Raw genomic sequence first — 57,671 nt, 5'->3', positions numbered from 1 at the left:
GCCTGCAAACCGTGTCACCCCTCACGATCGACAACAGTCTTTCGTGTAGCACCGTGAACTGCTCGCAAAGTTTCCGACGGGCGGTGAGCAACGTCTCCATGATGTCTCGAGTTCCGGAATGTCACCGGAAGGGTCCCGGATGCGATCCGCGAATTTGCCGGCCGTCGACAATGCCAACTTTGAGACCGAAGTTACGAAACAGGCCACGGATGTCGTTCTCGATGGCGATGGCCTTTTCCTGAAGCGACTTGAGGGCCGTCAGCAGCGCCCGGCGATTCTGGGTCGTCAGCGTCTTGACAGTAAGACCGTATGTCCGCCTCTGCCGATGAGGTGGCTCGCCCTACACTGCGCGTCCGAGGGTTGCTCGGACGGGCCGAGCCGATCCTCACCACAGGAGGACGAGCCGTGGCGGATTATAGAGAAGCATTTGTCGGAATCGATGTTGCGAAGCTTAAGAACGCTATTGCGATTGCGGAGGCAGGCCGGGAAGGAGAGGTTCGGTTCTTCGGTGAGGTCGACGCGTCGGCGACCAGCATGCGGCGGGTCATAGGCCGGATCGCCAGCCGCTTTGATTACGTGCATTTCTGCTATGAGGCTGGGCCGACCGGGTACGGCCTTTATCGCCTGATCCGGTCGCTCGGGCACGAGTGCACCGTGGTTGCACCATCATTGATACCAAGGAAGCCCGGCGATCGGGTGAAGACGAACCGTCGAGACGCCATTTCCCTTGCCCGACTATTGCGCGCCGGCGAGCTGACCGCGGTGTGGGTTCCCGATGAAGGGCACGAGTCCATACGGGATCTTGTTCGCGCGCGGGCGGGCGCGGTCGAGACGCTGCGGGTCCATCGCCAGCAGGTGAGCGCATTCATGCTCAAGCACGGCCGTAGCTATCCGCGAAAGAAGAGCTGGACGATGCGCTATCTACGCTGGCTTCAGGAACAAGGTTCGATCATCCCGCGCATCAGATCGCACTCCAGGAGATGGTCGAGGCGGTGCGCGTCTCGAAAGAGCGGGTCGAGCGGCTGGAGCGTGTGATCGAAGAGTTCGTCCCGGCCTGGTCGCTGGCACCGATCGTGTGGGCGCTTCAGACATTGCGTGGGGTAGACCTAATTGTCGCCGTGACGTTCGTCACCGAAGTCGGCGACGCCAGCCGGTTCGAAAGCCCACGCCAGCTCATGGGATATCTCGGTCGGGTCCCCGGCGAGCGCTCAACCGGGGAGACAGTCCGGCGCGGCGGCATCACAAAGGCAGGCAACGGTCGGGTTCGCCACATGTTGGTCGAGAGCGCCTGGACCTATCGACATCCGCCCAAGGTCGGGAAGGCGAAGCTATACCGGTTGGAGCAGGCGTCACCGAAGGTGCGTGAGATCGCCTGGAAGGCGCAGTCCCGCCTGACAGCCCGCTACCGCATGCTGAGCGCTCGGGGCAAACGGACAACGGTCGTCTGCACCGCGATCGCCCGTGAACTGGTCGGCTTTATGTGGGCAGTCGCAAGGGAGGCGCGCGTCACCTGATCGCTCGCCGCGATGGCGCACATATCGCGCATGGGCGGAGGCGGGACCACGGCAGGGGAATGCCCGTCAGACGCTTTGTGGCCGGCAAATCGACCGACGCCCGCAGTAAGATAGGAACAGCCCCGGACGCACAATCGGGAATGCGGTAGCCAACCCGCGCATCAGAGCTTGATCACCGACGTCCTTCAGTTCCGCCTCCCCACCCATGCGCGATCATCAGAATGAGCAGCCGTTCCTCGGATCGGGCGACCTCATGCGTTCCAAACCTTGACAGCGGACATCAGAGCGGTGTTTCCGGACCACCTTTCGGGAGTGGTCGCGATCTGTGAGGTTGCCGATCCTGTATTGGGATCGGAGATCGGCTTGTGTCTGGACTTGACCTTACGCTTGACCCGGAGCGGCAGCTTCGGCGTTTCGAGGTGATCAACGGTGCCGGCGGTCGGCGTCACTGGTCGGTGGATGACAAGGCGCGGATCATCGCAGAGACGCTGGAGCCGAATGCGATCATTTCCGAGGTCGCCCGCCGTTATGGTCTCAGGCCGCAGCAGGTCTTCGCCTGGCGCCGCGAAGCGCGCAAACAGGCCGCTTCGGTGCAGCAAGATTCTCCTGCCTTTGTGCCGGCGGTTGTGGCGGCGGCGGAACCTGCAGCCAGCCGTTCACCGAAGCAGCGGAAACGGCAAGCCACCCGAGATGCCGGCATGATCGAGCTTGAGATCGACGGCATCGCGATGCGCGTCGGCCGGGGCGCCGATACCAAGACGGTGGCCGCAGTGATCCGCGCGCTGAAGGCGACGTCGTGATCGGGCCGACGGGTGCGGTCAAGGTCATGGTGGCGACGAAGCCCGTCGACTTCCGCAAGGGTGCGGAGGGATTGGCGGCGCTGGTGCGAGAGACAATGGGGGCCGATCCGTTCAGCGGGGCCGTCTACGTCTTCCGGGCGAAGCGGACTGACCGGATCAAGCTGATCTTCTGGGATGGCACCGGGGTTTGCCTGCTAAGCGTTTGGAGGATGGGGAGTTCCGCTGGCCGAAAGTGCATGACGGCATGATGCGGCTGACGGCCGCGCAGCTCTCGGCGCTACTCGAAGGTCTCGACTGGCGGCGAGTCCATGAGGCGCGCCGGACCCGCGTGCCAGCCCAGGCGGGCTGACCCGCGACGAAGTGAATCAGCCTAGATTCCGCTGTCGCGGGCTGTCGGCGAATATGGTCTGATCCGTTCATGGCGATGACGGCTGACCAGCTTCCCGACGATCCGGACGCGCTGAAGGCGATGGTCCTGGCGCACGACGTCGAGAATGCCCGTCTGATTCAGATCATCAAGGAATTGCAGCGTCACCGCTTCGGCCGGCGTGCCGAGACGCTCCCCGAGGATCAATTGCTGCTGGGGCTCGAAGAGGCGGAGCAGATCGAGGCCGCCGGTGAGGAAGAGAAGGAGCAATCTGCTCCCGCCGAGCGGCAAGCAAAGGCCACGAGGCGCCGGGCCAACCGGGGCGCGCTGCCACCCCATCTGCCGCGCGTGGAGATGGTCGTCGACATCGAGGACCATGCCTGCCCATGCTGCCGCAATGGCTTGCATCGGATCGGCGAGGACGTGAGCGAGCGGCTCGACATCGTTCCGGCGCAGCTGCGTGTAATCGTCGTGCGCCGGCCCAAATATGCCTGCCGCGCCTGCGAGGACGTCGTGGTTCAGGCTTCCGGCGCCGGCCCGGCTGATCGAGGGTGGTCTTCCGACCGAGGCAACGGTCGCCCAGGTGCTGGTCTCAAAATATGCCGATCACCTTCCGCTCTATCGTCAGGCGCAAATCTACGCCCGGCAGGGTATCAATCTCGATCGCTCTACGCTCGCCGACTGGGTCGGCCGCGCCGCCTGGCACCTGCGTCCGGTGCATGAGCGGCTGCTTGGCAAGCTGAAGTCCTCGGCAAAACTCTTCGCCGACGAGACGACCGCGCCGGTGCTCGATCCCGGCCGCGGCAAGACTAAGACAGGTCAACTCTGGGCCTATGCCCGCGATGACCGACGATGGGAGGGGAGCGACCCGCCGGGCGTCGCCTATGTCTATGCGCCGGACCGAAAGGCCGAGCGTCCGATCGCTCATCTCGCAGGCTTCACCGGAATCTTGCAGGTCGACGGCTATGGCGGCTATCGCGTGCTGGCCGACAAAAGCGGCGTCACGCTCGCCTTCTGCTGGGCGCATGTCCGTCGGCGCTTTTATGAACTGGCAGCAGCCGGTCCCGCGCCGATCGCCAGTGACGCGCTGAGACGGATCGCCGAACTCTACAAGATCGAGGATGACATCCGTGGCCGATCGGCCAACGAGCGCCGCGCGATGCGTCAGGACAAAAGCCGCGCCATCGTCGCCGATCTCGAACCCTGGCTGCGTGAGAAGCTCGGCCTGATCAGTCAGAAGACCAAGCTCGCAGAGGCAATCCGCTACACGCTCTCACGCTGGGAAGGCCTCTCGCACTTCCTTGACGACGGCCGCATCGAGATCGACAGCAACACCGTCGAACGCTCGATCCGTCCGATCGCAATCTCGGGGTCATTCTGCCCATGTTGGGCAGGAGGTCGAAGTCCCGTGCGCAGCAATGGATCTGGGCTCCCCGCGCGCGTCGCTTGCTGCACTGCTTGAACTGAACAAGCTCTTGATCCAGCGCCGTTTCCGGCGAGGCTCTCCGGATGGTTTCATCATCGGGGAGACTCAAAATGAGAACCTTGCCGCCACCGACACGATCTCTCGTGATCGTTCGCCAGCTCAGCATGCGCTCGACTCGCACAAGCTAGTCGGGCTGAGCGCAGCGCAACGAACGATCGTGATCGCCCGGCTCGCCAATGTGCTGATGGCCGCCGCCGGTATCGTGACGGAGGAGAGCCGCGATGACGAGCCGTAATCTGATTCCGGCCACCATCCTCAAGCGCAAGGCCGTTGTCTATGTACGTCAGTCCACGCAGGCGCAAGTGCAGCTCAATCTTGAGAGCCAGCGTCGGCAATATGAGCTGGTCGACGTCGCGCGGCGCTGGGGATTCCGCAAGGTTGAGGTGATCGACGAGGACTTGGGACGCACCGCAAGTGGAGCTGTGGAACGTCCCGGTTTCGAACGCCTGGTCGACGATCTGTGCACCGGTCATGTGGGCGCTGTGCTTTGCCTGGAGGCGTCCCGCCTGTCTCGCAACGGACCGGACTGGCATCGGCTGCTCGAGTTGTGCGGCGAAGTCGATGCACGGGTGATCGATCTGGACGGAGTCTACGATCCGGGACTGCCGAACGATCGCCTGCTGCTCGGCATGAAGGGGAGCATAAGCGAGTTCGAACTCGGGGTGCTGCGTGCTCGCATGTACGAAGCTGACCGCGCCAAGGCACAGCGCGGCGAACTGCGCATCTCTGTGCCCTTCGGCTACGTCTGGCACCGGGATTACGGTCTCGGGTTCGATCCCGATATACGCCTGCAGGAGACCATTCGCCTGATATTCGCGCGTTTCCGCGAACTCGGCAGTGCCCGCCAGGTCCTGATCTCGATGATCGACGATGGCGTGCATTTCCCCAGACCCTCCGACGGCAAGAAGATGGTGTCCTTCGCCTGGGTTCCGGTCCGCTACCGCAACGTGATCTCCGTCCTGAAGAACCCGTTCTACGCCGGCGCTTATGTCTATGGTAAGAGCGAGAAGCGCACCGAGATCGTGGATGGCCGCGTCCGCAAGAGCTATGGTCATTACAAGCCGGCCAGCGATTGGGCGGTGGTGCTCAAGGAGCATCACGAAGGCTATATCGGATGGAGCGAGTACGAACGGAACCAGGAACTTCTCGCCGCCAACGCCTATGGCAAAGCCGGCGGCGTCAAGTCGGGCCGCGGCGGTCGCGCGTTGCTCCCGGGTCTTCTCTCCTGTGGTCGATGCGGGCGAAGACTGGTTGTCACGTATGCCGGACGTGGCCAAGGTTACCCGGTCTATCGTTGCGAGAACACCATGATGGCGCAGGCGCGATGCATGTCGTTCAACGGCTTTCGCACCGATGCGGCGGTGGCCCGCGAAGCCTTGGAGGCGGTTGCGCCGATGGCGATCGAGGCGGCGTTGGAGGCTGAACAGATGCAGCTGGAGAGCGAAGCCAGGCGGCGGCAGATGATCGAGATGGACCTGCAGCAGGCACGCTATGAGGCATCGCTCGCCGAGCGCCGCTACGCCGCCTGCGACCCGGAGAACCGGCTTATAGCGGCCCAGCTCGAGAGGAACTGGGAAGCTAGGCTCAGGCGCGTGGAGACCTGCGAGGCCCGGCTCAGTGAAGTCCAGCGTATGGAGCCTGTCGACGCGATCCCTGACTTCACCGGCCTCGCCCAGGATCTCGAAGCCGCCTGGAATGCGCCGGGTGTCGATATGCGGTTCCGTCAGCAACTGCTGCGCGCGCTCATCAAGGACATTGTGGCGGACGTCGATGACGACGCGCGCGATGTGATCCTGACCATCCATTGGCATGGGGGCCAGCATTCCCAGGTAAGGGTTCGCAAGTCCAAATCCGGAGAGCATGGCCAGAGTACGCCTGAGGAGGCTCTGGCGGTCATGCGATCCATGGCAACGCGATGGTCGGATGCCGAAATCGCCGCCACACTCAACCGCATGGGCATGAAGACGGGTCAGGGAAAGACCTGGACGGCGCGACGCGTCCAATCCCTGCGCACGGTGCACAAGATCAGCGGCTATCGGTCTTCCGACAAGAACGGCGAGTGGCTTACCATGTCGGACGCGGCCGCGAAGCTTGGCGTGTCGCACGTCAAAATCCGCCGGTTCGTCAGGGACGGCATATTACCAGCCGAGCAGGTCATGCGCGGCGCGCCCTACCAGATCCGCGCCAGCGACCTTGAAGATGAACGGATCAAGGCCGATTTGGCGCGCAAATCTCCGCGTATCATCAACGACGATAATCAGAAATCGCTGTTTCCCGCCATTTGAAGAGGGGGTGCATAATGAATCAGTCTTCGCGCTCAACCGCAAGAACGCGCTCTTCGCAGGCTCTGACGGCGGCGCCGAACACTGGGCAGTCATCGCCTCGCTGATCGAAACCTGCAAGCTCAATGGTGTCGAACCGCTCGGCTTATCTCGCCGATGTCCTCACCAGGATCGTCAACGGCCACCCCAACAGCCAGATCGACGATCTCCTGCCTTGGGTCTACATCAACAAGCTCGAGCTCAAGGCCGTGGCCCGAGAATACCGCTTACTCTTGACATGCACGGGCCGGAACAGGTTAACCCGCATATCTGCGCGATGCCGCGAGCATGGTTGCGGTCGGTCTTGTTGACCTGTGCCTTGAGAACGCCTTGGAATGACGGGGCTCGATACAGGTCACGTAGTCCGGCTGCCGCCAGACCAACCATTGGGATAAGGGGCCGGCTTCAAGCCTGATCCGGGCGAGATTCCATGCGGGGTTCTTCAATGCGTCAGCAAGATCGTCCGGATGACTAGCAACCTTCATCTCTCGGCAAATTCGGCGCCCTTCTCACGATGCAAACGGTGGTCTCTTTCACGGAGACGTCCAGTCCGGCATAATTTTTCATGCTGCGCTTCCTTTCCTGATGCTTGTGGCTGTTCACACAGACCACGTTTTGTCATCATCTCGAAGCGCAGCACTTCAAAACAACCCGTTCAAGGCGGGGGGCAAAGCCGAATACCACAATCTAAACACCTAGCGATGCTGTTCAAATTCGCCTTGCCGGCATGGGACCCCATCGCTGTCATCACAGGAAGCAGTACGTGGGAGGGGAACTGCTCGCAGTGATGAATCGTGTTCCGAGCCACTACCCATTCAGTTTCGTCCCAGTTGTTACCTCCCGTATTCAGGTTGCGGTCGAACCGCGGGAAGGCCGAACTAGTGATTTCCAGGCGAATTTGATGGCCGGCCGGAAACCAATTACTTGTGGCGTCGAGATCAATCTCGATTTTGCATATAACGCTCGGTTCCATGAAAACAGCCCGATCAAAGCCCTCGCGATAGCGGACGCGCAGTATCCCGTCCACCACGTCAATCGCACGGCCATCGGGATGTACGTCCAACAGTCTGGCCACGAAGTCCGTGTCCGGGGCCGAAGAAGAGACGAAGAGGACCGCCCGGACAAATCCGGTAACCTCCATGCCCTCTGTGAGGGGCGGTGAAGTGAAGCAGAGGACGTCTGGACGAAGCTGGACGTCCTGGTAATCGCGGGGTCCTATAGTAGTTCCACTTGACTTCCCGCCGTCCATCCCCAAGAACGGCGCCGGATCCCCAGGGTCGTAGGTAAACGTGTCAGCCGGCTCGTCGGCACTCGGAGGCTCTACATCAAGAGTCCCGTCGCCTAGACGGGTCGCGGCATTCCCGCCGCTGCGGAGGAACCAGTGCTGCAGTTCCACACCAAGAGGGGGCCATTCTGACGCGGCACGCCACTCGTTGCGACCCATCACGTAGTACTGGACGCGGGGCATTCCCTCGATCCGGTCGGGCTTGTCGTTCAGCCAGCAGTCGAACCAGTCCAGGTAGATCTGCCAGCAATCCAGGCGCGCGTCGCCCAGCTCGCGCTCGCCGATAACCGTCGGGGCTTTGAGACTCTCGGTGCCACAATGCGTGGCTGGCGACAGAATGATATGTTGGTGATCGCGTGCCGCCGGGCTCAATCCGCGAGCACTAAAAACGCGCTGCTGGTGAAGCGCGTCGGCAGCCCCCACGTCGTACCACGAGTTCACGAACAGGGCTGGGACGTCGATGGTCGAGTCCTCGCTAAGCATCCCATTCCGATCCCCCCAGGGATCGCCTGGGTCACGCGAGACCCAGTCCTCCCAGTCAGTCGGCGGTCCCCCAAGGCTCTTAAGCATGTTGACGAGCGGCAGCGACGCGAAAGCCCGCTGATACTCCTCATCGCTTTTCGGTTGCACTCGGGACCGGTCCTTCGCTGCGGTTTGGTGGAACCAGGGGACAAACGCGGCAACCTCCACCGCACCGCCGAGACGGAGATCCCCGTTGCGATATCGCCCTCCGGCAGAGCCGTTCGCGCCGCCCGATCCCTGCGCAATTGCGCATCGGTGGGCTGGATGGCACAACTGCGCCAGCAAAACCTGCGCGATACCAAGCGCCGAGCACCCATATGTGCCCACGCGTCCATTCGACCATGGCTGCTGCGAAATCCAGGACAGCGTGTCATAACCGTCGTCCCCTATATGTTCCCTAGCGTATACGCCGCCGGAATCGAAGACGCCACGACGCTCCTGCACAAGTACAGCGAACCCTTGTCCAGCAAACATTCTTGCCACTTTGTGGCGAGGCTCAACCGGACAGCGATAGGGCGTCTTACCGTATGGAGTTCGGATAAGGATTGACCCGAGTTCCCCAGTGTAACCAATAGGCCGATACAGGTCCGTGGCGAGCTCAACGCCGTCCCGCATTGGAACGCGCAAGCCGGTCTGCAAAACCACTTCGTATCGCGGCGTTGGCGGTTTAATCGGGCCTAGTTCATTACACACTTCAGAGTGCCTCCCAGACATTGAGACTGATTCAAGATGGAGTGGCCAATTTCGACGGGTCTCAGCATTCTATCTGCACGGTGGTGTGTTCGTCGCATTCACAGTACAACGATGAACTCTGTGCCGTTGCTAAGTTGTTTGAAAAGAAACTCAACCGTGCTTCTCTAGCAGGTCCGGCACTCAATGATGGCGCGTTGCCACCCCAATTTCCCTATTGCTTAAATCAATGTGACAGCGCGCCTACGCCGCTGTGCAAAACATCAATTGTGAGTCTCACCGCCATTATGTGCCGATCCATGGACCCCCATTCCATGCTGATTGACGCGGGCCGATGGGGCAAGCTGCTTGATGTGAGAAGCGACGGGCTCCCCGACCGATCGCAGCTTGTTATCACCGTTTGTTTGAAATAGTGGAGGTAGGCTAGCCAGGCGGCAAGCTGTTCAAATTCGCCTTGCCGGCATGGGACCCCATCGCTGTCATCACAGGAAGCAGTACGTGGGAGGGGAACTGCTCGCAGTGATGAATCGTGTTCCGAGCCACTACCCATTCAGTTTCGTCCCAGTTGTTACCTCCCGTATTCAGGTTGCGGTCGAACCGCGGGAAGGCCGAACTAGTGATTTCCAGGCGAATTTGATGGCCGGCCGGAAACCAATTACTTGTGGCGTCGAGATCAATCTCGATTTTGCATATAACGCTCGGTTCCATGAAAACAGCCCGATCAAAGCCCTCGCGATAGCGGACGCGCAGTATCCCGTCCACCACGTCAATCGCACGGCCATCGGGATGTACGTCCAACAGTCTGGCCACGAAGTCCGTGTCCGGGGCCGAAGAAGAGACGAAGAGGACCGCCCGGACAAATCCGGTAACCTCCATGCCCTCTGTGAGGGGCGGTGAAGTGAAGCAGAGGACGTCTGGACGAAGCTGGACGTCCTGGTAATCGCGGGGTCCTATAGTAGTTCCACTTGACTTCCCGCCGTCCATCCCCAAGAACGGCGCCGGATCCCCAGGGTCGTAGGTAAACGTGTCAGCCGGCTCGTCGGCACTCGGAGGCTCTACATCAAGAGTCCCGTCGCCTAGACGGGTCGCGGCATTCCCGCCGCTGCGGAGGAACCAGTGCTGCAGTTCCACACCAAGAGGGGGCCATTCTGACGCGGCACGCCACTCGTTGCGACCCATCACGTAGTACTGGACGCGGGGCATTCCCTCGATCCGGTCGGGCTTGTCGTTCAGCCAGCAGTCGAACCAGTCCAGGTAGATCTGCCAGCAATCCAGGCGCGCGTCGCCCAGCTCGCGCTCGCCGATAACCGTCGGGGCTTTGAGACTCTCGGTGCCACAATGCGTGGCTGGCGACAGAATGATATGTTGGTGATCGCGTGCCGCCGGGCTCAATCCGCGAGCACTAAAAACGCGCTGCTGGTGAAGCGCGTCGGCAGCCCCCACGTCGTACCACGAGTTCACGAACAGGGCTGGGACGTCGATGGTCGAGTCCTCGCTAAGCATCCCATTCCGATCCCCCCAGGGATCGCCTGGGTCACGCGAGACCCAGTCCTCCCAGTCAGTCGGCGGTCCCCCAAGGCTCTTAAGCATGTTGACGAGCGGCAGCGACGCGAAAGCCCGCTGATACTCCTCATCGCTTTTCGGTTGCACTCGGGACCGGTCCTTCGCTGCGGTTTGGTGGAACCAGGGGACAAACGCGGCAACCTCCACCGCACCGCCGAGACGGAGATCCCCGTTGCGATATCGCCCTCCGGCAGAGCCGTTCGCGCCGCCCGATCCCTGCGCAATTGCGCATCGGTGGGCTGGATGGCACAACTGCGCCAGCAAAACCTGCGCGATACCAAGCGCCGAGCACCCATATGTGCCCACGCGTCCATTCGACCATGGCTGCTGCGAAATCCAGGACAGCGTGTCATAACCGTCGTCCCCTATATGTTCCCTAGCGTATACGCCGCCGGAATCGAAGACGCCACGACGCTCCTGCACAAGTACAGCGAACCCTTGTCCAGCAAACATTCTTGCCACTTTGTGGCGAGGCTCAACCGGACAGCGATAGGGCGTCTTACCGTATGGAGTTCGGATAAGGATTGACCCGAGTTCCCCAGTGTAACCAATAGGCCGATACAGGTCCGTGGCGAGCTCAACGCCGTCCCGCATTGGAACGCGCAAGCCGGTCTGCAAAACCACTTCGTATCGCGGCGTTGGCGGTTTAATCGGGCCTAGTTCATTACACACTTCAGAGTGCCTCCCAGACATTGAGACTGATTCAAGATGGAGTGGCCAATTTCGACGGGTCTCAGCATTCTATCTGCATGGTGGTGTTCCAGCCCACCTGCCTGTGCAATACCAGATGGAATACGCTCATTGGGGTGGCGCTGATTGCATGCCTTTCACTTAGCGAGCCAGCAGGCTGACAGGTGCTGTGGTCCAACTTCGATCGCCGGCGGCTCCTCAGCTTTGCAACGGTCGAAGGCAAGCGGGCAACGAGGATGGAAACGGCAGCCCTTCGGCACGCGCGCGGCACTTGGAACCTCGCCCTGCAGGGCCGGCAACTCGGCGCGACCTGCGTTGCCGCCAATCTGCGGTGTGGCGTTGCGCAAGGCGACGGTATACGGATGGCGAGGGTTGAATGTGATCTCGTCGGCGCTACCAATCTCGACCAATTTTCCAAGATACAAGACCGCAATCCGGTCGGCGATCAGCCAGGCAAGGGGCAAATCGTGGGTGATGAACAGCAGCGCCATGTTGTGCCTGTCGCGCAAGTCAACCAGGACCTGAAGAATCTGAGCGCGTATCGAGACATCGAGCATCGATACAGGTTCATCAGCAACGATGAGTTCCGGCCGGACGGCAAGCGCTCCTGCAATCACGACGCGCTGGCGCTGCCCGCCGGATAGCTCGTGCGGGAAGCGGGCGAAGAAATCGCCGGGAGGATTGAGCCCAGCGGCCGCAAGCGCTTCACTCACCCGGTCGGCGAGTTGAGTGGCGTTACCGACCAGCCGCAGGGACTGCAACGGCTCCGCCACGATGTCGAACACGGTGTGTCGCGGATTGAGGGCCTGATAAGCGTCCTGGAAGATCATTTGCACGCGACGCCGGTACGGACGTAGAGCCGAGAAGCCCTCTACCGACCTCATGTCGCGGCCTTCGAACAGCATTCTGCCGCCAGTCGGCTTGGCAAGCTTGGTGATGACGCGGCCCACAGTGGTCTTGCCGCTTCCCGATTCGCCGACCAGGGCGACGATCTCGCCCCGCCCGACGTTGAGGTCGATCCCGTCTACCGCGCGCATGGCGCCGACAGATCGGCCCAGGACACGGTCGAACAGACCGCCCTGGATAGGAAAATGAACTTGCAGGCTCTCGAGACGCAGGATGCCGGCAGTGTCAGGCATGAACAGCGACCTTGTCTTCTTGCGTCAAGGACCGGTGAAGGTGACAGGCGACACGTCCCCGCCCGAACTTATTGAGGCTGGGGACTTCGGTCGCGCACCCCCCCATGACCGACGGGCAACGCGGATGGAAAGCGCAGCCCGAGGGTCGATTCACCAAGTTGGGAGGATCACCCGGTATTGGCCGGATCATCTTTTTGCCGCTCGCTGGGTTCGGGATCGATTCGATCAGCTGTCGGGTGTAGGGATGTTTGGGCTGGGCGAAAATCTCGGCGACAGTGCCATCCTCGACGATGCGGCCCGCGTACATGATCATTACGCGATCACAACACTTAGCCACCACAGAAAGGTCGTGGGTGATCAAAATCAGGGCGAGGCTCAACTGCGATCGCAAGTCGCCTAGCAGGTTAAGGATCTGAGCCTGAGTGATGACGTCGAGCGCTGTGGTGGGCTCGTCACCAATGATAATCGAAGGTCGACACGCGAGCGCCATGGCAATCATCACCCTTTGTCGCATTCCGCCCGACAACTCGTGAGGGTAGGCGGAACCACGATCCGCCGGGATGCCGACCAGTTGAAGCAACTCACTTCCCCGCTTGGTCGCCTCGCCCCGCGACATGCCGAGCTTCAGCATGCATGGCTCGGCGATCTGCTTGATAATGCGGTGAACAGGATTAAGTGCGTTCATCGCGCCCTGGAAGACAACGGACGTTTCGCTCCAGCGATGTGGCCGCATCGCCGCATCATCGTCGATCGGCAGTCGGTTGCCACGATAGCGCACTTGGCCGCCGCTGACCCGCGCGTTGGGTGATAGTAGACCAGCGATCGCCATCGCGGTCGTGGTCTTGCCACTGCCCGATTCTCCGACGAGGCCCACGGCCTCTCCGGCTCGGAGCGCGAAGCTTACGCCGTCGATTGCTCGCAATGAAACGCCCTTGAGCCCATAATCGACAGAGAGCCGGTCTATTTCCAGAAGCGGTGTTTTGTCCTGGGAGGAGCTGGTCATGGGATCACCCTCCGCCGTGGATTGAACGTGTCGTCAAGGGCACTGCCAATCAGGACGAAGCTAAGCGAAACCGTGAGTACGCACAGTCCTGGGGCGCCGAGGTACCACCAGGCTCCAGCACTGGCCGCGCCGGCGCGCTGAGCGAGCGAAAGCAAAGTGCCCCATGAAGGCTGCAACGGGTCCCCGAGTCCAAGGAATGAGAGCGATGTCTCGACATAGATTGCGCTGGCGACCACCAGCGCACCATTGGCTGCGATTTGCGGCACGAGATTGGGGAGGATGTGCCGCACCATGATGCCGAAATTACTGCTACCCGCAACGCGCGCACGATCAATGAATGGTCGCTCCTTAAGCGACAGTGTCTGACTCCGGACGATACGTGCAACAAAGGACCAGCTTGTCATGCCTATAACGACAATGATCACGAAAAGAGAAGGACGGAAGCCCAGGATTTCTCCACCGCGCCCCATCACCTCGAGAACCACGGGTGTAATGACCAGCGCCAGCACGAAGGACGGCATGACAAAAAAGAAGTCTGTCAAGCGCATCAGCCAGACGTCGACCCTGCCACCATAGTAGCCAGCGGTCGTACCGATTGTAGTCCCAACGACGAGGCTGATCACAGTCGCGAGTAGCGCAATCGTAAGCGAGATCCGGGCACCATGGAGGACCAGATTGAGCACGTCCCGCCCGATTTCGTCCGTGCCGAGCAGATGCTCGCCTGATGGGGGTGCGAGGAAATCGCCAGTTGCATTGATCGCAGTCTGGAGCGGTCCCGCCAGAATATTGGGGACCGCTCCCACAACAAGAAAGAATACCAGACATACGAGGCCCACCTGAGCACCGCCATAGCTGAGAAATTGACGCAGAAAGCCTTTTATTGCGCGCGCCCGGCCTCGCGGGCAATATCGAACAATATTGTCGCTCATTGTCGGACCCTCGGATCTAGAAGGCTGTAGGCAAGATCGGCTACGAGGTTTGCGAGAACAATTGAAACGCCAAGCAACAGGAATATGCCTTGAAGGACTGGGTAGTCCCGTGCGTTGAGTGCTTCCACCGTCAGCCCGCCGATACCCGGCCAGGCGAAAACGGCTTCGACAGTGATGGCCCCGGCGACCACATAGCCAATATTGAGGGTGATCAAGGTCACGACCGGTAGCATTGCATTGCGAAATGCATGACGCATCAGCATTTGACCGTTGGTCAGCCCTTTCGCCCGTGCGGTTACCATGTAATCCTCGGTGAGTACGTCACTCATTGCGGCACGAGCGACGACGACGTACTGGCCGATTAGCCCAAGCGCCACCGCAGTGGCGGGAAGCGTGAGATGTTGCAGGTAGTCGAGGAACGAACCAAGAGAGCCCGTGATCAGGCCGGGCGAGTATGCACCATAGCCCGGGAGCCAACCCAATGCCGTGCTGAAGATTACCACCAGGATCATGCCGAGCCAGAAAGCCGGCGTAGAATAGAGCGCCAGAGAGGCTCCGGTTGCGATACGGTCGCCGGCTCCTCCCCGGCGCCAGCCTGCGTAGATCCCAAGCATCACCCCAATAACGATTGCCATTATCTGAGCAACCCCGACTAGGACTATGGTGTCCGGCAGGCGTTCCGCTATCAGGTCTGCGACATGCCTGCCCCTGAACTTGAAGCTGTAGCCGAAATCGCCGCGGAGTGTTGCCGACAGGTAGTCGACCGCCTGGTCCGGGAACAGCGGCCGGTCAAGGCCCCAACGTTGGTTCTGCGCCTCAATCTGCTCGGCGGTGACGCTGACGCGCGCCCCGCCAAGCAAAAGAGATGCAGGGTCACCTGGAATAACTCGGAATAGGATGAAGTTCAGGACTGCCACCATCAGGAGGGTTATAGAGGCCCTGACGATGATGCGCAGGATGTGACGGCTCCCTCCCCCTCCGTTCACGGCGCGGGCACCGGCTTCAAGCGATCGAATGGGAAGTAGCTGTCCATCGACATGATGCCTTGCTTTCCCCAACCCTCGAAGCAATCCCTCCGGTGGGCTTCGAGCAGGGTGGGGTAACATAGTACGATGTAAGGCGCTTCAGTATAAATTAGTCGCGCTGCCTGGTCGACCAGCTTTTGGTTTTTCTTGAGGTCAACGGTGACCTGCACCTCCGCGAACAGTTTGTCGAACTCCGCATTCGTCCAGTACGCCTTGTTCTTGATGCCGATGGAATTGCTGCTGCCGAAGATGAGCAGGTCTTTAGGTGTTGGGCCTTGCCAGGTATCGGAAATGAGCAGATCCCACCCTCCGCCGCCTTTCGCCGGAGCTGCGGCGCGGGCGCTCAGCGCACCGGAGTCGAGCCGAGTCACCGATACAGGGATACCGATTTGCTCCAACCAGCCAGCGATAAACTGCACTGCCGCGACCGGCATCTCTATATTTGCTGAAGGTCCAGACACCAGCTCTAGCTGGAAACTCTTCCCGTCCTTGTCCTCCCGAATGCCATCGCCGTTCGTGTCCCGGTACCCTGCGGCGTCAAGCCGGCGGTTGGCTTCGGCGAGATCGAAGTGGCGCCTGATGTCGTTCAGATCTGAATAGTAATCGGCCGCCACCGGCATTGCGAGTCCGACACCAGGGTCGGCGTGTCCGCGCATGGCTCGATCGACGATGGCCTTCTGATCGATCGCGTAGCCGAGCGCATCGCGAAACGCCGGATCCTGCAGAGCCTTGGTGCTACCTGCGCCATCTCCCGAAGCGGTGTTGAAGGCGAGATAGGTTTTCTGAGCTATGCGGGATTCACCGACTACAATGTCGGGATCCTTCGAGAGATCAGCCCACTGGGCGGACGTCAGGTAGTTGCCATAATCGAGTTCCCCGCTCTTAAGACCTTGCGCAATCGGATCGGCGGCATCGAAGGACCGCAGGATCACCCCCGCGATTTGGGGCTTCCCCGTACGGAAATAGGGGTTCGGCGTCAGGCGTGTAAACTGGCCCTGGTGAAACTCCGAAACGATCATAGGTCCCGTACCCACCAAAGGCGGATCGTTGCGGAAGGTTACGCGTGCGTCAGCATAGCTGATGTCCTTCCAAATGTGCTCGGGAACGATCATTATGATATTGTCTATTGGCCAGGTCGCGGGGAACTTGGTCACGATCTGCAAAGTCTCGTCGTCGAACGCTTTGATGGACTCGACGTTCTCAAGACCGCTGGTGCTGTTCCACCCGACGTTTAGCTCGTCGGGCTTGCCTATGGAATCGTGCAAATAACTATAAGTGAACGCCGCGTCCCTAGCGGTAGCAGGCTGGCCGTCCGACCACTTCATGCCGGGCCAGATCTTGAAGGTCCAAGTGAGGTTGTCGTCGGCGACGGACCAAGATTGGGCAAAGCCCTTTCGATCGTCGTATCGCTGGGCGTCTATGCAGACCAAGAAATCATAGCAAATAGCCAAGGGCCAAAAGGAGCCCCAAGTGGCGAAGGGGTTCATCGAATCAGGGCCTCCACCCAGTCCGCCGATTCGCAGGATGCGATCGTCGCACGACGAGGCGAACGCCCTCGAGTTAATCCCCCAAGGGGTCGCCGAAATCGCCAGCATTGCCTTCATAAGCGCACGACGATTATATGAGTATTGGCTCATTTTATCCTCCCTGTTTGCCGGCTTTATCATCACTTCATGTTCACACGACCACGATGATCTACGGCCTCAACCCGGAACATCTGGCTTCCTTTTGACGGAAGCTCCACAGTCCCCTCATTCCAGATAAGTAGCAGTGCCCAGGGGGGTGGTTCCTGCAAATTGGCCGCTGTGCCTGCATGAATCCGGCGTTTTTCTCGATTCTGGGCACAGCTAGCCAGAATTAAAGTCGATTGGCCGGTTCCAGCTCCTGGCGGCGCCCACGGACAATTCGCATATAGCAAACGAGGCAGTCATTCAGGTTCTGTTCGCGACCTCGGGTTGGAGGGTCCCGTCGAGCCGCAAACGCCTTTATCACGGATGTGTGATGTCGGAATGTCGATGCCGAAATTCCAGAGGATATCCTCTTCCGGCACACGACGGTCTAAGAGGCGTTCGACAAGCTGCGCGCCGCGCAACAACACGGAGCTTGAGCCGCCCGTTGAAAAACGATGTAAACGCTGATGGATCTCCAGCCTGATGCGTGGCCGCCAGCTCGTCGACCGTGAACTATCCGCAAGCCATTGATCTGGCCTTTTGATTGAGGCGGATAGCGTCTTTTGAATTGCAGGATTAGCGGTATTTGGACGCTGTTTTCCTGCAATTCGGTTTTGCGATTCCCTTGTGCTGCGGAGCGTGATTCACTCGGTTCGGCGGCGGCGAATCGAGGGGACGGCGAATGTCCAAGCCACGCGAGACGGGAGAGCAGGACCTGTTCCGCTCCAGGCTCGATCAGATCATCAACATGAAGCAGGCGATCGACCGGCCGGTGCTGGAGGAGCGTTTCGGCGCCGTCTATTCGGACGGCCCCGGCATGCCGCCGCTGCCGACCCGGCTGATGGCGGGGCTGGCGATCCTCAAGCACACCTTCAACCTGTCGGATGAGGTGCTGTGCGAGCGCTGGGTGGAGAACCCTTACTTCCAGTATCTCACCGGCGAGACGTTCTTTTGCCATACGCTGCCGTTCGACCTCTCGTCGATGACGCGCTGGCGCAGCCGCATGGGCGAGGAGCGGATCGTGGCGCTGTTGCAGGAGAGCCTCAGCCTTGCGGTCAAGACCGGGGCGATGAAGCCGGCCGACACGCGCCAGGTGATCGTCGACACAACCGTGCAGCCGAAGAACGTCATGTTCCCGACCGACGCCAAGCTCATCAACCGGGCGCGCGAACGGCTGGTGCGGCTGGCCAAGAGGGAAGGAGCTCCATTTGCGCCAGAGCTATCAGCTGGCGCTGATCAGCCACCAGCGCTATGCCCACGCCAAGCAGTTCAAGCGGGCCAACAAGGCGCTGCGCAGGCTCAAGACCTATCTCGGCCGGACCATTCGCGACATTTCTCGCCAGATCGCCGGCGATGCGGGGCTGGACGCGCTCTTCAAATGGCCGTTCTACCAGGCCGCCACCGTTCTCTAGCAACGCCAGCGCCAGCGCGGCCGCAAGATCTACAGCCTGCACGCGCACGAGGTGGAATGCATTGGCAAGGGCAAGGCGCATATGCCCTACGAGTTCGGTGTGAAGGTGTCGGTGGCCACCACGCTGAAGCGCTCCAAGGGCGGCCAGTTCGCCCTGCATGCAAAAGCGCTGCCCGGCAATCCCTATGACGGCCACACGCTGGCAAGCGTCATATCGGCCACATCAAGAACGAACACCGCATGGGCCGCAACTACCTCGCCGGCCAGCAGGGCGACGCCCTCAACGCCGTCCTGGCCGCCGCCGGATACAACTTCTCCCTCCTGCTCAGGTGGCTGAAGTGATTTTTGTGGCCCTTGATCGCCCTGCTTCAACTCCGGCCGAAGTCGGTCGCCGCTTAGCGTCTGGATCACGGTCGACCAGCACGAGTTCCAAAAATCCAACCTGCATCTCAGGCACCGCGTCCTGACCTCGGAAATCGAGGATCCAGTCTCGACAGAGTATTCGACAAGATGCGGACGTGTGTTACAATAACGAGCCGCAACTCATACCAGACATGAGCTCATATTTTGGGATAGTGGCCTCCAAGCGGTCAAGCCACGGACGCGAATGTCATCCGATAAAGGGTCGCGGCGTCATAGATGGGCAGTCCTGTCCTACGACGGATTGCTGACGTCACCATCGGGAACAATGTACATTCAAATAGGAGGGCGGCAATCCCCGGATGTGCGGCGCCAAGTCGCGCGACACAGGCTGCAACCTCCGACTCCATTTCAACAACACCAGCCGGCCACGCGTCACCTTCAATGCCGCCGATGACTACTCTTGCCTCTGCGGATGAATCTATGCCCAGCAGCTCTTTGCCGCAGTGTCTTGAGTCTGCGGCCACAACGGCGAGCTTTGCGTCAGCTGGAAGCTGCCGGAGTAGCGTGGGCGCCAGTAGCAGGCTCGACATGGCCACCGGGACTTCGACAGACGCGGCCACTGCAGCCTGGTACCGGATACTGAACCCGCAGTCCCCGGTTATCGCGACTGCTCCGCGCTCGACCAACCGCCTGGCAGCTGCAATGTAGGCCGGCTCGAGAGAAGCATCACCGGGAATGACCCTCTCCTCCAAAGCCCCGGCCGCGGTCTCTATTATAATTGGGAAGTCGAAAGTTGCCGGGTTGAAGACCGACTCCGGTTGCGGTGGCGGAAATTCACGAGGCGGAAGTCCGATCTCCAGCCCAATAATTCCGAGGGCCCTTTGTTGAGTTGTCACGGAAGCATCCTTCTTCTGGAAGCAGCTAAGATGGTGATTTCGGCAGCAAATGCCCATCACCTGCGCGATACAGGTTCTCTCTGAATGCACGAATTTAACAGCGTCGAAACGGCTGTTTCAGAGAAACATGCCTTTCCAGGCGCAGTAAGTCGGCATTGTTTTGGTGCATTCGCATGAAAGCCGTAAAAACTGGGAAACCGCAGAACGCTTGTGCGACCCTCCCCGGGCCTGTAGGATACCGGGTTTGCGTCCGCCGTCAGACAATCGTGTTAGGGCACTTTCCAGAGCCCAGATGCCCTGAATGGCAGATTGAACGCACATCAGATCTTCAAGCTCGCAACTGCCGAACGGGCAGCGCTATTTACCTAACTCGACCAATCTGGGGCTTGGACCGGACGATCCTAGTTATGCAGTCCTGAATGAACTGGGGCAGTAACCTCGACATCAACCCGGCCCTGAAAAACCGCGCGTAGGTTCGTCGCAGGGCAGCCTGCTCCGAACGGACCAGTTCCTGCCCGGAAGCCACCCACGGGATAACTCAACTAGCGGCACAACCCGCAACTCACCTCGTCTCCAGCACCGCATTGAGAAACTGCTGCGTTCGCTCGTTTTGCGGATTGCCTAAAAGCTGGCTGGGCGGGCCTTGCTCGACAATCTTACCGCCAGAAAAGAAGCACACGCGATCGGAGAACTCCTTGGCAAAGCCCATCTGGTGCGTGACCATCAGCATTGTGAGGTCATGTTCGGCGCTGAGCTTGCGGATGACGTTGAGCACCTCTCCAACCAGTTCCGGGTCAAGCGCTGATGTCACCTCGTCAAACAGCATCACCTTGGGCCGCATGGCCAACGCCCGAGCGATCGCCACGCGTTGCTTCTGGCCCCCGGAAAGCTGGATCGGGAAATGGTTCTTCTTGTCGCCGAGGCCCACCAAGTCGAGCAGCTCTGCCGCTCGGGCCTCCGCCTCCTTCTTCGAGAGCCCAAGGACGGAGATCGGCGCCTCCATGCAGTTCTGCAGAGCAGTCATATGCGGGAACAGGTTAAAGTGCTGGAACACCATACCGATCTTGGCACGCACGCGACGGAGATGACGCTCGCTCGCCGGCACTATTTGGCCGTTCTTCTGCGTATGCGTCAACGGTTCACCGTCGACCCATATCACCCCCCCGTTGATGTGCTCAAGCGTCATCAGCATGCGCAGAACGGTGGTCTTGCCCGAGCCGGACGGACCAATGATGGACACCTTCTCGTTGCGTGCGATCTCGAGATTGAGTTCGTCCAGCACCGTCAACGCGCCGTAGCGCTTTGTGACGTTCTCGAAGCGAACTATGGGTTCGTTCATGACTTTTTCGCTGCGCCTGATATCGAGGTCAAGCTCGTCCCGCCTGGCTGATGCCCTAGGGCGCTTCGTGAGATCGTCCTCGAAGCGAAGCACAAATTCGCTCATAGTATAAGGCCTCCCTATTGCAGATGGTAGCGGCGGTTGAGCCAGACGCGGACCGACTGCACGATAGCGGAAGCAACCAAGCTGAACACGTAGTAGAAGAAGCCGCACATAGTGATCGCTTCTATGTATCGATAGTTATTGCCCCCGAAATTTTTCGCCTGCTGCAGCATCTCGAAGATCGAGATTGCCGCCAGGACCGGCGTGTCCTTGAACATGCCGATGAAGTAATTGCCCAGAGCTGGCACCATGGGCGGGATCGCCTGCGGCAGAATGATTGTTCGCCAGGTCCGCGTTCGCGAAAGGTTTAGTGCCGTACAGGCCTCCCACTGGCCGCCATCCACATTCTCGATGCCGCCGCGGAAGACTTCGGAACAATAGGCTGCATAGTGGATCCCCAGCACGCCAACTCCCGCCGTCCAGGCAGGAATGAAGATTCCGATCTGCGGACCAACGAAATAGACAAAGAACAACTGCAGCAGCAAGGGCGTTGAACGGATAAACTCCACGATCTCCGCCATGGTGGTCGAGACGTAGCGGTTTGGCGACTGGCGAATCATCGCGAAGACAAGACCCAATATCAGCGCGATCGCAAACCCGAGCAGCGTAGCCTCAATGGTGACGATCGCTCCCTGATAGAGATATGGGAAAGCCTCCCATACGTAAGACCAATCCCAGATCTTCAAGCCACCTGCTCCCGAACGAAACCGCGCGAGACGCGGCGTTCCAGCCAGCGCACGAAAGGAGTGATGAGGGCGCGCGCGATGATGTAATAACCGAATAGTGCAACCGCAAAGAACAGCATATAATCGCCAGTTGCGTCGGCCGCCTGCTTGGCGGCGCTAGTAAATTCGGGAATGGTGATGAAGAAGACGAGCGAGCTACCCTTAAGCACATCGATGAGCATGTTACCCCAGGTCGGCAGCATGGCGCGCATTGCCTGTGGGAGGATAATACGCCGCATCATGGTGAGCCGCGAAAAATTGAGCGCTGTAGATGCCTCATACTGGCCCCTATCAACGGCCTGAATGGCGGCGCGGACATACTCGGCTGCGTAGCCAGAGGCATTCATTCCGATCCCCAAAATTCCGACAGTCCACGGCGACAGGAAAATACCGAAAATCGGCAATACAAAGAACCACCAGTAGAGCTGAACCAGCATGGACGTCCCGCGGAAGAATTCGATGTAGGCGATACTGAACCAGCGCAACTGCCGACGGGGAGAGACTCGGGTCAGGCCCACGAAAAGCCCAAGGACGATCGCTACGACGCAGGCGCCAAGAGTGACGATGACCGTAGTCATGACGCCCTTGGTGAGCACGGCAAAGATAAAGCTGAGATCGACCTTACTCATATGCCCTCCCCACTGACCGCCTACCGGCCAAGGGCCGGGGAGCGGTCAGACGCATAGCTTCAGCCCTTGCAAAGATCAGCGGTCTTGCTGCCATCCGGGAGATCGCGTTTGGTGTAACCATATTTGCCGACCGCGGCCATCATTTCGTCAGAGCCAATATAGTCTTTCAACACAGCATTGAACGCGTCTACCGCAGCCTGTTCGCTGAGCGGGAAGGCTATGGCGGGATGTTCATTCGGTCCCGGCGGGGTATACGGGTCAGCCACCTCAATGCTGGGATCCTGCTCGGCAAGAGTCGTCGCGTTCAGACTATAGAGCGAGCCGGCAGCGGCGCGGCCGGCCTTTACAGCCTGTACGACCTCGGGCGGTCCGGCGACCTGCATAACCTTGTCGTCAGGGAAACCTAATTTCTTCGCCTGCTCGACTGCGGTGGTACCCGTCATGATGGCCAGGGTAAGCCCCTTCTTCTGAGCGTCATGGAGGGAATGCAGCGCTTCCGGATTGCCCTTCGGCACGATCATCGAATCATTGCTCGATGCGATCGGTTCGCTGAACAGGACGTTGCGGCACCGCTCCGGCTTAATCCACATGCCGCCCGTGATGATGTCAAAGCGACCAGCCTGGAGGCCCGGGACAAGGGAACCCCAATCGGTTACGACCGGCTCGATTTTGGTCGTTCCCATCTTTCTCAGAACGTCCAGTGTCATCACATTGACCAGGCCAAGCGGCTCGTTGTTCGCACCAGGATAGGCACTGGGAGGCTCATTGGTGAAGCCAAGACGGATCGTTTCTCCGTTCTTAATCTTATCGAGCAGCGACTCCGCCGAGGCCGAACCGGCAAAGGACGAGATTGTCATCGCCGCCAGGCCGAGCGCGGCAATCCTCTTCAAGATTGCAGCCTTAAAGCATTCGTCGAGTTTCCACTTGACCACTGGTTAGTCCTCCGTTTTCGCATCGCCGATGGTCTCCCGATATGCCTCGGGAAAAGACCATTGCATCATTTGTTGAGCTTGTAGTCCGGCGGTTCCCATCATCGTGTGAGCTGCAGGGTCCCCACTTAGGTATAGATTCCTCCAGTCGATCCTTTGCTACGCCACTTGTGCATGCTTCGTGAGCGTAGCAGCGCAGCTGTGGTGCTTTGTGCGAGAAATGCAAGTTATTCGCAGAAATTCGGTGATTTTTGGGTGCATACGCACATTTCCGTCATCCCCGTGGTTCGTTGGAAGTGAACAATCGCGAGCTGTGGTATGGCCAACTGAGGCACACCACGTCTTGCATGACTCCTGCCCTGCCCGGTTGGATGGGCGCCACCGCCTGGGCTATGCCCTTGTTGCCATGGCAGGGCACAAGTTCGTCGTATGCGACACGCCGCTGAGAGATTCGCCTCGGAGACGCTGGCCCGAGCATTGTTCCCGTCACAGTTGATCATTCGTGCCATTGACGGATGAGTCTGTTCACGGCTTCGCTCCGGATCAACCTGGACGGAATCGCCGGCATTATTGAGCAGATGGAAATCTGAATTCCTGATCAGCTTCGCCAGGTTGATCCCTTGCTCCGGCGTCGCGGTAGGGTCGTTCTTGGACCAGATGATCAACGTCTGGGCCTGAAGCTGATCAAGGTAGGGGAAGATATACTTCTGCTGCAGCAGTGGATAACGATGCAGGTTTGTCTCGTCTTCCGGCAATCTCTGCCAGATCTCCCATTGTCCCCGAGCCGCGGCCCGCCGATAGGCTTCTCGCTCGGCGCATTCCACATCCTGCCCGTGGGCGCGGCAGCTTTTCCGCCGTGCGGTGATGTATTCCTCTTCGCTCGGCATCGGGCCGGAACAGCCGTAAGCCTGCCGGCAGGCCTCCAGCCAAGCTTCGTCACGGTCATCTCCGAACGCCGGCGACACGGAGTTAGCGGTCAGCAGGACAAGCTTAGAAACAAGATCGGGACGCACGATCGCGACCCGCGCGTCGACGAATGATCCTTCTGAATGGCCGACTAGCGTGATCTGCTTCAAACCCAGTTGTTGGAGGAAGCTAATTACATGATTCACACGACCGAGCCGGTTAATGTATTTGCAGTCAGCAGGATAATCCGTTCCCCCAAAATGGAGTTGATCAATCGCTACTACCGTAAATTGATCGGATAGCCCGTTCAGCTGCCGAACAAAGGAACTCTTAGCCTCTGCACGGAAGCCCGCCCCCTGCAGGAAAACAATCGGCCTACCAGCTCCGTTCTCGCAGTACGATGTCTCGACACCATCAACCGATACGCGATGCTTGGTGATCATCGGTTCCTCGGCAAAAGGAGGGGCATCAGGTCGGCATTGCGACATGCGAGATGGACTGCCATTGCTCACTCCTGAGCGTAGCAGCCTCACATGCCACGTTGCCGAACTATCTCGTCTGAATACCGGAAATCGGCACCCCGGAGCCTCGCGTCTTGTCACTTTGCTCTGTCGTCGCCCAGCCACTGCGGCCGGGAGCCTTTTAGGTGCATGGGTGGCATTCCCCGCAAGATTTCAACCCTTGCACAGGTCGCCGGTCTTGGTGCCGTCCGGCAGATTGATTTTGGTGTAGCCGTATTTTGACCGACTGCATCATTTGGTCGGAGCCGATATAAGTATTCAATACCTCGTTGAAGGCATCGACCGCCTGCTGATTGGGCAGGAAGGCGAGACTTGGGTAGCCGGCCTTCCCAGCCGGCGGGGTGAACGGATCTGCCATTTCAACGCTGTCGACCTTGTCAGCGAGCTCCTTACCGTGAAGTAGTTTAGCGACCCCGCCGCCGCGCGGCCGACCTTCACTGCCTGCAAGAATTCGGCCTGGCCGGCGACCTGCATGACACGATCCTCCGGAATGCCCGCGTCTTTGGCGGTCGTGACCGTGTCGGAACCGGCGGTGGTGACCAGCGTTAGGCCCTTATCACGAATATCGTCAAAGGAGTGCTGGTCTTTTGGGATTGCCATTCGGCATGAGCAGGGCTTCGGTGAACTTAGCAAGCGGCTCGGTGAACACCACATTGCGGCAGCGCTCCGGCAGAATGTACATGCCGCCTGGCCTAGCTCCGTCTGCCGTCTCTCAAGGTTGTGTCGGCCAATTTCTCAGCCACCATAATCGTCGGAATGTTTGTGTTCGCCCGAGGGCAAAATGGCATGACGGAAGCGTCGGCGATCCTCAAACCCAAAATACCATGAACGCGTCCCGACGGATCGGTCACAGCGCCAGGATCCGCGGCTGCCCCCATCCTGCAGGTCGACGTCGGATGCCAACTTGGGATGACGTTCTGGCGAATATACCGATCCAGATGTTTCTCGTCGTTGACGAGATCGGAAATGCTATCCCCATCCGTTATGACGCGCCTAATCAGCCCACGGCGCAGCCGCGGCGACGCGTCCATGAGCAGCGCCAGAAATGACGTGAGTGCATAGTTTGTGCTTGTGACCTTGCTCACCAGCTTCGCTCGCGCATTCAACGCTGACGGAAACGGGTCCAGCGCCACAGAGGACAGCGAATCTTGCTGCAGCAGGCGGACTATGAAGCGAAAGCCCTGCTTGAGGCGCTCGGCGTCCCGCTTGTCGCTCAACCAGTTGAAATCGACCTCCGGCTCTATTTTATGCGAACTACCCTTGAGCGCCACAGTTCCCGTCGAGTAGCTGCGATTGACCCACACGGCGAGAGTGCCGAGGCGCCTCCCCAGCGGGTGCCAGGATGATTTGGCAACAGTCGATATTGCCATATCGGTCGACGGGCAGCCTTCGTAACCCGACGAGTAGCGGGCGTGCATCTGAATATATTCGCTCACGCCGGGTGACAAGCGATCGGCCGGCTTCAAATAGGCCGAAACGCAAATCGTGGGGTGTTCCTGAAGATTCTGGCCCACACCTTTCAAATCTGCAACGATAGGGATTCCGAATTGTACTAATTCCTTCGCGGGGCCGATCCCGGAGCGCATCAATATGGCGGGTGAATGGAGTGCTCCTGCGCACAGGATAACGCAAGAAGCGCTATACGATTGCACGCCCGATTTGTTCTCCGTCTCGACCCCCGTTACCGTTGTTCCCAAAAAGGTCAGCCGCGCAACTGTCGTTTCGGATAAAATCGTTAGATTGCGGCGAGAGCGGACGGTTTCGGGTAAGTACGCCATCGCGGAGGAGACCCGATGACCATTGCGGTTGGTCAATGGGACAACTGAATAGCCATCACCGAATGCACCATTGAAGTCTGGCCTGAAATGAAGCCCCAAAGCATCGTAAGCATCGGAGATTGCCCGGATGAAGCCCGACCAGTCTGATTGGCGCACACGTTTGATTGGCAAGGGGCCGTTCGTGCCATGAAATTCCCCGCCGAAATCCAAATCGCATTCTAGACGACGGAAGTAGGGCAGCACGTCTTCCCAACCCCAGCCCGTTGCACCGCTTGAGGCCCACTCATCGTAATCTCCGGGCCCGCCGCGGTTGGCGACTTGGGCATTGATGCTGGAGCCGCCACCCATGACGCGCGCCTGTTCGTAATGGACAGGCTTGCGGCCACCTCGCACCGTTGTCGCGTGGAGTGACTGCCATCGATAACCGGGATTAAGGTAAGCACGCGTTGGGTCGCCATCCTGGATGTCGTCAGGAATGGCATTCGGCGGCGTATCAGGGCCAGCTTCAATGAGCAGCACGCGAGCGCCATAGGCGGAGAGCCTGCTCGCCATCACGCATCCAGAGGAGCCACCACCCACGACGATATAATCGAAAACCACGCAAACTCGCAAATGTCTGAGTCGGGCAAAAATCTAGCAGACGGCGAGCAAGCAAAAACGCGCAATTATCTTGCAGGACGCAGGAAATCAGCGCATTCTTAAGAGATTCGCATTATGGCGGCCTCCCAACGGGGCGGAACGTTTAAACATGACCTTGCCAGCAGTCCATCAGGGCTGAAGGCGATGCCGGAGCGTCGTGACTTAAGTGGACAAAGCGCATCGCGACTGAAGGGGACAAACCTATCGCGAGATACATCAGAATGCAGCCCGGTAGGTCCAGAAGTGCTTTTGCAGCATCGCGCTGACGAGGCCGTTGTAAGGAGCAGAATGATGCTTCGCCTTGCGCTCCATCGCCGCTTTAGCGGTACGAAAACTCCCGTCCCAATCATGGCCGGCGGGCAAGGCGGCTGACCCTTGCGCCAGTCATCGGTGAATCGGATCAACCAGTTGTTGAATGCGCGTAAGATTGCGCGTTCTATACATCGATTGGCACCGCCAAGGTTACCTTCGTGCGATCCATCACAATCATCGTGCTGTAATTTCTAACAGCCGGGCTATCAAAGAAGAAACGCCTCGAGAATGCGTCGTACTCTGCCAAGTCACGCACGGAGAGAAGGAGAACGAAATCGGCGTTACCGGTGACCGCATACGCGCTCATTACTTCAGGCGCCTTCTGTAGAGACTGCTTGAAGCGATCGATGACGTCGGAACGATAGCGCTCAATGTCGACCAAGACCAGCATCATCAGGGACCTGCCCACCGCCTCAGGCGACACGATTGCAACATCAGCCTCAATTACGCCAATTTGTCGCAACTGCTTCAATCGCCGCTGACAGGCCGTGGGCGATATACCGGCCAGTTGGCCCAATTCTTCCGTTGTTTGGCGATTGTTGCGCTGAACAGCGCTTAAGATTTTCAGATCTATCCGATCCAATTCCATGGTCATTCTCCGGAATAGCTGCAATTTGCGCAGAAAAACTGCGATATGCACTCGACTGTAGCCTCAACCCCGCGCAGACGGAAGCCCAAACGATCAGGCCAGGCATGGGACCAAAGTCGGCTATCGTCCTCGACGTCAGTTATAGCCATTGGCCGAAGAGTGCTGTCCACCATCGCCCAACTGACAATGGCAGCCGACGGTCAAAAGCCGAGGCCTTGCGCCCAGTTCGGCCGAGGAAACGTCTCGGAACTTAAACGCTAAGCCGACTGGACGATGATGATAGGGGGGACCTCTATTTCCGCGCTTCGGCTTCCATTCGTTGGCTCACGCTGCCAAGAGTCTCATCTGTGTATAGGGAATCGAGCGCTAGGTTCGCCTGCCCCGGTTGCTGCATCAAATGCAGCCGTCTTGAGGTGGTTGGGAAAAATCGTCACCGCAGCCACACAAACCGCCGGCCTTATGCAACCTGCCGGCAATTTCGCATAATTACTGCATCCCGCCGCTCAGAATTTGCGCAAGGCGCCCAATGTAGCGCGCTATTGTCTCACAACGGCACCTACACGCCACTTCATAAAGCAGAAGAGGCCTGGCTTTGCAGGCTTCAGATTGAGGAGTTCGCCTATGAGCAAGCAATTCGCACCTGAAATGGATGCAGGTCTCGCGGTTTTCAATCGCCTGGAGTCTGAGGTGCGCAGCTACGTCCGCGCCTTCCCCGCCCTATTCGATCGCGGAGTCGGGACCACTCTCATCGCTGCAGACGGTCGGGAATATCTCGACTTTTTCGCCGGTGCAGGCGTTTTGAATTATGGGCACAACAACCCCGTCATCAAGAAGGCGCTGCTGGATTATATCGAGCGCGACGGAATTGTGCATGGGCTGGACCTTGCCACGACGGCCAAGAAAGCCTTCATCGAAGCTTTCGAGCGATACATTCTCAAGCCTCGTGGTCTGACATACAAATTACAGTTTCCCGGCCCCACAGGTACGAACGCGGTCGAAGCGAGTCTAAAACTGGCTCGCCAGGTGACCGGGAGATCGAACATCGTCTCGTTTACCAACTCGTTCCATGGGGAAAGCGCTGGAGCATTGGCAGCGATGGGAAACAAGGAGCACCGGGCCGCTGCCGGGTTTCCCCTCGCCCATGTGACATCGTTGCCATACGAAGGCTACCTGGGGGCGTCAGTTGACACAATCGATTACTTCGAAAAGCTTCTCAATGACCCCAACAGTGGCCTCGACAAACCTGCCGCGGTGATCCTGGAAGGGATCCAAGGTGAAGGCGGCATCAATGCTGCGAGCGTTACTTGGCTGCAACGGCTGCGCGAGCTAACGTCGCGGCACGGAATCTTGATGATCCTCGATGACATCCAGGCCGGGGTCGGTCGCGCGGGCAGTTTCTTCAGTTTCGAAGCGGCTGCAATTGTGCCGGACATCGTTACCCTGTCCAAATCTTTGTCGGCGATCGGAACCCCAATGGCCCTTATTCTCATCAAGCCTGAACTTGATGTCTGGGCCCCGGGCGCACACACCGGGACCTTCAGAGGCAACAACTATGCTTTCGTCACTGCTCGTGCGGCCCTCGAAGCTTACTGGTCCGACTCCAAGTTCGAGGATGAGATCGCTCGCAAGTCTGCGATCTTGGTCCAAGAACTCAACGCGATTACCGAGGAATTCCCCACCCTCGGCCTGAGCGTGCGAGGCCGCGGTCTGATGTACGGACTCGTTTCACCGAAGCACCACTCCTTGCCAGGTCTGGTCTCCCAGGAGGCTTTTCGTCGGGGCTTGGTGATCGAGATCGCCGGCTCATACGGTGAGGTGCTTAAGTTCATGACTGCCCTCACCATCGCCGAGGCTGACCTTCGGCGTGGTCTGTCCATCATTCGCGACAGCATTGGCGCAGTAGCGACTACCCTCGACGGTGGAGGCGCGGCTCGCTAGCCGACAAAGCACCGGGCCACTAGCAGGTCCAAAATCGGGCCGCTCGCAGTCACGGAACGGGAAGGCCGTTCCGTGGCATGTGGCAGTGGGCGAACTCGGAGCGGCTGAACGGCAGACTAGGGCTTTCACTGCCGGACCGATACCACGGTTGCCGTTCTTCCTGCGGCGCCGACCACTGTCGCTGCGCCAATTCGAAGAAAATCGAGCGATAAGAAAGAGGACTGGATGGCCAGCAACGACGTAGTCAAAAATTATATCGATGGCGAGTGGCGGGATTCTGTGTCCGGCACACGCATCGAGGTCGATGACCCGGCGAGCGCCGAAACGATTGCTGTCGTAGCTGAAGCAGGACCCCAAGACATCGAGCTTGCCGTTACTGCTGCTCACCGCGTTTTTCGCGACCGCGTGCTGATAGACATGCATCCGTATGATCGCGGTCGCATGTTGTTTCGCGTTGCCGACGCCCTTGAAGCGCGTTTCGACGAGATCGCAGCCATTAACTGCGCGGAGACGGGGAAGGCATTGGAACTTGCCGATGGCGAGGTTCAGACCGCCATCAGATACCTGCGATACTATGGTGGCTTGGCCGACAAACTTGAAGGGCGCTCGATCCCGCGCGGGGCCAACCTGGTCAACTACACAGTCAGAAGTCCCTTCGGCGTGTCCGCCCAGATCGTTCCGTGGAATGGTCCACTTGAACTGACGGCCCGCTCGCTGGCCTGCGCCATCGCAACCGGCAACTCAGTCGTGGTGAAGTCGCCGGAACTAGCTCCCCTTTCCGGAGTTGAACTTGCGCGTGCCTGTGAGACAGCGGGGCTGCCTGCCGGAGCGGTCAACGTGCTCACTGGATACGGCCAAACGGCAGGCCAGGCGCTGATCGAACATCCCGACGTTCGCCACATCGTCTTCACGGGCTCGATTACTACTGGGCGGACGGTGCTCAAGACGGCAGCGGATCGGATCGTGCCCTGCATAATGGAACTGGGCGGAAAGTCGGCTGCAGTTGTGTATTCCGATGCCGACCTCGACTGCGTTGTGGAAGCGGTACGCGTCGGGACCTTTCTGAATGCAGGCCAGAATTGCAACAACCTTACACGTCTTATTGTGGAACGTTCTATTGCAGACAAACTGGTGGAAAGAGTGAGGGTCTGCGTCGAAGGACTGTCGGTCGGTCCAGGACGCGAAAACTGCGACATCACCCCGTTGATCTCCCGAAACCAACGACAAGGAGTTGAGCGGGCCTGCCAGACGGCCCTCTCGCAGGGCGCGCGACTCGTAACCGGCGGGACTGCGCTTTCGGAGCGGAGCGGTTACTTTATGGCGGCCACGGTGTTTGCCGATGTCGCGCGAGACAGCAATCTCTTCCAGCAAGAAGTATTCGGTCCTGTTCTTGCCGTTACCACGTTCGATAATCCGGGAATGGCCGTCAATCTCGCGAACGACACCGTTCACGGTCTGGCAGCGGGCGTGTTCACGCGGGATATTGACCGGGCCCTCTGGACCGCCGACCGCCTTTGGGCCGGTCAAGTGTACGTGAATGGGTGGTATGTGGGCGGGGTGGAAACACCGTTCGGTGGGATAAACCAGTCCGGCTACGGCAGGGAGAAGGGTCAGGAAGCGCTGGACGGCTACGTTCAGACGAGAAACGTTGGTATCCGCCTCTCGCAGCCACCATCTGGAAATTGAACGCTTGCTGATCCCTACCGACGGCGCGGCTGTCGGGCGATGCAGGATTCAATGACCTCGACCAAATCGAAATAAGCCCGGCGAGAGAATCCGTATCGGAGGTCATCGAGAACAACTCTAATCATAGGATTTTTGGCTGCGGACGGGCTTTACCCACCACGGACATGTAGGAGCGCATTGCCTAGCCCGCTGCGTGGGTCGCATGGGTCAGGAGAGGATCACAGTGCTTCAGAGACAATTGAGATTCGCAGAGCTGCCGCCGAAGATTTCGACAAGTTGGCAATGTTGAACCGCGAGTTGATCGAGGCCGAGAAGCATCGAAACCCCGATGACGGTTTCAGAACTCAAGGAGCGGTTTATTCAGTTGGTGAATCGCGAAATTTGGATGGTCGACCTCTTCAGCCAGAACGGCGAGATTGTGGGCCTCGCCACTCATCGTTTGGAGCCAGACAATGCGGAGCCGAGTGGGCAACGCGTCTTTTTGAGGCAATTCTACGTCAGCTGCCAACACCGACGTTCGGAGATTGGCTGCAGGACCCTTGAGCTGCTTATTCGGTCTCGTTTCCACAACAAATCAAGGATTTTCCTCGACGTGCTGGAGACCAATCCTGGCCGCAAGACCTTCTGGTCTCACACCGGTTTTGTCGCCTACAGCACGCTCATGGAGCGTCTCGTTGAAAAAGCGGACACCAAATAACCTGCGGTGCTGGGAATTAATTTGGGGATCGGATTGTCTGGCATTTGCGTGCGTCGCGCAAAAACACGAGAATAGAATCGAGCCGGTCGTAACCGAATGGGGCTCACTTGTCCCCGGCCTGCAGGCTAGCCGCTTCGACTTCATCACGGCCGGCATGTGGATCAAGCCGGAGCGCTGCCGCAACGTGCTGTTCAGCGAACCGATCGCTACGGAGAGAGGCGCACTGCTGGTGCCTAAGGGCAACCCGGAAGGGCTGCATTCTTATGAGGATGTGCGTGACAAGGGACTCACCTTCGTCAGTGATACAGGCTACACCGCGGTCCAGGACGCGAAAAAGTCAGGCATCGCCGACGACAAAATCATGCAGGTCGCCGGACCGCCGGCGGACAGGCTGTCGCGCCGCCGCCGGTGCCCTCGACTACTTTACAGCGACTGGACTTGTTAAGAAGGACCACAGCCTTGAGCTGGCCGATTCGTTCATCGCGCCAGCCAACTATCCTGCTATCGCCTTCGAGCTCAACGAGCAGGCTGCGGTCGACGCGTTCAATGCCGTATGCAGGACTATGTTGGCTCTGGCGAAATGATGGCAGTATTCGGCAAATACGGCTACGGCAAAGACAACCTGCGGACGGCAGCAAGACCGCTGACCTCTGCAGAGGCTGAAGGCAATGTGCCTTAACACGTCCCCGGTCATGGCGGGGACGTGTTCAGTGGGCAAGCGTCTGTGAGGCGATTTCAGGTCCACCGTGGCGGTGCTCACAAGACGCGCCTCATTGCCTGAAACAAACACATCTACACTTCATCGGGTGCGCACATGTGAGCGTCGCGGCCCACAATACGACGGCCAATATGCGGGCTGGCTCACCTGCCACATCAGGCAACTGCGCAAGCAAATCCCCTGACGTGTGCCGGAACGAGAAGCAGGAGAATACTGTGGAAATCAGAGTTGTACGCCCGGGCGACCTTTCTCAATTGCGCAAGATTTGTGACGAACACATCGACTTGGAAGGGGTGACAATAGCGGACCAGGACCTGAGTCCTTATTGGAACTCGGCGTTTTTTGGAACACCTGCCCAGTTGTTCGGTTGGGTTTGTGATGAAGGAGGGTGTGTGCTGACAGTTCTGCAAATTCGCTGAGAGAGGGCGGTCATGGCAGGCTGGTGATTGTTCACGTCACCGATTCCCGCGAAGGAACGCCACCATGACCAAGATTGAAAGTAAGACCGGCAGCGCTGCCATCAAAGACATTCTGCTTTCGGACCCGGACGGACTTCACGAAGTGATCCGTGCGGTGATGCAGGAGGTACTCGAGGCCGAGATGGACGAGGCGCTGGGGGCTTCGAAGAGCGAGCGCACACCTGAGCGGCTCGGCTACCGCTCGGGTTATTACGGCCGCACCCTTGTCACGCGGGTCGGCAAGCTTGAGCTGCGGGTTCCGCAGGACCGGGCCGGCCGCTTCTCGACCGAGCTTCTCGAGCGTTACCAGCGTTCGGAGCGGGCCTTGGTGGCGACGCTTGCGGAGATGTATGTGCAGGGCGTGTCGACCCGCAAGGTCAAGGCGATCACGGAAGAGCTGTGCGGCCATGCGTTCTCGGCCTCGTCGATCTCGGCCATCAACAAGCGGCTGGACGAGAGCCTCGCTGCCTTTGCCAGGCGCCCCCTTCAAGAGCCGTTTCCTTACCTCATCCTCGATGCGCGCTAAGAGAAGGTGCGTGAGGCCGGCGTCGTCATGAGCCAGGCGGTGCTGATCGCTGTCGGCATCGACTGGGACGGCCGGCGCCAGATCCTGGCCGTCGAGATGGCCAATCGCGAAAGCCGCTCGGCCTGGAGGGATTTCCTCGTCGCGCTGAAGGCGCGCAGCCCCAAGGGCGTCGAGCTGGTTGTCTCCGCCAATCATGCCGGCCTGGTCGCGGCGATCGGCGAGGTGATCCCCGAAGCCGCCTGGCAGCGCTGCTACGTCCACTTCCTCAGGAACGCGCTCGATCACCTGCCGAGAAAGCACGGCGCCGACTGCCTGCAGGACTTGCGCTGGCTCTAATGACCGGCGCGATCTCGCCGAGGCCAAGGCCGATCTCGCCGCATGGCTGTCCAAATGGTCGGGCCGCTATCCGCGACTGACGAGTTGGGTGGAGGAGACCATCGAGCGCACGCTGACCTTCTTTTGCCTGCCGCGCCAGCATCACAAGCATCTCAAGAGCACCAACATGCTTGAACGGCACAATGAGGAAATCCGCCGGCGCACCAATGTCATGCGCATCTTCCCCAATGAAAGCTGCCTGCGCCTCGTCAGGGCGCTGGCTGCGAGACCAACGAGAACTGGATGGAGGCCAACCGCTACATCAACATGGACGATCTGCGCGAGCACAAGAAGCTCGCTCTACGCCAAGCCGCATGACCAGCATCGTGGCCGCCCCATTTTGCAGAACTTGACGCACACAACCTGAAGGAGGTAAGCGTCATGACAACTCTTAGAGGATACATGACCGCGTCGATCCGGCTTTTCCTTGTTGGTCAGGGGCGATCCTCGGGTACGCCTCCGGCGAGGGCCGCCTTGCGCGATCATGGCACGGTAGCGAGGCTGGGCTCTTAAGGTCGTCCTTAGGAGCGTAAGCCCCGCGACCATCCCATCGCTGAAAACAAACCCTTGATCAGCGGGCGCCCGACGGACCGCCTCTGTCGTCGTGGCGCTCCCATGAAGAACCTGGCCCATAGTGCATCCTTTGATTCGGAAGATAAGGATGCCCCATCAAAACCTGAGATCAAACATTTAGGCAGGCCTCGACTGGGACAAGTAAAACGGCCGCATTCGAGGCATGAGGCTGCACGCGTCTAAGATCCGAACAGCCAATACCCGAGCGTCCTCGACATCCCCGCCGCCAGAAGTCAACGATGCCCAGATCGGCCGCACGACCACCAGCAGAAGGGCGCCACCTCAACCCGTCCTACACTCAACATTTTGTCGCGTCCGCGACGTGCCTTCTTGATCCGATCCGTGGTCTGCTCACCTAAATAGCTGAAAGAGATCACGCATTTCTGTTTCCGGCCTGATTAGCCAGTTTGGCACGAGGTTTGCAACTTTGTGTGCGATCCAGTTGAACGGGCCGATTGGCACAGTCACCTGAAATCACAACTAATTAAAGGAACGGAACATGTCGGAACTGTATCGGATGGCATTACCAATGGGGGACAGCCGGCCGGCAATGCCTCCGCCCACCACAACCAGCCTTCGCCTGACTGTCTCGTGCTGGCCACGCCAGAGTAATCAATTTTGTCCTAAGAACCACAATACGACAAATCGCAGAACGTCCATCCATCCATCCTGAAACCAAGACACAGCAATCGCTTGTCGACGCAGTGTCCCACCGCCGAGAGGAAATGTAGATGAGAAAATTTGTTGCCGCCAAGCTTCATGGAATAACTGTGACCGACGCGAATTTGAACTACCGGGGCTCAATAACTTTGGATCCAGATCACTGCGACGAAGCCGGCATCCTTCCAATGGAATTCGTTGAAATCTGGAATAAATCATCGGGCGCTCGAATCAGCACTTACGTGATTTATGGAGAGCGGGGTTCTCGTTGCTGCGTGCTGAACGGAGCCGCTGCTCGCACCTGTCAGGTCGGGGACGAAATAATCGTTTGCTCCTCCGCATACATCGAGGAGCATCAGATGGTGGAGATCAAGCCGCGAGTGCTGACTTTCCACCGGGATAATTCTATCTGCGACCACATGTTCTACGAGGGTGCAATAGACGACGATGGAAGGATAACGTTCTCGATTCGCGAGGGCTCTCCCGGCGATAACGCGCTAAAACTCACTCCCTAGTAGGGCCTTTCGGTGACAGCTCGTGGCGCCGGGTCCCGGTCAAGGGCGTACTCGTCCCCAGTACTCTGGTACGCGATACAGTGCATTATCCCACTCGGCCACTATTCGGTCAGTTGCCATCAAGCCCAATCGGTTCTGCCCAGATCTGGGAAGACGATTTTGCTGCGCCAAAGGCAACTTCAGCTTCAGCCAGCGGCTGCGGGTAGAGGCGACCAATTTCACGGAATGTTTGGCCTTGGATCGTTGTCTTTAAGTCTGAGGTCCACGATGGCAAAACGACCTATCGACAAAAACGCAGAGTGGAGAACAGCCAATGTCAAGGAAAGCTCTCATCCTGGTTGAAGGCCATGCAAGAGGTAATGGAATACGATACATCCACGCGGCCCGGCGTCTTGGCTTTCATCCAATTACACTATCAGTTGATCCAACACAGTACGAGTATCTTGCGGCGGAAAGAAGCGAGGCAATCCGTGTCGATACAACCAATCTTGATACCTTGATTCGCGAATGTTCCAGGCTGCGTGAGACCAATGACATCGCTGGTATCACGGGCTTCTCGGGCATCGACGAGTCGGTCTATGCAACCGTTGGCAAACTATGTCGGCATTTCGACTTACCGGGACCCAACCCCGAATTGATTGAACGATGCTGTGACAAATTCTCTCAGCGCCAGCTACTTGCGGAAGCCGGAGTTCCGATACCCGCTTATCGCATGGCGCTGAATGTGGCAGAAGTAGAAAGCGCTGTCGCGGAGATCGGCTTTCCCGTAATTGTTAAGCCGGCAATCGGCAGCGGTAGCATCGGTGTCCGATTGTGCCGCAACGCCGATGAGTTAGCTGACCACACGACCTATCTGTTGGGTGGGAAGCACATCTGGCCGTCTTCGCCGAGGATATTGGTTGAGGAATTCGCGCGCGGCCCTTTTTATAGCGTGGAGATAATGGGCAATGAGGTTATTGGGATTGTCGCCGTTGATTTCGGCCCCCCACCGCATTTCGTCTTCCGTGAAACGACCTTCCCGGCCCCGCTTGCGGAAGACGATCATGACCGTATCGTTGATGTTTCGCTGAGGTGCTTGCAAGCTCTTGGCCTTAATTGGGGGCCAACGAACATCGAGCTCCGGTTGACTAATCATGGCCCGGTTGTAATCGAAGTGAATCCGCGTCTTGCTGGTGCGCTTGAGCCTGAACTGGTCCAACTGGCGAGCGGTGTCGATCTGGTCACCGAGCACATCAAGCTTGTCGTCGGCGAGGAATGGGATTTGCGCAGAAGGCATTTGCAGACCGCAGCCGCGCGGTTCCTAGTTGCTGATTGCGACGGCACCCTCGATTGGATCGATGGCGGCAGTCAGGCGATCGCGGTACCAGGTGTCGCTGAAATCAAATTGTATGTTGAACCCAACGCGCCGATCTTCAGGAAAGGCGATTTTCGAGACTGGATAGGACATGTCGTCGCCGTTTCACCCAGCCTTGCTCAGACCGAAGCGATACTCCAACGAGCTGTCGACTTAATCGCTTGGTCTATCACACCGCCGTCGGGCGAACAGGAGCGATCTGCAGCCCCACGACTCCCCCCCAACTGAGAGGTGATCCGTCGCCAGCATAAGAACTCTTACCCGCAATAGCTCGCCTTGTTGTCAAAAGCATAGCTGGAGTTCAAACTTATGAATATATCCAAGGGACCCCAGGCATTCCCTAGAAGTGAATACCTTCGCCGGCTCGGCTCGGTGAAGTTCGAAATGGGTCGGTGCGATATCGACGCGCTCGTCGTTTCCGACCAACATAACATTACCTATCTCACGGGGTACACCGCGCTATCAGCCTATGTTCCTCAGGCCGTTGTGGTTTCGATACGAGAAGAGGAACCGACGTTCATTCTGCGCCGCTGTGATGCGCCGGCAGCCATTCATCAATGTTTTATGGAGCGCGACAAAATCGTCGCATACCCCGAAGCGTATATTGGAAATCCTGACAAGGATGGCTATGACGCGGTAGTCGATTACTTGGAGGACGTCGGCCTCGCGAGTCGAGGCATAGGAATCGAGCTATGCTGCCTTCCATCGCAATCGGCGAAAAAGTTTAGGATGCGCCTGCCTGGTGCCACGATCGTCGATGCTACTAAGGCGGTCACTTGGAAAAGGCTCATCAAGTCAGATCTCGAGATAGCTGTAATGCGGGAGGCGGCGGCAATCTCAGACGCCGCGATTCGACGCGCTGCTGAGGTAATACGCCCCGGGGTGCGTGAAGCAGACGCGTGCGCGGAAATTGTGGCAACGTTGGTGCGCGGCGCAAACGGTAAGCCAGGAAGCGGGATCGAGGGAATAAGTTTGTGTTCATCACCGCGAACGGGAACGTGCCACATTCCGTGGAGCGAGGACGTTTTTCGCTATGGATCGCAGGTGAATCTCGAAATCGGCGGTGCGCGATATGGTTACTGTGCTGGGCTTATGCGCACTTACACGATCGGCTCACCCTCCGATCGTCTACGTCGCGTGCATGAGATCCAAGTCGCCGGCCTTGAGGTCGCTCTTGATGCGATACGGCCAGGAGCGACTTGCAGCGATGTTGCCAACGCCTTCAATCGCAGCATCGAGAAGCGGGGCCTCAAAAAGGAGACGCGTTGCGGCTATGCACACGGCATTGGTTGGTTGGAGCCGACCGCAAGCCTTAAGGATGGCGATATGACAGAGTTGCTACCAAACATGACCTTTCACCTGATGTTAGGTAATTGGATCGAGGAGGATTTTGGATACGTCATCAGCGAAACGTTCCGTGTCACAGACTCCGGCGTCGAGGTACTGACCACTGCTCCCCGGAAGATTTTTGAGATCTAAATTAGAATATGGCTTGTCATAACGACAGCGCGGACGTCCGGAATAGATCTTGCCGGTCGACGAGATGTCGCCTACCTTGTTGAAGTGCGGACGGCGAGCGGCGGTCGGCATGCGGGGCCGATCCGTGTCGAGGCGAAGCCGAACGCACGCTGGTCGCTGTACGACCAGTTCTCCTGCGGCCGATCAACTCGTCGACGACGTGACGCGCGAATGCCTTACGCGATTCCGGACACAGATCTCTGGTCGCCGCGTTGCTCGCGAACTGACGACCTGATCGCCCAGCGCGGCAAGCCCGGCATGATCGTCGCAGACCACCGCACGGAGTTTACCTCGAACACGGTCCTTGCCTGATCAATGGATCATCGCGCCGAAAATACATTCCGCTGCAAGCCCATGTGCGCAACATAAATGGCTGCACCTCTAGTCTACTCGCCACTGTTTAAAAGACTGGGGCAGGTCAATGCGCTTTCGTTACGACCTCAGAGCAAGTCTACAGGTCATAGTAGTAGGTAAGGTATGGACTCAATTTACCGATCTTGTCATAGAGCGCCCGCGCATGATAATTTGATCTGTCCGTATTCCAATAGATTCTCAGCCAGCCTTGGTCGCGACCGTAGGAGGCCAGATTCGTGAGCATGGCTTGGCCAATCCCCTGGCGCCGCGAAGACTCGTCGACATAGAGATCTGCGAGAAAACAGACCGGACGATCGCTAAGAGTATACGGGTGAATGACAAAGGTAGCAAAACCTATGGTAACGCCAGTTGCTGAGACCGCGATCAGCGCGTTAATCGGTTCGTCTGGGCGCTCGATGCGCCGCCAGATCCTATCTGTCGCCTGTTCTGATGAATTGAGACCTTGGTCGGCGCAATATGCGTACCAAAGGGACCGCCATGCATCGCGGTCGGCAGTGCCTGCGAGACGAATCTCCATGAGGGGCGGGCTCCGGCTGAGAATGGGCTCCAGGGCGCGAGGTGTTCGGCCTGAAAGGTTGACGGCTTGCGATAACTGCCACCGGCCCGCAAGACGTGCAGCACGCGACCGCCGGGTGTTATAAGATCTTTCCGCCTGTGACGGCGTCGTGGTCGCGCTGGAACTGGTTCCCGGGAGCTCGGTTCGCGATACGTCAAGCGCGAGTTGGGCGAGCGTTATCATGGGATCAAGTTCCCTCAGGTTTTCCCGCAGCACGTTTGCGACAGCGGTGCAGATCTAGTGCGATCTTTCCCTGCGACCACACGATGCAAACAATCTGACACCATAGGTGCATTCATCCCGAAGCGGGCTTCCGACCGCCGCGCTACACGCGCGACGGCGGGACAATCTAGCGGATGCGAGAGTTCTTCCAGCTTACCACGGAGATCTGCACCGCGTCGGCGCCATAATTGCGCATGCTTTAGAAAAGCAGACAATCATTGCAGTTCGCGCGCGCGTCCGGCGCCATTCCCAGTCACCCATATTGACTCAACGTTGCGCAGCATCATTTCTACAACACTAACTTGCTGCCCTTGTCGCGAAGTCAGGCGAGCGTCGATCTCGGGATAAATAAAGAAGGGCAGCGAAATTCGATCAGTCGGACCACTATGCACGACCTGGTGGGGCGTACTCTTGAAGCGGCCGTCGCTCAAGACCTGAAGGAGGTCGCCCAGATTGACTACGAGACTATCGGGCAGGCTCGGCACCGGCATCCATCGACCGCGGAACCACACCTGCAAGGAACGCAGGGGGAGTTCCTCTTGCAGCAGCAGCGTGAAGAAGCCATGATCCGTGTGCTTTGCGCAAGTGCCGCCGCGAGCTGGATACCGTATCACGCGTTGCCCAAGCGTCGGCGTGCTGAAATGGCGTTGGAACCATGCCTCTTCCATACCTATCAGGTCCGCCAGCGCATCCCCGATCTGGGGGACAATCCCGGCGAGCACGGTAGCCTGCAAAGCAAGCAGGTTTCTTGCGAAGCCAGGAGCCAAGGCTTCATCCGGAAGGCGCGTGCGGCCGGAGAACGGACGCCGGTCGCCTTCGTTCTCAATTCCGAGGTCGAATACCTCCTTTGGATCGAAGCCGGCCTCAGGATGTAGCATTTCGCCGTGTAAAGGACTGTATCCACGGGCGGCAGTGGGGTACACGTCCTGAAAGGCGTGCCCGTAGCGTTCCTTAACCGACTGTGGCAATGCGAAGAATCGCCGGGAAGCCTCAATGGCTTGCGCGATCTGTTCCCCGGGGATGCCGTGCTCGACAAGGTAGAAGAACCCGTATTCCTGGCATGCCATTTGCAGGCGCTGGCGCTCGTCACGTCGCGTTGCATCGTCTCTCAATTTCGAAAGTGAAATTTTCGGCAGCGTGGTCATAGTCAATCCCCTTTTTGGGCGCTTAAGTTGATTAGTGTTTGCCGCGGCTCTCAAAGTCGACAGTTCCTTGGATGTGGGCAACGCGCCGTCTCTTCCAATAATAACGAAAGTCGACATGATGTCCCATTCTAAGGCTAAGCCGATGGCTGGGCGGTGATTCCGTCTTAGCAATTGATCTCTAGCGCTTCCTGGTGAAGATAACAACGATTTGTATGTTAATATAGTTGTATATATTGTTACATCCGTCGCGGTTAGTTTAACATTATCACGGCCAAGATACTAAGAGCGATTTACAATTCTGAATTGCTTTATGACTTCCAGGCTCAATCCAGACCAGCGCCGACCTCCGGGTTTCATGGCAGGATCGGCCATCTCGAAGAGCTCTATGACGCGAGGTATCGCCAGCTACCTGAGCTCGTCCATCACACACGCCGTCCCGGACGATGGCCGAATGGCAGAAACCGACCGCTCGAAATTTTCCTATCCCATAGTCTTTTTCGACGCTATCCGGGTCGAGCGGTCAAGCTCAGGGACGAAGACTTCGTTCGCAAAAAAGCCATCTACATCGGGTTCGGCGTTCTGCCTGGCGGCACCAAGGAGCACATGAGCTGAGGAAGCGCTTGTCGACGTTATCCGCCGTCTCGACGAGACGACTAGCCGAGCAGCAAAGCAGGCAGCGATTTAGCTCCGTCTGCCGTCTCTCAAGGTTGTGTCGGCCAATTTCTCAGCCACCATAATCGTCGGAATGTTTGTGTTCGCCCGAGGGCAAAATGGCATGACGGAAGCGTCGGCGATCCTCAAACCCAAAATACCATGAACGCGTCCCGACGGATCGGTCACAGCGCCAGGATCCGCGGCTGCCCCCATCCTGCAGGTCGACGTCGGATGCCAACTTGGGATGACGTTCTGGCGAATATACCGATCCAGATGTTTCTCGTCGTTGACGAGATCGGAAATGCTATCCCCATCCGTTATGACGCGCCTAATCAGCCCACGGCGCAGCCGCGGCGACGCGTCCATGAGCAGCGCCAGAAATGACGTGAGTGCATAGTTTGTGCTTGTGACCTTGCTCACCAGCTTCGCTCGCGCATTCAACGCTGACGGAAACGGGTCCAGCGCCACAGAGGACAGCGAATCTTGCTGCAGCAGGCGGACTATGAAGCGAAAGCCCTGCTTGAGGCGCTCGGCGTCCCGCTTGTCGCTCAACCAGTTGAAATCGACCTCCGGCTCTATTTTATGCGAACTACCCTTGAGCGCCACAGTTCCCGTCGAGTAGCTGCGATTGACCCACACGGCGAGAGTGCCGAGGCGCCTCCCCAGCGGGTGCCAGGATGATTTGGCAACAGTCGATATTGCCATATCGGTCGACGGGCAGCCTTCGTAACCCGACGAGTAGCGGGCGTGCATCTGAATATATTCGCTCACGCCGGGTGACAAGCGATCGGCCGGCTTCAAATAGGCCGAAACGCAAATCGTGGGGTGTTCCTGAAGATTCTGGCCCACACCTTTCAAATCTGCAACGATAGGGATTCCGAATTGTACTAATTCCTTCGCGGGGCCGATCCCGGAGCGCATCAATATGGCGGGTGAATGGAGTGCTCCTGCGCACAGGATAACGCAAGAAGCGCTATACGATTGCACGCCCGATTTGTTCTCCGTCTCGACCCCCGTTACCGTTGTTCCCAAAAAGGTCAGCCGCGCAACTGTCGTTTCGGATAAAATCGTTAGATTGCGGCGAGAGCGGACGGTTTCGGGTAAGTACGCCATCGCGGAGGAGACCCGATGACCATTGCGGTTGGTCAATGGGACAACTGAATAGCCATCACCGAATGCACCATTGAAGTCTGGCCTGAAATGAAGCCCCAAAGCATCGTAAGCATCGGAGATTGCCCGGATGAAGCCCGACCAGTCTGATTGGCGCACACGTTTGATTGGCAAGGGGCCGTTCGTGCCATGAAATTCCCCGCCGAAATCCAAATCGCATTCTAGACGACGGAAGTAGGGCAGCACGTCTTCCCAACCCCAGCCCGTTGCACCGCTTGAGGCCCACTCATCGTAATCTCCGGGCCCGCCGCGGTTGGCGACTTGGGCATTGATGCTGGAGCCGCCACCCATGACGCGCGCCTGTTCGTAATGGACAGGCTTGCGGCCACCTCGCACCGTTGTCGCGTGGAGTGACTGCCATCGATAACCGGGATTAAGGTAAGCACGCGTTGGGTCGCCATCCTGGATGTCGTCAGGAATGGCATTCGGCGGCGTATCAGGGCCAGCTTCAATGAGCAGCACGCGAGCGCCATAGGCGGAGAGCCTGCTCGCCATCACGCATCCAGAGGAGCCACCACCCACGACGATATAATCGAAAACCACGCAACTCCCCATCAAGGTACCAAGTGTGATGGGCTTCTTCAGCAAAGCGCTCCTCCTACCGCCTGAGATATGGTCACTTACGGCGCGGCAGCTCCACATCATGCCGTCTGTAACGGAGCGATTTGATCGCCAAATCGGTCGAGGGCATGCCCGAAGCGAGACCGAGCGACCCATCTGAACTATCTCTGAACCGACAAGCTCTCAATTCCAGGGCACATGCATCTCCGGACACGCCGGTGCGTCGGTGTGAATGATTGCAAGTTCGTAGGGCGAGAGCAGCGCTCGCCTACGGTTTCTTGCATCACCGTCTTCCGAGAAACAATGATACTAACAAGAGATAACGACGACTTTTTCGATTTTTACAGCAGTCAAGACTGTCACTTCAAAATATCGCATAACTACGTTATTGTAGACCCGGTCTCTTACATAGCGAAGGCCTACTTTCGGTGCTTTCCGAAGCGAACGCGTGTTCGTTGGGCGAATGAATGAAGTGACCTTCTCGAGCGTTAGGTTCTCGAAAGCAAACTGGATCGCTGCCCTGCCGGCCTCTGCGGCGATCCCCTTACCGGAAGACGCAAGGTGGAGGCACGATACGGTTTCCACATTAGTGGGATCTTCGGGCAGATACGGGCCACTGTACATCAATCCACAGTAGCCTGCGAATTTTCCGACTTGGCCTTCGCCTTTTACGAACACCATCCATAAGCCGAAACCATTGCTCTGCCAATGATGGATGAACTGTTGTAGTTTAGCTTTCGATTGCTCTCGGGTCGGATAGACTCCATCCCACATGGCATTTACCACAAATGGATCGCTATGAAGCTCATGTAGAAGAAGCTCGTCGCTATGCGACGGTGGCCTTAGGATTAGGCGCGGCGTTTCTAGAATGTACATGAGAAGCTCCCTTCTAGCCATAAGTTAGAGCCGCACTTACCTCCAACGCGGCCATGATCTCCTAGCATGAGCGTCAAGGCCGCAGTGCTTGATTGAAGGCGTTCGACGAGGTTTATGCTTAAGGTAGCGAGGTCTACACAAATCAAGCTTTGGGCGCCTAACCGTGTCAGTGTTGACGGCACCTGGAAAGCCGGCCCGAAGGCGATAAAAAAATTAGGCGCCTCCTTTCAGAATGGAAGCAGGCGACGCGCTGGTGAGCGGGCGCCTGATACGCGCAACATGCTGCGGCGGCGTTTACGCAAGGGGTTGCTTACCCCAAGGGGGGGGTATGGTATTGGCCCAAAACCGGCTAACTACATTGTTCATTTAAAATACGCGCCTCCTTCAAGCTTAACCTGCACTGGTCACTTTGCGAATGCCCGCCAGTGGGTTCTTCAGCGTGCCGACGGTGTGCAGGTATTCTCCCGGATCACCGAAGTCCACCATTTGCTGGTTTTTTTGTATCTGCAGTCGATTCATACATCGTCGCAGAAATTCTGGAGCGAATAGGTCATGCTGCCTGTATTTTTCGTCATATTCCGGATGTTTCGTCTGGTAGCCAAGGATGGACTCGCTTACGAGCTGCCAGAAGTGTGTCGACGGAAAATCAAGATGTTCTTCGAGTGTTACAGCCAAGTAACGAAAGAAGCAGTCGAAAACGTCGGTGAAAATGAAGTCGTGCTTCATGTCGCGATTTACTTGAATGCAGATCCTCTTAATCTCCTCCGGCACGTTGAGATCTCCGCCTAGAATACGAAGCTCCTCGCCAATGTCTTTCATGATAACTCGCGTCGGAGCGTGATCTTTCATAACTAGAATTATATTTTCTCCATGTGCCATAAACGCTAGATCGTAAGCATAAAAGCAGTGGAGAAGCGGCGCCAGATAAGATTCAAAATAGCGGCGTAGCCAAGCGGCGGCGTCTAACCCCGAGGCATTGATGAGGGCTGTCACGAGTGCTTCACCATTGTAATCGACATGAAGCAGCGACGCCATTGTCATCAGACGTTCCCCTTCTTTCAACTGCCGAAGGGGGCTTTCCCTCCACAGCGCAGAAAGCATCTGCTTGTAAGGGGAGTCCTTCTTGAGGGCGGTGTTGAAACAACGATTGCGATAGCCAATCGTCGCGACCTCGCGAAGGATGCTGAAGCCGTTGGCGGCTAAATAGGAGTCACTGTCGAGCAAATTCTTCAACCATTCGTTGATGGCGGGCGTCGCCAGCATGTGTGTCGGTGACAAGCCGCGCATAAACCCCATGTTAAGTATCGACAGCGCCGTTTTCACGTACCGTTTATGCGGATCGCTTATATTGAAAAGTGTGCGGATCGATTGCTGGGCATGATATATGTCCTTCCCCTGGCCTAGGCAGACAATGTGCCGGTTGGCGATATCCGCCGCGAAGATAGTTGAGAGCCGATTGAACCATTGCCAAGGATGCGCTGGCATATAGATGTAATCGGTCGAGTTTAGTCCCTTTTGACGCAACGCTGCGTCGAACTGTTCCAGCGCCTGTCGACCGAGTTCCTCGTGCATGAGAAGGTCGTAGTCGAGCGTTGAAATGGACTTAAACGTTGCCATTTCTTTATGGACGGCCAGCCATATGAGTCTTATCGAACTGCCCACCTCCGGCGCATAGCGACTATAGTCGAGCGCGTCAAAGCCAATGCGACCGTTATTCGCGATAAAGGTCGGGTGGCCCTCCGTCATGCCAGCCTCAACGATCTGGTAATCGGCAAAAGCCAGTTCTGCGGCGGATATCTCTGTTTTGGCCTGCTTGTACGCGCTGCCATACAGCGTGCTGCTGATCTCCTGCAGGTAAACCGGCATCATCTCTTCCTTTATGCCAAGATGGCGGCTGAACTCAATAACAAAATCAAGCGCATCCAGGGGGGCCGGCCTGCCCTCAATCCTTTTCTCCAGAGAGCCGGCGTCCACTTGCCAGTGATCTAGCAGGAGGCGCCGAGCCTGGAACCAATACTCCAACCCAGGGGTCTCGCTTTCCAGCACATACTTCCCCCAGTCGCCTTCCATTCGCTGGAGTCGAGGAGCAATTAGCAACTCGTGTGCAAATTCGCTGATTGCTTTACGGATAAGGAGCCGGTTGGCCTTTGCCCATAAATGCGGTTTCAAATGCTGCGTTACGCGTTCGGCTAGGCTTATCTCATCGTCTCGGGCTGTCATATCACTCACGATCTCAACTCCTTCAGAACGTAACGGTGTAAGGTTCGCGAACGCGCCTTACACTCGTCTCGCCAAACTTCGACGTCGCACAAAATCCGTTCTATTTTTCATCAGAAAGGATAAGAAATACCGGACCTCTTATACAAGTTAATTTCTAATGTGTTGTGTACCGTTCGTCTTCGCTCGTGATAAACCAGCAATATTACCATCTTACTTATATAATATATTAGAATACCGGTTTCACCGGCCCTGGACGTCGTCCTTCATCTTGCAACGAGCAAGAAGTGTGTATTGATTTGCACATGCCGTACTGTCGTTCGATCACGTCAAGCGGTCGGTGTCCATTGTTTGAGCTCTCCGAGTGTCCATTTTTGCTGTCCGTCTCCATACAATCGCATACGTCTAAAGCGGAATTTCCTTTGCTTGATAAGCCCAGACTGGGTAGGGGGGACTGAGTGAATGCCTACTCCGCTGAAATGCTGTCCTGCACCGCGCCAATGCTGTCGCGTACGATCGACAGACCACGGCGCAGTTCAGCCTCGGTTATGGTAAGGGCTGTCATGAACTTGAGCACCTCACCATACGAGCCAGCGATCTCGATCACCAAGCCGCGACGAAAAGCTTCCCGGGAAATGAGCCCCGGCAATGAGTGGTGCTTTGGTGATACGAGTCCATACATCAAGCCGCGGCCTCGGACATTCAGAGCAAGGCTGGGGAAGTCGTCTGCGATCGACTTGAGTTCTTGAGCCAAGATGGCTGATTTGCGAGCAATCTCATCTTCAAACTTGGAGTCGGACCAGTAAGTCTCAAGGGCCGCACGAGCAGTGACGAAAGCATAGTTGTTGCCCCTGAACGTGCCGGTGTGCGCACCCGGCGTCCAGACATCAAGTTCAGGCTTCATGAGGACAAGGGCCATAGGCGTTCCAATTGCAGACAACGACTTTGACAGGGTAACGATGTCCGGCACGATCTCAGCCGCCTCGAAACTGAAGAATTTCCCTGTGCGACCGACACCAGCCTGAATATCATCGAGGATCATCAGGATCTCGTGCCGAGAGGTCAGATCACGCAGCCGTTGCAGCCATTCAACGGTAGCAGCATTGACACCGCCTTCGCCCTGCACTGCTTCTAGGATCACCGCAGCGGGTTTGCCGAGACCACTGCTAGGATCATCGAGAAGCTTCTCGAAATACTCGATCGTGTCTGAAGCGCCGAGATAGCCCTCGTACGGCAACGATGTCACGTGCGCGAGGGGAAAGCCGACAGCATCTCGGAACTTCGTGTTTCCGGTTGCCGCCAACGCCCCAGCGCTGACTCCGTGAAACGAGTTCGTAAACGAAACGATGTTTGACCTGCCGGTCACTTGGCGAGCTAGCTTCAGAGCCGCCTCGACCGCGTTCGTACCTGTGGGGCCAGTAAATTGCAATTTATAAGACAGACCGCGGGGCTTCAAAATAAACTGCTCAAAAGCTTCGATGAAGGCCTTCTTGGCGGTCGTAGCAAGGTCGAGCCCGTGCACAATTCCGTCGCGCGCAATGTAGTCCAACAACGCCCGCGTGAAGGCTGGGTTGTTGTGCCCGTAATTCAAGGCTCCCGCGCCTCCCAAGAAGTCGATGTATTCCCGACCGTCTGTAGCTATGAGGGCAGTGCCGACGCCTCGATCGAACAGAACTGGGAACGCACGGACGTAGCTCCGCACCTCAGACTCAAGACGATCAAAGATCGCGAGGCTTACATCGTTTGTAGGAGTAAACTGCTTCTTCATAGGGCGAGTCCTGAATTGTAGCCTGCAAAGGCATCAGCCCAAACTGTCTGGCGAAGGCCATTTCAATCGGTTCGAGGTTCGGCTTGTATGACGGCAGCATGAGCAGTCACACGCCTGGCCACGCCAACTCACGGCCCAAGCCAGTCGATCGCTGCGAGGTCCAACGTCACGTCCACCAGAGAACAAGATCAGGCCGCGCAAATCCGAAAAAGCAATTCAGCACTAGGCGACGCTTTCCGTCGCCTAATTGACCGGTAACCCCGTGAACGAAGCCGCCATCGATTAGGGCGATATCCCCGGTTTTGAGCTCGAACTCGCGGCAAGGGACGGCTTCCAGATAGGCTGCCGAATAGGGATATCCAGTGGTCTCCACACCTTGCGATATCCGGTCCGCAACCGTCGGCTTGTGGCTCCAGAGCTTCAGATTGCCGCCTTCCTCAGGCATGCTGGGATAGAGGTTGAGCGCTGCGACCGTATTGTGCGCCACCGCAGAAAGCTCGTAATCATCGCCAGCACGTAAGACTTGAGCGACGTCGTCGTGGGGATCCAAGGAAAATGTGCCTGTGCCCGACCAACTGAGGCCGCGACAAACATTGGCCTGGCCGTGTTCGGAACGGGCTAGCCGCAATTCGATTCCCTGGTTGTGAAGCTCTCGCTTCAACGCCCTGAATACTGCTCGAACCGGGTCAACCAAATTCTTAAAAAGGGCATCGACGTACGGCCGCGCGTTTTCGGCGTCTGCGAAATAGGTGGCTGCATCCTTCCTGTAGTGAGATGCGCCGACATATTGTCCGGGCACACCATCTTTACGCTCTCTGAGACCAGAGCTTCCAATAAAGTTCGTAGTGATCTCCTCGGCTACTTCGGTGCTGAAAGCTTGCTTGATGTGCAGAGCGGTGAGCTCACCTTTCAGGACCGAGATGATCTCCGCCGTGTTGATCGACCCGGTCCGTTCTTTGATCGAAACCGGCGAGATGGCTGGCACTTGAGATATCTGACTAGGCATTGTCTTGCTCCTGTAGTGCGTGTTCAAGGATGGTGATGCCACGATCGAGTTCGGCATCGGTGATGGTTATCGGTGGGAGGACTTTGATAACGTCGCGATTTGGCCCCGAGGATTCGATAAGAAGGCCATTTTCGAATGCGACATCGTGCACGCGGCCGACAACTGCCGGTGAACGGCATTTCAGGCCGGCCATCAGACCGCGGCCGCGCTTCTGTTCGATGTATCTTGGAAATTTCGCAACCAGGCGATCGAGGTGCGTTTGCAGCCTGACGGCTGTCCGCTCGACACCTGCAGTAAATTTCCTATCCGACCACATCTTGCACATGGCTCCTGCCGTCACGAAGGCGAAATTGTTGCCTCTGAAGGTCCCGCTATGTTCTCCGGGCTTCCATATGTCCAAGTCGGGTCGAATCAGAACGATGGACAACGGACTACCTGAACCGCTTAGGGACTTGGAAAGACACACAATATCCGGTTCGATTTTCGCGGACTCGAATGAGAAGAAATCGCCAGTTCGGCCCGCACCCGCCTGAATATCGTCGACGATAAAAACAATGCCGTGCGTACGGCAAATGCGCTGAATTTCCGTGAGCCAAGCTGCGGATGCGGCGTTCATGCCGCCTTCGGCCTGGATGGTCTCCAGAATGATTGCGGCAGGCTTTTCTATGCCGCTCCCCGGGTCGCTCAAAACGCTGTCGATGTAACTGGCGGAATCGAAAGCTTGGCTCGGATAGCCGTCATAGGGAACACGGATCACATCGTGGCGAGCGACGCCTCCCAGTTCCCTGGTTGAGGCCGAGCCCGACACCGCTAGAGAGCCGAGCGACATGCCGTGGAACGCATTCGTAAAGGCCATGACGCTCGAGCGGCCGGTGTATTTTCGCGCCAGCGCCAGCGCCGCTTCGTTGGCGTTCGTGCCGGTCGGCCCGGGAAACTGAATCTTGTACGAAAGGCCTCTGGGTTTCAGGATCCAATCGACGAACCCTTCAATGAAGTCACGCTTTGCCGCCGTATGCATATCAAGCGACAGAAGAATGTTCTCACCGACGAGATATTCAATCGCTGGCGCCATAATATCCGGATTGTTGTGCCCGTAGTTGAGTGCGCCGGAACCCACCAGGAAATCGATAAAGGGCTTACCCGTCTCGTCCCAGATCGTCGCCCCAAGGGCCTTCGTAAAGACGGTGGGGAACGCCCGGCAATAACGACGAACGTTAGATTCATGAGCCGTGAAAGCGTCGGTGTCCATATCAAGTCCTCTGCACATAGTCTTTCAAAGAAGAGAGCTGTTTAATGGCTAGTGGTTTGCGGCAGATGTTCGTCGCTTAACGTTGAAGCAGAATGCCGGAGGCAGCTTTGTTTGGTCTGGGTTTGGTCTGGTGATGCCGGCATCCTCATCAAATATTGTTGGGTTGCGTTGCCCTCCATTCGGATGCTTTCGAATGTGCTGCAACAGGATGGCTTCTAAAGCTTCCGCGAAAGCATCGCTACTATGGCATCAGGTAGTTGACGTACCCACCCTTCGCTGCCCATAGCGCTCCGGACAAATGAATGAGTCCAAGGAGATCAGCAGGGTCGCGTCGCCAGAGGTTGTGTCGCTCGGCGGTAGCGAAGCCGCTCGCGAGCGCGCTCCTCAATAGCGCCGTAGCGAGCGAGCGGCTTCGCGGCGGTCATCAATATTCGCCGTTCAACCTCGGGCTGCGGACACCAACCTGATTCAAGAAACTATTTGATGACCGATGACACAGCGAAAGCCACGCTCTCTTTGAGAAGAATGCGGATTCCGATCTCTTGCGCGATGACTGGCCCGAGCCGCCGGATCAAGAGGGCGGGGCCGCCGTGGACCCCCTTGACGGAAAGCCCGTTCGTAGGCCAGGCGGAAGCAACCGGGAGACGCGCTGGCGAAGGGCCGCATCGGTTTCGAGAACGTCCACTACCGCGACGGCAACCATCCCCGGCCGCAGCTGGGCTGCTGCCTTCAGGCGAGTCGAAAAGGAGATCGTCCGGGAGGGTGAAGGCGTTGACGAGGTGAGCCGTGAGTAAGCAATCAAGCTCTGATCGGGATCGACTAACACTGTTTCCATCCGACCGATGGTTGACCTGTGATCGGCGTTACCTCAAGCTAGGCAGGCCGACAAGCTCGGTTGGAAGGCGAAGACCTTTCGATGAGCTCGTCTCCGAAATGCTCGAGGCCCACTGCCGCGCCTACAGGAACATACTGGCGTAACGTGAAAACACGATGGCGTCGCGGGCAGGTGCATCTGTCGTGGGGCCATCCGCACTGCCAGGCACGCCCTCTCGGCCGGCATGCACTCAGGTCCGGTCGTTTGGGTCGGCGAATTCACACATCCTGCAAAGCAGAAAACCATCTGCTCCATTCATGCGGTCGACGATTTCGCGAAAAACTGGCTTTTCAAACAGAGCGGAGTAACCCTCATATAGAAGGTTGCCCAATACGTGACGCCGTTCAAAATCCATAGAGCACAGGGTAACGTCGCCGTTTGGAAGAAGAACATTCCGATACTGTCGTGCGTCCACGCAGGTTAGGGCTCCGACCACTGGCTGACGTGGTGCAACGATCTTAGGGTCGACGCTTCCACCCCTACTGCTCACCGGCCGCGCTTTTATCAGGGCTTCGGTAGGAATAATGTCGGCTATATCTGGGTGGGGCTCGCCCAAGGCCACGAATCGGATCAAGGGGATGTCCGCGTCGACGAGTTGACGAACCAGATCGCGATACTTGTCTCCGACCAGGCGGCTGTTCATGTAGGTGCCGTCATCGAAAACATGGACCACGAATACGCCCAAGCGCAAGGCTTGCAATCGCTGCAGGTCCTGCCCGTTCATTCCCACCAGCGTCGTAAAAATCCTGATGCCATGGCCTTTGGCGAAGGCGTGCTCCACCATTTCGGTACAGTCCGGATTGAGCCAAGGTTCGGAGTATCCCGCAAAACCAATGTCGACGGAAGTCGGTACGCGGGCCAGACACCGCTTGAAATCTTCAAGATCCAGATGACTCGCATGAGACACTTTTCTTTGCCGGACCGCGAACTTGTCCTGGGGACAATATGAACATCCTACGACGCATCCCGTGGTCGTCGTTATCTCCAAAACCCTGCCGGCTGTGTTTGCTGAGCGAAGTTCCGGTAAAATCACTGGTGATTACTCCCATCTACTTCCTGCGAAGCGCCACGATGGTGTGCGTGTGCCTTTGGCTTTCTGATACCGCCTGCTGATCTACCGAGGCAACGCAGACATCTACCCTTTTTGGCAGCCTAAGCCGCCCGGTTCACCGATTTGCCGGGCCGACCCTTCACAAACTTCCAGCGCGTCGGACCAGAGACAGCATTGCATCTTTCGAGGCATCACTCGCTCCGGAGATGTAGCCTCAACCGTTGGTCGCTGGCCCGTCGCCGAGATGCGCGCGCAGCACCCTCGAACCCGCCGGAGAGAAGCTTTCTGGATGCCGTCGATCATCCTTCATCGAGCGAGTTCCGTGTTCTCATGCGGGTCAGCCCTCACACTATATTGCCGCACATCGACCAGCAAAGGCCGAGCTAGTGCGCCTGGCGCGCAGTTACTGCGAGATAGGCTTCGAAAAGCCCGACAGGGCTAAGACGCTCCGCTGTATTGAACCCGAAATGTTTTCTGACAGCTGTCAGATTTTGGACACACATCACTCATCGTCAGTCGCTTAATACGGATGGTAATTTCTTCCAGGAATCGGTGACATTGAACACCACCCTGTCATGACCGCCCAATCTCAGCGAAGCGAACTCAGCATCGCCACCAGGACCAAGCCTGAAGATAAATCCGCCGTAGCAGCGTCAACGACATTTTGCTTTCGAAGCCGGATGGATTGCACGAGGTGATTCGCGCCGTGATGCAGGAGGTGCTCGAGGCCGAGATGGACGAGGCGCTGGGTGCTTCGAAGAGCGAGCGCACGCCGGAGCGTCTCGGCTATCACGCGCGCTACTACGGGCGGAGAACTAGCTGCGCACCTACGGCGGTTGGATAATCCCAAGGTTCAAAGCTTTTACAACAGCTACCGTTCTGCTGGTCGCATCCAACTTCCGCATTACATTTTTTAAATGGAAATCTATCGTATTTCGTGATCTGCCTAAAATAGTTCCTATTTCCCAAGATGATTTTCCTTGTGACACCAAATCAATGCACTCTATTTCTCTCGGAGACAGGTTATGAGCTCGTTCCGACGCAGTCGTAGTGTCGAACTTCGTAACCATCCGATGAAACCGCAGCGCGGCCATTTGCAGGTAGGTGATCGCTCTATTCTGCAATTCGCAGTCCGAGGATTGAGCAAAACTCACAAACCTAAAGCTGCCACCAGGGCCATGTAATGGGACGGTAACGCCTGACCTCAAGCCGAATGTTGCTGCTTCGTCCAAGACGCGGCGTCCATCTTCAGTTATGTTTTCATCAGTATACACCTCGCTCCATCGAAAGGGTCCCGCCTCCTTTCGACCTTTCTTGATGAGGGGGTCTATTTTGGCATAGCCCATTCTCGAGTAGCGCTCCTGCCATTCAGCAGGATAATTCCACATCACCACAGAACCCTCCCGGTTCGGCTTGAAAGCCCTCTCTGATGCGAGCGGCCCATAGGCAATCCACGGGCAATCGAAATTCAGCGCAAACGCAGACAACAGTTCGAACAACTGTTCGGATTGAGCGACATCATCAGTCATCTTGAGGAATAGGTCTAACTCCACCGCAATCCGCCGGAGTTCCATGATGTCTCCTTCATTGCGTTCTCATTGGTGCACAGTTTGCTCCAACCCAGCCTCGCAACATCCGAAGTCAACGGGACTCGAGCCGGAGTTCCTTCCGCCACCTGGAGTACCCTCAAGAGTCGTGCCAGCTTGCGAGCGAAGCTTCTCCTTCAGGTCGTCAATCGACGGGGGAGGTACCCAGGAGGCGAACCGACAGCACTGTGTCGGGGAGCGCACAATCCGACAGTCGAGCATTCGATTGACGGAATATGGGCAGGAAAGTATTCGCGGCGCGCTTTTGAAATCAGCACCTAAGTGCCGGGCCTGAGAAAGCTGCATTGCAACTGTACTTATTTGATCGAGGCAAGAACAAGCTCAAAATTCAATCGATACATCGACCTTCTTTTCCAATCTCCCGAGTTGAGCAGCCGTAGCAATCGTATCGACTGGATGGCGGCTGACTTTCTCCAGGCTCGGTAACCTGCTGAATTTGTCCTTCGGATGTTCCCGCTCAGTTGGCACGACTTTTGAACTCACCGTCGTGAGGCGGCAAGAGCTGCCCGCCAAAATTGATGCTGTTATGGGGGAGGTCGAAATTCCAGTTTTGTCTTTTATCGTCTTTGGGACCGAGCGTGTTGATGCGCCCGCTTGGAAACTATGAGACGTTTCCCCGTCCATGGGCGCGGCGCCACTTGTCGCGACGTTTTCGCCTTCACTGTTCGCCTCTGGAACAGGCAGCCGGCCCGGCTCGCGATCATCATGACCGCGATGCTCGCCTCCACGCTGGCTGACGTGTTGATGCCGCTCTATTCTGGCCGACTCATCGACGCTGTTTCTCGTGCTGCTAATGCGGCAGCACCAGCTTCGGATTCAGCTGTTGCAGCATTCTCTGTACCGATTGCATTGGCACTCGGTGGCATTGCCATGCGCCACGTCGCCTTCATTGGCCTGAGCGACCTGGTGTTGAAAATGATTTCCGACGTCGCGACCGAAGCGTTCCATCATGTGCAGCGCTTTTCGACAGACTGGCATGCAAACAGCTTCGCCGGCTCGACAGTGCGCAAGATAACGCGCGGCATGTGGGCGCTCGACCTCCTCAACAGCACGATACTCGTCACGCTGCTCCCGTCGTTTGTCATCTTGATCGGCTCGACGGTGCTGCTCGGCTGGCACTGGCCGGTCATGGGCGTGATCTTTGCTTGCGGCTCTCTCGTCTACCTTGCGTTTTCGATTTCGCTGTCGCTCGGCTATGTCGCGCCAGCGGCGAGCCTTGCCAACCGATGGGACACAAGGCTCAGCGGCGCGCTTGCGGACGCGGTCAGTTGCAACGCTGTGGTCAAGGGCTTCGGCGCAGAGGTTCGCGAAGACGAGCGGCTTGCAAATATCATGACGAAATGGCGGCACCGCGCGCGCCGGAGCTGGGTGCGCGGAACGATCATCGGCTCAACCCAAGGCGTAACTTTGGTTGCGCTCAGGGTGGCGGTGGTCGGATATGCCCTGCTTCTGTGGTCGCATGGACAGGCAACGCCGGGCGAGATAGCATATGTTCTCACGTCCTTCATCGTCCTGCAGGGCTATCTGCGTGATGCCGGCATGCATGTCCGCAACGTGCAGCACTCGGTTAATGATATGGAAGAACTGGTGGCCATCCACAATCAGCAGGTGGATGTTGCCGATCGTCCAGAGGCCAAGCCGATCCGGATCACGAACGGCCGTATCGATTTCGAGAACGTCCACTTCCGCTACGCCAACCATCCCCTGCCGCTCTATAGCGAATGTTCGCTGTCGATTGAAGCTGGCGAAAGGGTTGGGTTGGTTGGACCCTCCGGTTCCGGCAAGACAACATTCGTGAAGCTGATCCAGAGACTCTACGACCTGAGCGGCGGCCGGATCCTGATAGACGGTCAGGACGTCTCGGAGGTGACCCAAGAGTCCCTTCGTTCGCAGATCGCGATCGTGCAGCAGGAGCCGATCCTGTTTCACAGGTCGCTTGCCGAGAACATCGCCTATGGCCGGCCTGGCGCGAGCCAGGCCGAGATCGAGCAAGCGGCACGACTGGCAAGTGCCCACGAATTCATCGCGCCCCTGCCGAAGGGCTATGGGACATTGGTCGGCGAAAGGGGTTTGAAGCTCTCCGGCGGCGAGCGCCAGCGCGTGGCGATCGCGCGCGCCTTCCTCGCGAACGCGCCGATCCTTATTCTGGACGAGGCCACATCGAGCCTCGATTCGGAATCCGAGGTGCTCATTCAACAAGCGGTGGATCGGTTGATGGTGGGCCGAACCACACTCGTCATCGCACACCGGCTGTCGACGGTCCGCTCGCTCGATCGGCTGCTCGTCTTCGACCGTGGCCGCATCATGGAGGACGGCGATCATGCCGCCCTGATCAATCTCGATGGTGGCATTTACCGCCGCCTCTTCGAACGGCAGGCGTTGGAACTCGCGAAGGGCCTGGCCTGATCGCTAAACCGGCTTGCGCGATGCGCCGAGCCGTTGCCGGAGAGGGGTGTGGCAGTGACGAGCGGCGGGCGTTAGGCGGCAAAACCAGCACGGCCGGAACTGTCCGCCAAACGGGCGAGCGGGAATGCACCACGTCTAAGCTTCGGCGAATGCGCGCAGTTACACGCGGGCACCGAATTGTCGCGCCTAACGGCGCACGCACCAAAAGGGCGGGAATGTCGACGGCCCGGGAAGAGTGCGGCCCTCGCCGTTACCCACATTTCGCCAAAGGAAGCGAAGTCAACGCACATTGAGAGGGCGGTGCTTCCCGGCCGGCCGGGATCCCTGTCGCTGGCCCAACCTACCGCACGCTGGCCACGTCAACGGTTCAAAGTCCCTTCGGTTCGCAAAGTCGTCCCCTTGGAGACCCGGAAGCGCAGGAGCTCCGACCGCAGTCTTCGCTCAACTCTGGCCATCTGCTCCGGGATTGGATTCCGTTCCCTTGCTAGCACAGTGGCAGCTGAGCACGAACTCGCCGGCCCCGTGTCTTTCGATTACGGCCAACGGGCTTAGGAAGAGATTGGATTCGCCGGCCCTCTGCGGAGCGAATGAACAGTTCTACAGATCATCGACGTCCGCGAAAAAGAGCACGCAGCCGAAATAGCAGGCCTGAAGCAGCAGCGAACAGGCCAGCGTCGTGACGACTGCCACACGGATCGAATCCAAAGCGAAGTAAACCATCGACGCATTGCTGCACAGGACCAGCCCCACGAGCCGACAAAAAGATGAAGTGC

The 57,671-nt window shown here is 58.0% G+C and carries 38 protein-coding genes and 10 pseudogenes (1 of these 48 running past the window's edge); 19 read left to right on the top strand and 29 right to left on the bottom strand.

Translation table 11 applies throughout. The annotated features are described in order from the left end of the window. Positions 1-298 (bottom strand): annotated as a pseudogene (locus P9254_RS29135) (transposase) (its annotated part extends 137 nt beyond the left edge of the window); the annotation flags it as partial. 107 nt (positions 299-405) lie between these two features. Between P9254_RS29135 and P9254_RS24115 the strand changes: the two are divergent. From P9254_RS24115 to P9254_RS24085, 7 genes and pseudogenes are all read left to right on the top strand, one after another. Then, a pseudogene (locus tag P9254_RS24115) lies at positions 406-1,514 on the top strand (IS110 family transposase). 419 nt (positions 1,515-1,933) lie between these two features. Next, on the top strand, positions 1,934-2,314 hold the full coding sequence (gene tnpA, locus P9254_RS24110) for an IS66-like element accessory protein TnpA (RefSeq protein ID WP_199489649.1): 381 nt from the start codon (positions 1,934-1,936) through the stop codon (positions 2,312-2,314). After that, positions 2,311-2,663: pseudogene (gene tnpB, locus P9254_RS24105) on the top strand (IS66 family insertion sequence element accessory protein TnpB). The gene tnpA and the pseudogene tnpB overlap by 4 nt, the downstream one beginning before the upstream one ends. A gap of 69 nt (positions 2,664-2,732) precedes the next feature. After that, positions 2,733-4,050: pseudogene (gene tnpC / locus P9254_RS24100) on the top strand (IS66 family transposase); the annotation flags it as partial. 49 nt (positions 4,051-4,099) lie between these two features. Then, positions 4,100-4,402, top strand: coding sequence for a hypothetical protein (locus P9254_RS24095; RefSeq protein WP_063169337.1), 303 nt, complete (start codon positions 4,100-4,102; stop codon positions 4,400-4,402). After that, on the top strand, positions 4,389-6,452 hold the full coding sequence (locus P9254_RS24090; protein WP_063169338.1) for a recombinase family protein: 2,064 nt from the start codon (positions 4,389-4,391) through the stop codon (positions 6,450-6,452). Before P9254_RS24095 ends, P9254_RS24090 begins: the two co-directional genes overlap by 14 nt. A gap of 28 nt (positions 6,453-6,480) precedes the next feature. Beyond that, positions 6,481-6,703 (top strand): annotated as a pseudogene (locus P9254_RS24085) (transposase domain-containing protein); the annotation flags it as partial. On the opposite strand, the pseudogene P9254_RS24080 reads toward P9254_RS24085, so the two are convergent. From P9254_RS24080 to P9254_RS24045, 8 genes and pseudogenes are all read right to left on the bottom strand, one after another. Further along, positions 6,691-7,055, bottom strand: a pseudogene (locus tag P9254_RS24080) (IS110 family transposase); the annotation flags it as partial. The pseudogenes P9254_RS24085 and P9254_RS24080 overlap by 13 nt on opposite strands. Before the next feature lie 88 nt (positions 7,056-7,143). Beyond that, positions 7,144-8,910, bottom strand: coding sequence for a CocE/NonD family hydrolase (locus P9254_RS24075; protein ID WP_206617005.1), 1,767 nt, complete (start codon positions 8,908-8,910; stop codon positions 7,144-7,146). 498 nt (positions 8,911-9,408) lie between these two features. Next, on the bottom strand, positions 9,409-11,142 hold the full coding sequence (locus P9254_RS24070) for a CocE/NonD family hydrolase (RefSeq protein WP_244514363.1): 1,734 nt from the start codon (positions 11,140-11,142) through the stop codon (positions 9,409-9,411). A gap of 233 nt (positions 11,143-11,375) precedes the next feature. After that, positions 11,376-12,377 carry an ABC transporter ATP-binding protein gene (locus P9254_RS24065; RefSeq protein WP_063169341.1) on the bottom strand — a complete coding sequence of 334 codons (1,002 nt, stop codon included), beginning with the start codon at positions 12,375-12,377 and terminating at the stop codon, positions 11,376-11,378. Continuing rightward, the gene (locus tag P9254_RS24060; protein WP_063169342.1) at positions 12,370-13,380 is read right to left on the bottom strand and encodes an ABC transporter ATP-binding protein; all 1,011 of its coding nucleotides are present in this window, start codon (positions 13,378-13,380) and stop codon (positions 12,370-12,372) included. The genes P9254_RS24065 and P9254_RS24060 overlap by 8 nt, the downstream gene beginning before the upstream one ends. Beyond that, complete coding sequence (locus P9254_RS24055; protein WP_063169343.1) at positions 13,377-14,309, bottom strand: ABC transporter permease; 933 nt, start codon at positions 14,307-14,309, stop codon at positions 13,377-13,379. The genes P9254_RS24060 and P9254_RS24055 overlap by 4 nt, the downstream gene beginning before the upstream one ends. Continuing rightward, a complete protein-coding gene (locus P9254_RS24050; RefSeq protein ID WP_063169344.1) occupies positions 14,306-15,295 on the bottom strand; it encodes an ABC transporter permease in 990 nt (329 codons plus the stop codon). The genes P9254_RS24055 and P9254_RS24050 overlap by 4 nt, the downstream gene beginning before the upstream one ends. Further along, positions 15,292-16,971 carry an ABC transporter substrate-binding protein gene (locus P9254_RS24045; RefSeq protein ID WP_063170379.1) on the bottom strand — a complete coding sequence of 560 codons (1,680 nt, stop codon included), beginning with the start codon at positions 16,969-16,971 and terminating at the stop codon, positions 15,292-15,294. Before P9254_RS24045 ends, P9254_RS24050 begins: the two co-directional genes overlap by 4 nt. A gap of 715 nt (positions 16,972-17,686) precedes the next feature. Here P9254_RS24045 and P9254_RS24040 point away from each other — a divergent pair. After that, positions 17,687-18,757, top strand: a pseudogene (locus P9254_RS24040) (IS5 family transposase). A 248-nt stretch (positions 18,758-19,005) separates the two neighbouring features. On the opposite strand, the gene P9254_RS24035 reads toward P9254_RS24040, so the two are convergent. The 8 genes from P9254_RS24035 to P9254_RS24000 all read right to left on the bottom strand — a co-directional run bounded on the left by P9254_RS24035 (position 19,006) and on the right by P9254_RS24000 (position 28,143). Then, positions 19,006-19,674, bottom strand: a complete 669-nt coding sequence (locus P9254_RS24035) for a hypothetical protein (RefSeq protein WP_176477193.1) — start codon at positions 19,672-19,674, stop codon at positions 19,006-19,008. A gap of 562 nt (positions 19,675-20,236) precedes the next feature. Further along, positions 20,237-21,013, bottom strand: a complete 777-nt coding sequence (gene ehuA / locus P9254_RS24030) for an ectoine/hydroxyectoine ABC transporter ATP-binding protein EhuA (RefSeq protein ID WP_063170381.1) — start codon at positions 21,011-21,013, stop codon at positions 20,237-20,239. A gap of 119 nt (positions 21,014-21,132) precedes the next feature. Next, positions 21,133-21,801 carry an ectoine/hydroxyectoine ABC transporter permease subunit EhuD gene (gene ehuD / locus P9254_RS24025; RefSeq protein ID WP_063169345.1) on the bottom strand — a complete coding sequence of 223 codons (669 nt, stop codon included), beginning with the start codon at positions 21,799-21,801 and terminating at the stop codon, positions 21,133-21,135. Beyond that, a complete protein-coding gene (ehuC, locus tag P9254_RS24020) occupies positions 21,798-22,469 on the bottom strand; it encodes an ectoine/hydroxyectoine ABC transporter permease subunit EhuC (RefSeq protein ID WP_063169346.1) in 672 nt (223 codons plus the stop codon). The genes ehuD and ehuC overlap by 4 nt, the downstream gene beginning before the upstream one ends. Before the next feature lie 59 nt (positions 22,470-22,528). Then, a complete protein-coding gene (gene ehuB / locus P9254_RS24015; RefSeq protein WP_082826582.1) occupies positions 22,529-23,401 on the bottom strand; it encodes an ectoine/hydroxyectoine ABC transporter substrate-binding protein EhuB in 873 nt (290 codons plus the stop codon). Positions 23,402-23,625: 224 nt separating this feature from the next. Next, positions 23,626-24,747 (bottom strand): alpha/beta fold hydrolase, encoded by a 1,122-nt coding sequence (locus tag P9254_RS24010; protein ID WP_063169347.1) that lies wholly within the window; start codon positions 24,745-24,747, stop codon positions 23,626-23,628. Between the two features lie 770 nt (positions 24,748-25,517). Beyond that, positions 25,518-27,203, bottom strand: coding sequence for a GMC family oxidoreductase (locus P9254_RS24005; RefSeq protein WP_063169348.1), 1,686 nt, complete (start codon positions 27,201-27,203; stop codon positions 25,518-25,520). A 475-nt stretch (positions 27,204-27,678) separates the two neighbouring features. After that, positions 27,679-28,143 carry an Lrp/AsnC family transcriptional regulator gene (locus P9254_RS24000; protein WP_063169349.1) on the bottom strand — a complete coding sequence of 155 codons (465 nt, stop codon included), beginning with the start codon at positions 28,141-28,143 and terminating at the stop codon, positions 27,679-27,681. 621 nt (positions 28,144-28,764) lie between these two features. On the opposite strand from P9254_RS24000, the gene ectB (P9254_RS23995) reads away from it, so the two are divergent. The 9 genes and pseudogenes from ectB (P9254_RS23995) to P9254_RS23955 form a co-directional block, all read left to right on the top strand. Next, complete coding sequence (ectB, locus tag P9254_RS23995) at positions 28,765-30,081, top strand: diaminobutyrate--2-oxoglutarate transaminase (protein WP_063169350.1); 1,317 nt, start codon at positions 28,765-28,767, stop codon at positions 30,079-30,081. 225 nt (positions 30,082-30,306) lie between these two features. Next, entirely contained in the window at positions 30,307-31,767 is a 1,461-nt protein-coding gene (locus P9254_RS23990; RefSeq protein WP_063169351.1) for an aldehyde dehydrogenase family protein, read from the top strand. Between the two features lie 328 nt (positions 31,768-32,095). Further along, positions 32,096-32,464, top strand: coding sequence for a GNAT family N-acetyltransferase (locus tag P9254_RS23985; RefSeq protein ID WP_063169352.1), 369 nt, complete (start codon positions 32,096-32,098; stop codon positions 32,462-32,464). After that, entirely contained in the window at positions 32,442-32,909 is a 468-nt protein-coding gene (locus P9254_RS23980) for a transporter substrate-binding domain-containing protein (RefSeq protein ID WP_224571101.1), read from the top strand. The genes P9254_RS23985 and P9254_RS23980 overlap by 23 nt, the downstream gene beginning before the upstream one ends. A 756-nt stretch (positions 32,910-33,665) precedes the next feature. Further along, positions 33,666-34,859: pseudogene (locus P9254_RS23975) on the top strand (IS256 family transposase). A 986-nt stretch (positions 34,860-35,845) separates the two neighbouring features. Continuing rightward, positions 35,846-36,289 (top strand): aspartate 1-decarboxylase, encoded by a 444-nt coding sequence (gene panD / locus P9254_RS23970; RefSeq protein ID WP_063169354.1) that lies wholly within the window; start codon positions 35,846-35,848, stop codon positions 36,287-36,289. Positions 36,290-36,602: 313 nt separating this feature from the next. After that, positions 36,603-37,871 carry an ATP-grasp domain-containing protein gene (locus P9254_RS23965; RefSeq protein ID WP_082826583.1) on the top strand — a complete coding sequence of 423 codons (1,269 nt, stop codon included), beginning with the start codon at positions 36,603-36,605 and terminating at the stop codon, positions 37,869-37,871. 81 nt (positions 37,872-37,952) lie between these two features. Next, positions 37,953-39,122: a M24 family metallopeptidase gene (locus P9254_RS23960; protein ID WP_063169356.1), complete on the top strand. Its 1,170-nt coding sequence runs from the start codon at positions 37,953-37,955 to the stop codon at positions 39,120-39,122. Between the two features lie 91 nt (positions 39,123-39,213). Beyond that, positions 39,214-39,470 (top strand): annotated as a pseudogene (locus P9254_RS23955) (IS3 family transposase); the annotation flags it as partial. Between the two features lie 142 nt (positions 39,471-39,612). Here P9254_RS23955 and P9254_RS23950 read toward each other — a convergent pair. The 9 genes from P9254_RS23950 to P9254_RS23905 all read right to left on the bottom strand — a co-directional run bounded on the left by P9254_RS23950 (position 39,613) and on the right by P9254_RS23905 (position 52,741). Further along, a complete protein-coding gene (locus P9254_RS23950; protein ID WP_158515807.1) occupies positions 39,613-40,053 on the bottom strand; it encodes a GNAT family N-acetyltransferase in 441 nt (146 codons plus the stop codon). A 476-nt stretch (positions 40,054-40,529) separates the two neighbouring features. Further along, positions 40,530-41,459 (bottom strand): 2-oxoglutarate and iron-dependent oxygenase domain-containing protein, encoded by a 930-nt coding sequence (locus tag P9254_RS23945; RefSeq protein ID WP_063170383.1) that lies wholly within the window; start codon positions 41,457-41,459, stop codon positions 40,530-40,532. A 681-nt stretch (positions 41,460-42,140) separates the two neighbouring features. Next, positions 42,141-43,826, bottom strand: coding sequence for a GMC family oxidoreductase (locus P9254_RS23935; protein WP_063169348.1), 1,686 nt, complete (start codon positions 43,824-43,826; stop codon positions 42,141-42,143). A 327-nt stretch (positions 43,827-44,153) separates the two neighbouring features. Next, complete coding sequence (locus P9254_RS23930; protein WP_158515808.1) at positions 44,154-44,720, bottom strand: GNAT family N-acetyltransferase; 567 nt, start codon at positions 44,718-44,720, stop codon at positions 44,154-44,156. Positions 44,721-45,110: 390 nt separating this feature from the next. Further along, the gene (locus P9254_RS23925; RefSeq protein ID WP_063169359.1) at positions 45,111-46,940 is read right to left on the bottom strand and encodes an IucA/IucC family protein; all 1,830 of its coding nucleotides are present in this window, start codon (positions 46,938-46,940) and stop codon (positions 45,111-45,113) included. A gap of 463 nt (positions 46,941-47,403) precedes the next feature. Then, positions 47,404-48,705 (bottom strand): diaminobutyrate--2-oxoglutarate transaminase, encoded by a 1,302-nt coding sequence (ectB, locus tag P9254_RS23920; protein WP_063169360.1) that lies wholly within the window; start codon positions 48,703-48,705, stop codon positions 47,404-47,406. Positions 48,706-48,871: 166 nt separating this feature from the next. Continuing rightward, positions 48,872-49,711: a 2OG-Fe(II)-dependent halogenase WelO5 family protein gene (locus P9254_RS23915; protein ID WP_063169361.1), complete on the bottom strand. Its 840-nt coding sequence runs from the start codon at positions 49,709-49,711 to the stop codon at positions 48,872-48,874. Next, positions 49,704-50,960, bottom strand: coding sequence for a diaminobutyrate--2-oxoglutarate transaminase (gene ectB / locus P9254_RS23910; RefSeq protein WP_063169362.1), 1,257 nt, complete (start codon positions 50,958-50,960; stop codon positions 49,704-49,706). Before ectB (P9254_RS23910) ends, P9254_RS23915 begins: the two co-directional genes overlap by 8 nt. Before the next feature lie 1,064 nt (positions 50,961-52,024). After that, positions 52,025-52,741 (bottom strand): radical SAM/SPASM domain-containing protein, encoded by a 717-nt coding sequence (locus P9254_RS23905; protein WP_224571099.1) that lies wholly within the window; start codon positions 52,739-52,741, stop codon positions 52,025-52,027. Between the two features lie 719 nt (positions 52,742-53,460). Between P9254_RS23905 and P9254_RS23900 the strand changes: the two are divergent. Then, positions 53,461-53,696: pseudogene (locus P9254_RS23900) on the top strand (transposase); the annotation flags it as partial. A gap of 16 nt (positions 53,697-53,712) precedes the next feature. Here the strand turns inward: P9254_RS23900 and P9254_RS23895 are convergent. Further along, positions 53,713-54,459 (bottom strand): LuxR family transcriptional regulator, encoded by a 747-nt coding sequence (locus P9254_RS23895; RefSeq protein WP_063169365.1) that lies wholly within the window; start codon positions 54,457-54,459, stop codon positions 53,713-53,715. A gap of 354 nt (positions 54,460-54,813) precedes the next feature. Continuing rightward, entirely contained in the window at positions 54,814-55,116 is a 303-nt protein-coding gene (locus tag P9254_RS23890; protein WP_127262113.1) for a hypothetical protein, read from the bottom strand. Here P9254_RS23890 and P9254_RS23885 point away from each other — a divergent pair. Next, complete coding sequence (locus tag P9254_RS23885) at positions 55,096-56,898, top strand: ABC transporter ATP-binding protein (RefSeq protein ID WP_063169366.1); 1,803 nt, start codon at positions 55,096-55,098, stop codon at positions 56,896-56,898. The genes P9254_RS23890 and P9254_RS23885 overlap by 21 nt on opposite strands. Positions 56,899-57,495: 597 nt before the next feature. On the opposite strand, the gene P9254_RS23880 is transcribed toward P9254_RS23885, so the two are convergent. Further along, on the bottom strand, positions 57,496-57,618 hold the full coding sequence (locus tag P9254_RS23880; RefSeq protein WP_127248688.1) for an exopolysaccharide production repressor protein: 123 nt from the start codon (positions 57,616-57,618) through the stop codon (positions 57,496-57,498). Between the last annotated feature and the right edge of the window lie 53 nt (positions 57,619-57,671).

It is taken from the genome of Mesorhizobium sp. WSM4983 (genome assembly GCF_029625765.1).
Taxonomy (GTDB): Bacteria; Pseudomonadota; Alphaproteobacteria; order Rhizobiales; family Rhizobiaceae; genus Mesorhizobium.
Note: the sequence above shows the minus strand (reverse complement) of the source record. Positions and strands in the feature narration are given on the sequence as shown.

Coding starts and splice junctions, on each gene's coding strand:
- P9254_RS24045 (WP_063170379.1), bottom strand. CDS start 16,971: ATGAGCCAATACTCATATAATCGTCGTGCGCTTATGAAGGCAATGCTG.
- P9254_RS23925 (WP_063169359.1), bottom strand. CDS start 46,940: ATGACAGCCCGAGACGATGAGATAAGCCTAGCCGAACGCGTAACGCAG.
- P9254_RS23930 (WP_158515808.1), bottom strand. CDS start 44,720: ATGTACATTCTAGAAACGCCGCGCCTAATCCTAAGGCCACCGTCGCAT.
- ectB (WP_063169360.1), bottom strand. CDS start 48,705: ATGAAGAAGCAGTTTACTCCTACAAACGATGTAAGCCTCGCGATCTTT.
- P9254_RS23915 (WP_063169361.1), bottom strand. CDS start 49,711: ATGCCTAGTCAGATATCTCAAGTGCCAGCCATCTCGCCGGTTTCGATC.
- P9254_RS23985 (WP_063169352.1), top strand. CDS start 32,096: ATGACGGTTTCAGAACTCAAGGAGCGGTTTATTCAGTTGGTGAATCGC.
- P9254_RS23990 (WP_063169351.1), top strand. CDS start 30,307: ATGGCCAGCAACGACGTAGTCAAAAATTATATCGATGGCGAGTGGCGG.
- P9254_RS23895 (WP_063169365.1), bottom strand. CDS start 54,459: ATGGAACTCCGGCGGATTGCGGTGGAGTTAGACCTATTCCTCAAGATG.
- P9254_RS23890 (WP_127262113.1), bottom strand. CDS start 55,116: ATGGACGGGGAAACGTCTCATAGTTTCCAAGCGGGCGCATCAACACGC.
- P9254_RS23945 (WP_063170383.1), bottom strand. CDS start 41,459: ATGACCACGCTGCCGAAAATTTCACTTTCGAAATTGAGAGACGATGCA.
- P9254_RS23880 (WP_127248688.1), bottom strand. CDS start 57,618: ATGGTTTACTTCGCTTTGGATTCGATCCGTGTGGCAGTCGTCACGACG.
- P9254_RS24055 (WP_063169343.1), bottom strand. CDS start 14,309: ATGAGCGACAATATTGTTCGATATTGCCCGCGAGGCCGGGCGCGCGCA.
- P9254_RS24070 (WP_244514363.1), bottom strand. CDS start 11,142: ATGCGGGACGGCGTTGAGCTCGCCACGGACCTGTATCGGCCTATTGGT.
- P9254_RS24060 (WP_063169342.1), bottom strand. CDS start 13,380: ATGACCAGCTCCTCCCAGGACAAAACACCGCTTCTGGAAATAGACCGG.
- P9254_RS24010 (WP_063169347.1), bottom strand. CDS start 24,747: ATGATCACCAAGCATCGCGTATCGGTTGATGGTGTCGAGACATCGTAC.
- P9254_RS24090 (WP_063169338.1), top strand. CDS start 4,389: ATGACGAGCCGTAATCTGATTCCGGCCACCATCCTCAAGCGCAAGGCC.
- ehuA (WP_063170381.1), bottom strand. CDS start 21,013: ATGAACGAACCCATAGTTCGCTTCGAGAACGTCACAAAGCGCTACGGC.
- P9254_RS23965 (WP_082826583.1), top strand. CDS start 36,603: ATGTCAAGGAAAGCTCTCATCCTGGTTGAAGGCCATGCAAGAGGTAAT.
- P9254_RS24075 (WP_206617005.1), bottom strand. CDS start 8,910: ATGCGGGACGGCGTTGAGCTCGCCACGGACCTGTATCGGCCTATTGGT.
- P9254_RS24065 (WP_063169341.1), bottom strand. CDS start 12,377: ATGCCTGACACTGCCGGCATCCTGCGTCTCGAGAGCCTGCAAGTTCAT.
- ehuC (WP_063169346.1), bottom strand. CDS start 22,469: ATGAGTAAGGTCGATCTCAGCTTTATCTTTGCCGTGCTCACCAAGGGC.
- P9254_RS23950 (WP_158515807.1), bottom strand. CDS start 40,053: ATGGAGATTCGTCTCGCAGGCACTGCCGACCGCGATGCATGGCGGTCC.
- P9254_RS24000 (WP_063169349.1), bottom strand. CDS start 28,143: ATGGAATTGGATCGGATAGATCTGAAAATCTTAAGCGCTGTTCAGCGC.
- ectB (WP_063169362.1), bottom strand. CDS start 50,960: ATGGACACCGACGCTTTCACGGCTCATGAATCTAACGTTCGTCGTTAT.
- P9254_RS23960 (WP_063169356.1), top strand. CDS start 37,953: ATGAATATATCCAAGGGACCCCAGGCATTCCCTAGAAGTGAATACCTT.
- P9254_RS23885 (WP_063169366.1), top strand. CDS start 55,096: ATGAGACGTTTCCCCGTCCATGGGCGCGGCGCCACTTGTCGCGACGTT.
- ectB (WP_063169350.1), top strand. CDS start 28,765: ATGAGCAAGCAATTCGCACCTGAAATGGATGCAGGTCTCGCGGTTTTC.
- panD (WP_063169354.1), top strand. CDS start 35,846: ATGAGAAAATTTGTTGCCGCCAAGCTTCATGGAATAACTGTGACCGAC.
- P9254_RS24095 (WP_063169337.1), top strand. CDS start 4,100: ATGGATCTGGGCTCCCCGCGCGCGTCGCTTGCTGCACTGCTTGAACTG.